The 56,774-nt window shown below is 68.4% G+C and carries 55 protein-coding genes and 1 pseudogene (2 of these 56 running past the window's edge); 33 read left to right on the top strand and 23 right to left on the bottom strand.

Features of this window, described 5'->3' with window-relative positions; translation table 11 throughout:
- The 3 genes from ACIHAX_RS19080 to ACIHAX_RS19070 all read left to right on the top strand — a co-directional run.
- Positions 1-856, top strand: partial view of a TM0106 family RecB-like putative nuclease gene (locus ACIHAX_RS19080; RefSeq protein ID WP_355073760.1) — the 3' portion only. 752 nt of this gene lie to the left of the window's left edge; only the last 856 of its 1,608 coding nucleotides appear in the window; the start codon falls outside the window, past its left edge; it ends in the stop codon at positions 854-856.
- 27 nt (positions 857-883) lie between these two features.
- Positions 884-2,842, top strand: coding sequence for a molecular chaperone HtpG (gene htpG, locus ACIHAX_RS19075; protein ID WP_397278772.1), 1,959 nt, complete (start codon positions 884-886; stop codon positions 2,840-2,842).
- 172 nt (positions 2,843-3,014) lie between these two features.
- The gene (locus ACIHAX_RS19070) at positions 3,015-3,833 is read left to right on the top strand and encodes a methyltransferase domain-containing protein (protein ID WP_355073305.1); all 819 of its coding nucleotides are present in this window, start codon (positions 3,015-3,017) and stop codon (positions 3,831-3,833) included.
- 57 nt (positions 3,834-3,890) lie between these two features.
- On the opposite strand, the gene ACIHAX_RS19065 is transcribed toward ACIHAX_RS19070, so the two are convergent.
- A complete protein-coding gene (locus ACIHAX_RS19065; protein ID WP_355073304.1) occupies positions 3,891-4,658 on the bottom strand; it encodes an SDR family NAD(P)-dependent oxidoreductase in 768 nt (255 codons plus the stop codon).
- Between ACIHAX_RS19065 and ACIHAX_RS19060 the strand changes: the two are divergent.
- Positions 4,633-5,061, top strand: a pseudogene (locus ACIHAX_RS19060) (TetR/AcrR family transcriptional regulator); the annotation flags it as partial. The gene ACIHAX_RS19065 and the pseudogene ACIHAX_RS19060 overlap by 26 nt on opposite strands.
- 322 nt (positions 5,062-5,383) lie before the next feature.
- Here the strand turns inward: ACIHAX_RS19060 and ACIHAX_RS19055 are convergent.
- From ACIHAX_RS19055 to ACIHAX_RS19045, 3 genes are all read right to left on the bottom strand, one after another.
- On the bottom strand, positions 5,384-6,160 hold the full coding sequence (locus ACIHAX_RS19055; RefSeq protein ID WP_397278863.1) for a TMEM165/GDT1 family protein: 777 nt from the start codon (positions 6,158-6,160) through the stop codon (positions 5,384-5,386).
- Positions 6,161-6,453: 293 nt separating this feature from the next.
- On the bottom strand, positions 6,454-6,981 hold the full coding sequence (locus ACIHAX_RS19050) for a peptidase (protein WP_355073302.1): 528 nt from the start codon (positions 6,979-6,981) through the stop codon (positions 6,454-6,456).
- A 310-nt stretch (positions 6,982-7,291) separates the two neighbouring features.
- Positions 7,292-7,915: a superoxide dismutase gene (locus ACIHAX_RS19045; protein ID WP_039794275.1), complete on the bottom strand. Its 624-nt coding sequence runs from the start codon at positions 7,913-7,915 to the stop codon at positions 7,292-7,294.
- A gap of 189 nt (positions 7,916-8,104) precedes the next feature.
- On the opposite strand from ACIHAX_RS19045, the gene msrA reads away from it, so the two are divergent.
- On the top strand, positions 8,105-8,785 hold the full coding sequence (msrA, locus tag ACIHAX_RS19040; protein ID WP_397278769.1) for a peptide-methionine (S)-S-oxide reductase MsrA: 681 nt from the start codon (positions 8,105-8,107) through the stop codon (positions 8,783-8,785).
- Positions 8,786-8,843: 58 nt separating this feature from the next.
- Here the strand turns inward: msrA and ACIHAX_RS19035 are convergent, their stop codons facing one another.
- Positions 8,844-9,455: a hypothetical protein gene (locus ACIHAX_RS19035; protein ID WP_397278767.1), complete on the bottom strand. Its 612-nt coding sequence runs from the start codon at positions 9,453-9,455 to the stop codon at positions 8,844-8,846.
- 517 nt (positions 9,456-9,972) lie between these two features.
- On the opposite strand from ACIHAX_RS19035, the gene ACIHAX_RS19030 reads away from it, so the two are divergent.
- From ACIHAX_RS19030 to ACIHAX_RS19015, 4 genes are all read left to right on the top strand, one after another.
- On the top strand, positions 9,973-10,344 hold the full coding sequence (locus ACIHAX_RS19030; RefSeq protein ID WP_379249755.1) for a rhodanese-like domain-containing protein: 372 nt from the start codon (positions 9,973-9,975) through the stop codon (positions 10,342-10,344).
- Between the two features lie 19 nt (positions 10,345-10,363).
- Entirely contained in the window at positions 10,364-11,398 is a 1,035-nt protein-coding gene (locus ACIHAX_RS19025; protein WP_397278765.1) for a DUF4328 domain-containing protein, read from the top strand.
- A complete protein-coding gene (locus tag ACIHAX_RS19020; protein ID WP_397278763.1) occupies positions 11,395-12,162 on the top strand; it encodes a glycerophosphodiester phosphodiesterase in 768 nt (255 codons plus the stop codon). The genes ACIHAX_RS19025 and ACIHAX_RS19020 overlap by 4 nt, the downstream gene beginning before the upstream one ends.
- Before the next feature lie 394 nt (positions 12,163-12,556).
- Positions 12,557-13,477, top strand: a complete 921-nt coding sequence (locus ACIHAX_RS19015) for a DUF5926 family protein (protein WP_355073295.1) — start codon at positions 12,557-12,559, stop codon at positions 13,475-13,477.
- Positions 13,478-13,707: 230 nt separating this feature from the next.
- On the opposite strand, the gene ACIHAX_RS19010 is transcribed toward ACIHAX_RS19015, so the two are convergent.
- From ACIHAX_RS19010 to ACIHAX_RS18995, 4 genes are all read right to left on the bottom strand, one after another.
- Positions 13,708-14,256, bottom strand: coding sequence for a ferritin (locus tag ACIHAX_RS19010; protein ID WP_355073293.1), 549 nt, complete (start codon positions 14,254-14,256; stop codon positions 13,708-13,710).
- 71 nt (positions 14,257-14,327) lie between these two features.
- The gene (locus tag ACIHAX_RS19005; RefSeq protein WP_397278758.1) at positions 14,328-14,879 is read right to left on the bottom strand and encodes a ferritin; all 552 of its coding nucleotides are present in this window, start codon (positions 14,877-14,879) and stop codon (positions 14,328-14,330) included.
- Positions 14,880-14,889: 10 nt separating this feature from the next.
- On the bottom strand, positions 14,890-16,170 hold the full coding sequence (locus ACIHAX_RS19000; protein ID WP_397278861.1) for an LCP family protein: 1,281 nt from the start codon (positions 16,168-16,170) through the stop codon (positions 14,890-14,892).
- A 214-nt stretch (positions 16,171-16,384) separates the two neighbouring features.
- Complete coding sequence (locus ACIHAX_RS18995) at positions 16,385-17,179, bottom strand: CPBP family intramembrane glutamic endopeptidase (RefSeq protein WP_355073288.1); 795 nt, start codon at positions 17,177-17,179, stop codon at positions 16,385-16,387.
- A 224-nt stretch (positions 17,180-17,403) separates the two neighbouring features.
- Here ACIHAX_RS18995 and ACIHAX_RS18990 point away from each other — a divergent pair, with 224 nt between their 5' ends.
- Positions 17,404-17,901 carry a hypothetical protein gene (locus tag ACIHAX_RS18990; protein ID WP_397278756.1) on the top strand — a complete coding sequence of 166 codons (498 nt, stop codon included), beginning with the start codon at positions 17,404-17,406 and terminating at the stop codon, positions 17,899-17,901.
- On the opposite strand, the gene ACIHAX_RS18985 is transcribed toward ACIHAX_RS18990, so the two are convergent.
- Positions 17,879-18,646 (bottom strand): DUF2470 domain-containing protein, encoded by a 768-nt coding sequence (locus tag ACIHAX_RS18985; RefSeq protein WP_397278754.1) that lies wholly within the window; start codon positions 18,644-18,646, stop codon positions 17,879-17,881. The genes ACIHAX_RS18990 and ACIHAX_RS18985 overlap by 23 nt on opposite strands.
- A 147-nt stretch (positions 18,647-18,793) precedes the next feature.
- Here ACIHAX_RS18985 and ACIHAX_RS18980 point away from each other — a divergent pair, with 147 nt between their 5' ends.
- The 3 genes from ACIHAX_RS18980 to ACIHAX_RS18970 all read left to right on the top strand — a co-directional run bounded on the left by ACIHAX_RS18980 (position 18,794) and on the right by ACIHAX_RS18970 (position 20,882).
- A complete protein-coding gene (locus tag ACIHAX_RS18980) occupies positions 18,794-19,207 on the top strand; it encodes a hypothetical protein (RefSeq protein ID WP_397278752.1) in 414 nt (137 codons plus the stop codon).
- Positions 19,208-19,302: 95 nt separating this feature from the next.
- The gene (gene pheA / locus ACIHAX_RS18975; protein ID WP_356963289.1) at positions 19,303-20,217 is read left to right on the top strand and encodes a prephenate dehydratase; all 915 of its coding nucleotides are present in this window, start codon (positions 19,303-19,305) and stop codon (positions 20,215-20,217) included.
- Positions 20,214-20,882, top strand: coding sequence for a histidine phosphatase family protein (locus ACIHAX_RS18970; protein WP_355073282.1), 669 nt, complete (start codon positions 20,214-20,216; stop codon positions 20,880-20,882). Before pheA ends, ACIHAX_RS18970 begins: the two co-directional genes overlap by 4 nt.
- Before the next feature lie 18 nt (positions 20,883-20,900).
- Here ACIHAX_RS18970 and ACIHAX_RS18965 read toward each other — a convergent pair whose 3' ends face one another.
- The 6 genes from ACIHAX_RS18965 to ACIHAX_RS18940 all read right to left on the bottom strand — a co-directional run bounded on the left by ACIHAX_RS18965 (position 20,901) and on the right by ACIHAX_RS18940 (position 26,703).
- Positions 20,901-21,728 carry an ESX secretion-associated protein EspG gene (locus ACIHAX_RS18965; RefSeq protein WP_364432732.1) on the bottom strand — a complete coding sequence of 276 codons (828 nt, stop codon included), beginning with the start codon at positions 21,726-21,728 and terminating at the stop codon, positions 20,901-20,903.
- Positions 21,725-22,897 (bottom strand): PPE family protein, encoded by a 1,173-nt coding sequence (locus ACIHAX_RS18960; RefSeq protein ID WP_355073278.1) that lies wholly within the window; start codon positions 22,895-22,897, stop codon positions 21,725-21,727. The genes ACIHAX_RS18965 and ACIHAX_RS18960 overlap by 4 nt, the downstream gene beginning before the upstream one ends.
- Positions 22,898-22,949: 52 nt before the next feature.
- A complete protein-coding gene (locus tag ACIHAX_RS18955; RefSeq protein ID WP_159849106.1) occupies positions 22,950-23,261 on the bottom strand; it encodes a PE domain-containing protein in 312 nt (103 codons plus the stop codon).
- Positions 23,262-23,425: 164 nt separating this feature from the next.
- Positions 23,426-23,776, bottom strand: a complete 351-nt coding sequence (locus ACIHAX_RS18950) for a metallopeptidase family protein (protein WP_355073276.1) — start codon at positions 23,774-23,776, stop codon at positions 23,426-23,428.
- A 10-nt stretch (positions 23,777-23,786) separates the two neighbouring features.
- A complete protein-coding gene (locus tag ACIHAX_RS18945; RefSeq protein WP_364432738.1) occupies positions 23,787-24,926 on the bottom strand; it encodes a septum formation family protein in 1,140 nt (379 codons plus the stop codon).
- A 76-nt stretch (positions 24,927-25,002) separates the two neighbouring features.
- Positions 25,003-26,703 (bottom strand): aldehyde dehydrogenase family protein, encoded by a 1,701-nt coding sequence (locus ACIHAX_RS18940; protein ID WP_397278748.1) that lies wholly within the window; start codon positions 26,701-26,703, stop codon positions 25,003-25,005.
- 92 nt (positions 26,704-26,795) lie between these two features.
- Between ACIHAX_RS18940 and serS the strand changes: the two genes are divergently transcribed.
- The 6 genes from serS (at position 26,796) to ACIHAX_RS18910 (ending at position 34,159) form a co-directional block, all read left to right on the top strand.
- Positions 26,796-28,058, top strand: coding sequence for a serine--tRNA ligase (gene serS, locus ACIHAX_RS18935; protein ID WP_355073272.1), 1,263 nt, complete (start codon positions 26,796-26,798; stop codon positions 28,056-28,058).
- Positions 28,059-28,233: 175 nt separating this feature from the next.
- Entirely contained in the window at positions 28,234-30,021 is a 1,788-nt protein-coding gene (locus tag ACIHAX_RS18930) for a bifunctional diguanylate cyclase/phosphodiesterase (RefSeq protein WP_355073270.1), read from the top strand.
- 185 nt (positions 30,022-30,206) lie between these two features.
- A complete protein-coding gene (locus ACIHAX_RS18925; RefSeq protein ID WP_397278746.1) occupies positions 30,207-31,550 on the top strand; it encodes an MFS transporter in 1,344 nt (447 codons plus the stop codon).
- An 81-nt stretch (positions 31,551-31,631) separates the two neighbouring features.
- Positions 31,632-32,573: a DMT family transporter gene (locus ACIHAX_RS18920; protein WP_397278744.1), complete on the top strand. Its 942-nt coding sequence runs from the start codon at positions 31,632-31,634 to the stop codon at positions 32,571-32,573.
- 54 nt (positions 32,574-32,627) lie between these two features.
- On the top strand, positions 32,628-33,653 hold the full coding sequence (locus tag ACIHAX_RS18915) for a peroxiredoxin family protein (protein WP_397278742.1): 1,026 nt from the start codon (positions 32,628-32,630) through the stop codon (positions 33,651-33,653).
- A gap of 164 nt (positions 33,654-33,817) precedes the next feature.
- Positions 33,818-34,159 (top strand): hypothetical protein, encoded by a 342-nt coding sequence (locus ACIHAX_RS18910; protein ID WP_039794242.1) that lies wholly within the window; start codon positions 33,818-33,820, stop codon positions 34,157-34,159.
- Between the two features lie 54 nt (positions 34,160-34,213).
- Here ACIHAX_RS18910 and ACIHAX_RS18905 read toward each other — a convergent pair whose 3' ends face one another.
- Positions 34,214-35,752, bottom strand: a complete 1,539-nt coding sequence (locus tag ACIHAX_RS18905; protein ID WP_397278740.1) for a Rieske 2Fe-2S domain-containing protein — start codon at positions 35,750-35,752, stop codon at positions 34,214-34,216.
- A 42-nt stretch (positions 35,753-35,794) separates the two neighbouring features.
- Positions 35,795-36,757, bottom strand: a complete 963-nt coding sequence (locus ACIHAX_RS18900; RefSeq protein ID WP_397278738.1) for a hypothetical protein — start codon at positions 36,755-36,757, stop codon at positions 35,795-35,797.
- A gap of 76 nt (positions 36,758-36,833) precedes the next feature.
- Here ACIHAX_RS18900 and ACIHAX_RS18895 point away from each other — a divergent pair, with 76 nt between their 5' ends.
- Positions 36,834-37,583 (top strand): lysophospholipid acyltransferase family protein, encoded by a 750-nt coding sequence (locus tag ACIHAX_RS18895; RefSeq protein WP_364432980.1) that lies wholly within the window; start codon positions 36,834-36,836, stop codon positions 37,581-37,583.
- A gap of 11 nt (positions 37,584-37,594) precedes the next feature.
- The gene (locus ACIHAX_RS18890) at positions 37,595-38,338 is read left to right on the top strand and encodes a lysophospholipid acyltransferase family protein (protein WP_364432760.1); all 744 of its coding nucleotides are present in this window, start codon (positions 37,595-37,597) and stop codon (positions 38,336-38,338) included.
- Positions 38,339-38,369: 31 nt separating this feature from the next.
- Here the strand turns inward: ACIHAX_RS18890 and ACIHAX_RS18885 are convergent, their stop codons facing one another.
- From ACIHAX_RS18885 to ACIHAX_RS18875, 3 genes are all read right to left on the bottom strand, one after another.
- The gene (locus ACIHAX_RS18885) at positions 38,370-38,777 is read right to left on the bottom strand and encodes a hypothetical protein (RefSeq protein ID WP_364432763.1); all 408 of its coding nucleotides are present in this window, start codon (positions 38,775-38,777) and stop codon (positions 38,370-38,372) included.
- 93 nt (positions 38,778-38,870) lie between these two features.
- Entirely contained in the window at positions 38,871-39,698 is an 828-nt protein-coding gene (locus tag ACIHAX_RS18880) for an alpha/beta fold hydrolase (protein WP_397278735.1), read from the bottom strand.
- Between the two features lie 170 nt (positions 39,699-39,868).
- Entirely contained in the window at positions 39,869-41,386 is a 1,518-nt protein-coding gene (locus ACIHAX_RS18875; protein WP_355073254.1) for a sugar transferase, read from the bottom strand.
- Between the two features lie 451 nt (positions 41,387-41,837).
- Between ACIHAX_RS18875 and ACIHAX_RS18870 the strand changes: the two genes are divergently transcribed.
- From ACIHAX_RS18870 to ACIHAX_RS18855, 4 genes are read left to right on the top strand one after another with little or no spacing between them, the layout of a single operon-like run.
- Complete coding sequence (locus ACIHAX_RS18870; protein ID WP_397278733.1) at positions 41,838-43,121, top strand: methyltransferase domain-containing protein; 1,284 nt, start codon at positions 41,838-41,840, stop codon at positions 43,119-43,121.
- Positions 43,118-43,891: a glucose-1-phosphate cytidylyltransferase gene (locus ACIHAX_RS18865; protein WP_355073250.1), complete on the top strand. Its 774-nt coding sequence runs from the start codon at positions 43,118-43,120 to the stop codon at positions 43,889-43,891. The genes ACIHAX_RS18870 and ACIHAX_RS18865 overlap by 4 nt, the downstream gene beginning before the upstream one ends.
- Complete coding sequence (locus tag ACIHAX_RS18860; protein WP_364432774.1) at positions 43,870-44,538, top strand: PIG-L family deacetylase; 669 nt, start codon at positions 43,870-43,872, stop codon at positions 44,536-44,538. The genes ACIHAX_RS18865 and ACIHAX_RS18860 overlap by 22 nt, the downstream gene beginning before the upstream one ends.
- Positions 44,539-44,543: 5 nt before the next feature.
- Positions 44,544-45,578, top strand: a complete 1,035-nt coding sequence (locus ACIHAX_RS18855) for an NAD-dependent epimerase/dehydratase family protein (RefSeq protein WP_397278858.1) — start codon at positions 44,544-44,546, stop codon at positions 45,576-45,578.
- Here ACIHAX_RS18855 and rfbC read toward each other — a convergent pair.
- Positions 45,556-46,119, bottom strand: a complete 564-nt coding sequence (rfbC, locus tag ACIHAX_RS18850; RefSeq protein ID WP_355073246.1) for a dTDP-4-dehydrorhamnose 3,5-epimerase — start codon at positions 46,117-46,119, stop codon at positions 45,556-45,558. The genes ACIHAX_RS18855 and rfbC overlap by 23 nt on opposite strands.
- 14 nt (positions 46,120-46,133) lie before the next feature.
- Between rfbC and ACIHAX_RS18845 the strand changes: the two genes are divergently transcribed.
- Positions 46,134-47,300 carry a class I SAM-dependent methyltransferase gene (locus ACIHAX_RS18845; protein WP_364432780.1) on the top strand — a complete coding sequence of 389 codons (1,167 nt, stop codon included), beginning with the start codon at positions 46,134-46,136 and terminating at the stop codon, positions 47,298-47,300.
- 182 nt (positions 47,301-47,482) lie between these two features.
- Here the strand turns inward: ACIHAX_RS18845 and ACIHAX_RS18840 are convergent, their stop codons facing one another.
- On the bottom strand, positions 47,483-48,301 hold the full coding sequence (locus ACIHAX_RS18840) for a glycosyltransferase family 2 protein (protein ID WP_355073243.1): 819 nt from the start codon (positions 48,299-48,301) through the stop codon (positions 47,483-47,485).
- A gap of 260 nt (positions 48,302-48,561) precedes the next feature.
- On the opposite strand from ACIHAX_RS18840, the gene ACIHAX_RS18835 reads away from it, so the two are divergent.
- The 7 genes from ACIHAX_RS18835 to ACIHAX_RS18805 all read left to right on the top strand — a co-directional run.
- A complete protein-coding gene (locus tag ACIHAX_RS18835) occupies positions 48,562-49,638 on the top strand; it encodes a glycosyltransferase family 4 protein (protein ID WP_397278856.1) in 1,077 nt (358 codons plus the stop codon).
- On the top strand, positions 49,635-50,765 hold the full coding sequence (locus tag ACIHAX_RS18830; protein ID WP_397278729.1) for a glycosyltransferase family 4 protein: 1,131 nt from the start codon (positions 49,635-49,637) through the stop codon (positions 50,763-50,765). The genes ACIHAX_RS18835 and ACIHAX_RS18830 overlap by 4 nt, the downstream gene beginning before the upstream one ends.
- Positions 50,766-50,911: 146 nt before the next feature.
- A complete protein-coding gene (locus ACIHAX_RS18825; protein WP_397278854.1) occupies positions 50,912-52,183 on the top strand; it encodes a lipopolysaccharide biosynthesis protein in 1,272 nt (423 codons plus the stop codon).
- Complete coding sequence (locus tag ACIHAX_RS18820; RefSeq protein ID WP_397278727.1) at positions 52,180-53,196, top strand: glycosyltransferase; 1,017 nt, start codon at positions 52,180-52,182, stop codon at positions 53,194-53,196. The genes ACIHAX_RS18825 and ACIHAX_RS18820 overlap by 4 nt, the downstream gene beginning before the upstream one ends.
- Before the next feature lie 83 nt (positions 53,197-53,279).
- Positions 53,280-54,545 carry a hypothetical protein gene (locus tag ACIHAX_RS18815; protein ID WP_397278725.1) on the top strand — a complete coding sequence of 422 codons (1,266 nt, stop codon included), beginning with the start codon at positions 53,280-53,282 and terminating at the stop codon, positions 54,543-54,545.
- An 11-nt stretch (positions 54,546-54,556) separates the two neighbouring features.
- Positions 54,557-55,822 (top strand): YveK family protein, encoded by a 1,266-nt coding sequence (locus tag ACIHAX_RS18810; protein ID WP_397278723.1) that lies wholly within the window; start codon positions 54,557-54,559, stop codon positions 55,820-55,822.
- A protein-coding gene (locus ACIHAX_RS18805; protein WP_397278721.1) for a glycosyl hydrolase family 28-related protein crosses the window boundary here: on the top strand, positions 55,819-56,774 show its 5' portion. Its footprint extends 403 nt past the window's final position; only the first 956 of its 1,359 coding nucleotides appear in the window; the start codon lies at positions 55,819-55,821; its stop codon lies beyond the right edge, outside the window. The genes ACIHAX_RS18810 and ACIHAX_RS18805 overlap by 4 nt, the downstream gene beginning before the upstream one ends.

The raw sequence follows: 56,774 nt of genomic DNA, 5'->3' as shown, positions 1-56,774 counted from the left end.
CGAGGTGCTGCGCAGGCACAACGTCGAGACCATCGATGAACTCGCCGCGTGGGTGGGTGAGGAGCCCGAGGATTGGCAGCACGGCCCGTTCGACGAGGCCGTGGTCACCGCGCGGGCGTGGATCGTCGGCGCCCCGCTGGTGCGGCGGGTCGAGAGCGTGCAAGTGCGGCGGGCGGATGTGGAGGTCGACGTCGATCTGGAGAGCTTCCAGGAGTACGGCGCGTACCTGTGGGGAACGCTGCTGAACGGCGTGTACCGCCCGTTCGTCACCTGGGATCCGTTGCCCACCGAGGACGAGGGCCGCTCTTTCGGCGAGTTCTGGACCTGGCTGATGACGGTGCGCGCCGAGGCGACCGCGACGGGCAGAACATTTGCCGCGTACTGCTATTCGCGCACGGCGGAAGACAAGTGGCTGTACGAATCGGCGCGCCGGTTCGCGGGCAGGCCCGGCGTGCCGACGGTGGAGCAGGTGCGCGCGTTCGTGGACGGACCGCAATGGGTGGACATGTTCCAAGCCGTCTCCGACCAGTTCATCTGCCCGAACGGCAAGGGGTTGAAGAAGATCGCGCCGGTCGCCGGGTTCTCGTGGCGTGATCCCGAGGCGAGCGGCGAGGCGTCGATGAGCTGGTACCGGCTCGCGGTCGGCTACGACGGCGCCACGCCCGACGCGACCCAGCGCACCCGTTTGCTGGAGTACAACGAGGACGACGTCCGCGCCACCCAGGTGCTGCGCGAATGGATGACCACCCGCGCCGACGCGGAGGTTGCCGGTCTCGCCGATTTCCGGCAGGTTCCCGATGCGCGGTCGCCCGGGACCGTCGCGGGTTACGCGGCGGCCCCACCTTCGGCTCCGTAGTCAGCGCACGGCGGTACCATCGCGACCGTGACAGAGCACGTCGAACAACTCGAGTTCCAGGCAGAGACCCATCAGCTGCTCGAGCTGATGATCCATTCCGTCTACTCCAACAAGGACACCTTCCTGCGGGAGCTGATCTCGAACTCCTCCGACGCGCTGGACAAGCTGCGGCTGGAGTCCTTCCGAGACAAGGATCTGCACGTCGACACCTCCGACCTGCACATCGAACTGGAGGTCGACAAGGACGAGCGGATCCTGACCGTCCGGGACAACGGCATCGGCATGTCGCGCGCCGAGGTGGTCGATCTGATCGGCACCCTCGCCAAGTCCGGTACCGCCGAGCTGCGCAGGAAGCTGAACGAGGCCAAGTCCGAGGCCGCCGCCGAGGAGCTGATCGGCCAGTTCGGCATCGGTTTCTATTCGACCTTCATGGTGGCCGACAAGGTCACCCTGACCACCCGCCGCGCGGGCGAGGCCACCGCCACCCGGTGGGAGTCGAACGCGGGCAGCTCCACTTACACGATCTCCGAACTCGACGAGGCCCCGCAGGGCACGTCGGTCGCGCTCCACCTCAAGCCGGTGGACGAGGAGGATCACCTCTTCGACTACACGCTGGAGTGGAAGCTGCGCGAGATCGTCAAGAAGTACTCCGACTTCATCTCCTGGCCGATCCGCATGCAGGTGGAGCGGACCGTCACCGAGGGCGAAGGCGAGGCCGCCGAGGAGAAGACGATCCTCGAGGACCAGACGCTCAACTCCATGAAGGCGCTGTGGACGCGCCCCAAGAGCGAGGTCTCCGACGAGGAGTACAAGGAGTTCTACAAGCACGTCAGTCACGGCTGGGACGATCCGCTGGAGATCATCCCGCTGAAGGCCGAGGGCACGTTCGAGTACCAGGCGCTGCTGTTCATCCCCTCGCACGCGCCGTTCGACCTGTTCACCCGCGAGCACAAGCGCGGCGTCCAGCTCTACGTCAAGCGGGTGTTCATCATGGACAACTGCGAAGAGCTGATGCCGGAGTACCTGCGCTTCGTCAAGGGCGTGGTGGACGCGCAGGATCTGTCGCTCAATGTCTCCCGGGAGATTCTCCAGCAGGACCGGCAGATCCAGATGATCCGCAAGCGTCTGGTGAAGAAGGTGCTGTCCACGGTCAAGGATCTGCAGGGCGCCGAGGACCAGGCCGGCTACCAGACCTTCTGGAAGGAGTTCGGCCGCGTCCTGAAGGAGGGCCTGCTCTCGGACTTCGACAACCGCGACACCATCCTCCAGGTCTCCTCGTTCGCCTCGACGAACTCCGAGACCGAGCTGACCACGCTGGCCCAGTACGTGGAGCGGATGCCCGAGGGGCAGGACACGATCTACTACATGACCGGCGAGACCCGTCAGCAGGTCGAGAGCTCCCCGCATCTGGAGGCGTTCAAGGCCAAGGGCCGCGAGGTGCTGATCCTGACCGACCCGGTCGACGAGATGTGGGTCGGTTCCGTACCGGAATTCGACGGCAAGGCGTTCCAGTCCATCGCCAAGGGCGAGGTCGATCTGGAGACCGAGGAGGAGAAGAAGGCCTCCGAGGCGCTGCGCGAGCAGCAGGACAAGGACTTCGCCGATGTCCTCACGTGGCTGGGCAAGACGCTGGAGGAGAACGTCAAGGAGGTGCGCCTGACCAACCGGCTCACCACCTCTCCGGCTTGCCTGGTCGGTGACGTGTTCGACTTCACGCCGATGCTGGAGCGGATGTATCGCGCCTCGGGCCAGGCGCTGCCGGAGAGCAAGCGGATTCTGGAACTCAACCCGACCCACCCGCTGGTCGCCGGCCTGCGCGACGCGTACGCGGCCGAGCGGGAGAAGGCCGACGCCGGCACGGCGACCGAGCTGTCGGAAACCGCCGAACTGCTGTTCGGCACGGCGGTGCTCGCCGAGGGCGGTGAACTCAAGGATCCGGCGCACTTCGCCCACATCCTCACCGATCGGCTCACTCGCACTCTCTGAACCATCCGCGACCGGAGGACCGGCAATGTCCTCCGGTCGCGGCCGGTGCGGTCGGCGGCGTTTCGGCCATTTCTCGGTTACGGTGACGGGCGGGATGGCATATTCGCAGGACTGGGGAGTTCGCCCCCGGGTGGCGCGGTTAGATGTGGATGCCTGAAAGGATCGTCACGACATGTCCGCAAACCCGCTTGCCGTCGCCGAGCCGTGGGATCTCGTCGCCGACGGATATGACGAGTTCGCACCCGCGATAATGCAACCGTTCTCGGCGCGGGCGCTCGAGTTCGCCTCGCTCTCGCCGGAATCGCGCATCGTGGATGTAGCGGCGGGGCCGGGCACGCTCAGCCTGCTGGCCGCGGGCCACGTGGCGCAGGTCGACGCCATCGATTTCGCGGAGTCGATGATCGCGCGCTTGGCGAAGAACGCCGCTGCCGCCGGGCTGGTGAATATCCGGGCGCAAGTGGGTGACGGACAAGAACTGCCGTACGAATCCGACCATTTCGACGCCGGGTTCTCCATGTTCGGACTGATGTTCTTCCCGGACCGCGCTCGTGGGTTCGCCGAGCTGTTCCGAGTGTTGCGGCCGGGCGGGACGGCGGTGGTGTCGAGCTGGGCGCCGATCGCGGACTCGCCGCTGATGCGGATGATGTTCGGTGCCTTGACCGCGGCCGACCCGGACATCCAGGAGCCGCAACCGAACTTCCTGAGCCTGGAGAACCCGGAGGTCTTCGAATCGGAGATGCGCGGTGCGGGCTTCGAAGCCGTGTCCATCCAGCGGCATTCGATCGCGCTCACCTTCGGCAGCCCCGAGGAGATGTGGGAGACCATGGTGCGCAGCAGCGCCCCGTTGGAACTCATGCGCCACAACGTGAGCGCGGAGGTCTGGGCGCGGCGCGCCGCCGTCATGAAAGCGTTTCTCGCCGAGAAGTACCGGCCGCACTGCCCGTTGTCCACCACGGCCTACCTCGGCATCGGCCACAAATCGGGGGAATGAGAACAGCGCGCGACCCTTCGGTGAAGGGTCACGCGCTGCCGGGACTGCGGAGCGGAATTACCGCGGCGCCATGCGCAGCGCGCCGTCCATGCGGATGGTCTCGCCGTTGAGGTAGTCGTGCTCGACGATGTACTGCGTCAGCTGCGCGTACTCGTCCGGACGGCCGAGGCGGGACGGGAAGGGCACGCCCGCCTCGAGGCCTTTGCGGTACTCCTCGGTGACGCCGGCGAGCATCGGGGTGTCGATGATGCCGGGAGCGATGGTGTTCACCCGGATGCCGAACTGGGCCAGATCGCGCGCTGCCGGAACCGTCATACCGTGCACGCCGCCCTTGGACGCCGAGTAGGCGATCTGACCGATCTGCCCCTCGAACGCGGCGACCGAGGCGGTGTTGATGATGACGCCGCGCTGGCCGTACTCGTCCACGGCGTCGGTCTTGGCGATCGCGTCGGCGGCCAGCCGCATGACGTTGAAGGTGCCGAGCAGGTTGACCGTGATGACCGTGCGGAACAGCTCCAGGTCGTGCGGGCCGTTCTTGGACAGGATGCGGCCCGCCCAGCCGACACCGGCGCAGTTGACCACGATGCGCAGCGGGGCGCCGGACTCGACGACCTGCGCGACGGCCGCGCCGACCTCGTCGTTGCTGGTGACATCGGCGGGAATGAGGGTGACCCCGGCGGGCACGTTGTCGCCGGCGCGCTCGATCGACTGCGGCACATCCAGCCCGAAGACGGTGGCGCCGAGATCGGCGAGACGCTTGGCGGTGGCGGCGCCGAGGCCCGATGCGCCTCCGGTGACAATGGCGGCGGAACCCGAAATCTCCACGATGGTCCTCTCGTTTGTGACAGCCAGTTGGCCCTTCGTCAATGGCACCCTAACCGGTACGCGGCGAACGGCCCTGCACGGCTCCCGCGACTCGTTTCCGGCGCGGGCCCTTTCCGGCAAGTCGGCGGAACCGACCGAGCAGAATGGAACAGCCCAGTCAGCTCGACCGAACACCCGGAGTCACCGAATGACCGAATCGGCCACCAGCGCACGCCTCCCCCGAGGTAGGCACGGCCTGCCACGGGAGCAGGTGATCGCTTCGCAGCGCGAACGAATCCTCGTCGCGACGGCGGAGGCCATGGCCGAGAACGGTTACATCGGAACGTCGGTCGCGGCGATCCTCAAGCGGGCTTGCGTGTCCAGGGAGACGTTCTACGAGCAGTTCCGCTCCAAAGAAGACTGTTTCGAAGCGGCCTATCAGCGCGCGGTGCATTTGTTGCTCGACCGGATCGCCGACGCCACCGAGAGGGAAGACGCGGCGGCCGATACCGACGCCGTGGCTCGGATGGATCGGATCCTGCGCGCCTATCTCCAGTATCTGGTGGACTACCCGGCCAGCGCGCGGTTGTTCTTGGTCGAGGTCTTCGCGGTGGGGTCGGCCGCCATCGCGCGCCGGGCCCAGCTGCAAGAGCGATTCGTCGAGTTGATCGCCGCCGTGCTCGACGCGCGGACCGACCAGCAGCGTTTCGCCTGTCAGGCCCTGGCCGCGGCGGTCGGTTCGATGGTCACCGCTCGGATCGCGGCCGGAGACTCGAGCGGTCTGCAGGCGCTGCGGGAACCACTGCTGGATCTATTGCGTCAGGGTGGCGGACTGTACGGGGCTGCGCTGGACTCGAGCGGCGAGCCATCCGCGTGAGCAGCAGCGCCGCACCGGCCAGCGCGGGAGCCAGCGCCGCGAGCCCGGCGACGGCGACACTGCCGAGCGCCGGTACGGTCGCGCCGAGCAGGGTCGCCGCGCCGAAATAGAGGAACAGCAGGCCCGAGCCGATGCCGATCGTGTGCTCCGGCAGATGCTTGCCGACCAGAATGCCCACCGCGATGGCGAGCGCGTCGGCGGCGACCATGCCGATGGTCGAGCCCAGCCAGACGCCTACCCAGTCGTAGTCCGTGGCCAGCGCGGCGGTCGCGAACATGGTGCGATCGCCCAGCTCGGCGAGCAGGAACGCGGACAGCACCACGAAGAACGGCGCACCGCCCACTTTCGGCGCCTTCGGCTCCGGGTCTTGCTCGCCGGTGCCGAAGTGCTCGCGCAACGTCCACAGGCCGACGGCCAGGAAGGTGACGGCGGCGATCAGCGCGATCGTCGTGGTGGGCAGCGCCGCACCGAGGAAATAGCCGATGCCGACCGAGATCAGGTGCACCGCCGCGGAGGCTGTCGCGATGCCGCCGAGCACCACCCACCAGCGGTAGCGCAGCGCGAACGTCAGCGCCATCAGCTGGGACTTGTCACCGAGCTCGGCGAGGAAGACGACGCCGATGGTGAGCAATACGGTGGCGATCATGTGTGGCGGCTCCAAGGTCTCCGGCCTGCCGACCGGAGATATGGGGACGCTCCGGCCGACAACGAAATGGTTGTCCAGGCCGAAGGTCTCGCCCACCGGCCGAAACCGGTTCACACAGCCGGACCCGGCCCGAGCGGGCTCGGCGGGTCAGTATGTCGACTGTGTGATTGGGGGCTACTCCCCTTCGCTGCTTGCGACTCTACCGCCACGTTCCGCTCGTGCCAACCCGCTGTAATCGAAATCGCAATGCGCACAATAAGTTTGGCGATCCACGTGCAGAATTTCGGTTACCCTCACGCGGCCAGCAGCATAGCCAGAACCGCGGTGTCGGGATCGCTGATCGGGTCCAGTCCGACCCGGCTGACCAGCGAGGTCACGGTTCCGTCCGACTCCGCCTCGACCCACGCGGCACGGTGTTCCAGCCCCAGGTGGGGCACGCCGGGCAGCAAGACGCAGCCGGAGGCCGCGCCCGCGCATTCGGGCAGCGTCGGGCGGGTTTCGGACGGCGGATGCAGCATCAGCAACGCCGGTGGCACATGGTCGGCGAAACGGCCGGGTTCCACGGCCTCGTCGCCGAGCACGGGCCCTTCGGCCAGCACCAAGCCGACCGTGCCCGGGGCGGGGTCGTCGGGCAGGTCCTCACGGACTCCGAACACCGTCGAGGTGGTCAGCAGTCCGGGTAGCGTGGCCACACGCACCGCTAGGACCAGCACCTGCGCCCACTCCTTGGTGGTGTCCGGCCAGCGGCCGGAGATCAAGAAGCCACGCAGCGACCCGCGCGAATGGAACGGCGTGATGCCGATCGGTTCGTTCGTGCGCATTCCTGCCTCCCGTTGTCGAACCCGGGGGCGACCTTGCCCGTTCCTTTGGTGTGGATTTCCCGAATATGAACCACGAGTCACCTGGCACACAAGTACCAAAGAGTGCCAATCGGGCGTCCGGGGGCGTGGAGGAGGGCAATCCGGCTGCGCACTCGACGGATCCCGCCCCACCTCAGGGACTCCGGATACGCGCCGGGCGGGTGGCGTTCTCGGCAACATGTCCGCGTCACCGGAGAACAGAACGGGCCCGCGAATCCGGCCGCGCGTGGCGGACGGATTCGCGGACCCGGTTCCGGCGTGCCGAACAGGCTCAGCCGAAGATGAGGCCCTTGGCCTGCGAAGTCGCCTTGGCGAAGCGCTCCTGCACGTCGGCCCAGTTGACGACGTTCCAGAACGCGGTGACGTAGTCCGCCTTGACGTTCTTGTACTGCAGGTAGAAAGCGTGCTCCCACATGTCGACCTGCAGCAGCGGGATGATGCCCAACGGGACGTTGGCCTGCTGGTCGTAGAGCTGGAATGTCAGCAGCTTCTGGCCGAGGGTGTCGAAGCCGAGCACCGCCCAGCCGGAACCCTGCAGGCCGTTGGCCGCGGCGGTGAACTGCGCGCGGAACTTGTCGAACGAACCGAACTGGTCGTCGATGGCCGCGGCCAGTTCGCCGACCGGCTTGTCGCCGCCGTTGGGGGAGAGGTTCTTCCACCAGATGGAGTGGTTGACGTGCCCACCCAGGTGGAACGCGAGGTTCTTCTCGTGCAGGAAGATGGCGCTGTGATCGCCCGACTCGCGAGCGGCTTCCAGCTTCTCCAGTGCGGTGTTCGCGCCCGCGACGTAAGCGGCGTGGTGCTTGGAATGATGAAGCTCGTTGATCTGCCCGGAGATGTGGGGCTCCAGGGCGCTGTAGTCGTAATCCAGATCTGGCAGCGTGTACTCGGCCACGTTGTCCCTTCCTATGTCGGGCTGGTTGTGCCCCGTTCCGGACACAGCCAACCATCATTCGTACACCCGGTCGATTCCAACTCGGGCCCACGCCCGCGCATTCCGGTGACGCCGCTCACACCTAGCGGGTCGAGCACCGTCACATCACGCACATCGGCCCCACTGGAAACGCACGCGTAGCATCGAACCATGTCGTGGTACGACGAACTAGTGGGGCGTCTGAGCCTCCCCGACCCCGTCATGGTCGCTCCCGAGCAAGCCCTGCCCGGCCGGGCGGAACCGCTCGACGTGCCGGATACCCACTACGTCAACGGTCACCCGATCCGCCCGCCGTTTCCCGAGGGGCTCCAGCTCGCGGTCGTCGCGATGGGCTGCTTCTGGGGCGCGGAGAAGGGCTTCTGGGAACTCGACGGCGTCTACTCCACGGCAGTCGGTTATGTCGGCGGGTACACGCCGAATCCCACCTACGAAGAGGTATGCAGCGGACGGACGGGTCACGCGGAAGCGGTGCTCGTCGTGTTCGATCCCGCGGTGATCGACTACGCGGGCATCCTCGAACACTTCTGGGAGAACCACGATCCCACCCAAGGCATGCGGCAGGGCAACGACCGCGGCACCCAATATCGTTCGGCCGTCTTCACCTTCGGCGCCGAGCAGGCCGACCTCGTCGGCTCGACGGCCGAATCCTACGGTAAGCGGCTGGCCGCGGCGGGATACGGGCAGATCACCACGGAGATCACGCCGCTGCCCGGGCTGGCGGCCTTCTACTATGCCGAGGGCTATCACCAGCAGTACCTGGCCAAGAATCCCGGGGGATACTGCCCCGTTCACGCCACCGGAGTGAGCTGCCCGGTGGGCACGGGCGCCTGAGCGCCGAGGTGCGACGAACCGCACCCGAAAGTGCGGTTCACTCGCGACGGTTCGGCGCTCAGAGCGGCGGCACGATTCCCGGACGACTGGCTCGCGGGTCGCCCGCATCGTGCGCCCGCCACCACCGCGCGCCGCCCGCGACGAAGTCCGCCAGCGGGATCTGCTTGCCCCGCGCGTCGTACACGGTGATGCCGTCGAACCACACCCGGACGTCCAATTCGCGCGGATCGATGCCCTCCTCCTGGGAGAACTCCAGAACGTGTGCGGATTCGCGATCACCGATGCGGGTGTCGAAGCTGAGCAACTCGCTCCACAGCGCCCAGCTGCTGTCGTCGAGATCGATGAACTCCCAACCGTGCAGTCGCCCGCCGCCGAAACTTCGGATCGCCTCGTCCAGGCCTTCGAGTCGCAGCGGCAGCACCCTCGGTTCCAGGTCGTCCCAATGCTGCGTCCGCAGTGACGCGGCGACCCGGCTCACGCCGGTGAACGCCACCTGCACCCGATAGTCCTCCGCCGCCGTTCCGCGTTCGGGAAGAGTCAGCACTTCGAGGTCGAGTCGCAGTTCTGCGGCGGCCTCGTCGATCGCGAGGCCGAGGCACGTGGCCTCGGACAACGCGATATTGAGCCCTGCGATGTCCATTCCGTGGCGTAGCCCCCTGCTCACGTTCATGCGCCCAGGCTACCGATCGTCTTCGCCGGATCGCGGGATTTCGGCGGCGTTCTGGATTCGATGGAACCGAATGCGCCTCGGCGCCGTCCAAGTAGATATCGGACCCTCTTCGGCCGCAGGTTCCGATGTCGGCGACGAATGGCCGCTCCGGGATTGGTATGGAGGGGAGTCCCGGATCGGCCATTCGCATCGCTCGACCGTTAGGGGCTGATCCGTACTTCGATCAGGTAAAGCACGCCGAGAACGGACCAAGGGTTCGCGACGACAGCAGGTCGATAGCTGATCAGTTGCTAGAAAGCCGGTTCAATCCGGTGAAACGCCTTCGACACCTGCGCCTTGTGGATCGAGCTGTGGATTATGTGGATAACTTCGCCCGAGTTATGCACAACCAGCATCGGGCGGGTGCGCGGTCGAGTTCCGGAGGGGAGAACATACCCGAAGTCGTGGCTCGCTGTCGAGGTCGCTCCCCCGGCATGGAACTGCACGGCGGTCCGCCACGCATGGCAGGATCGAATCTGTGACGAGCCCCCACGTTCCGTCGGTCACGGTGGAGGACGTGCCTGCCGAATTCGACAGCAGCGCGCCCGCGTCGGCCGACACGCCGCGATCGATCCTCCTCGACGTCCGTGAGGACGACGAGTGGCGGCTCGGACACGCCCCGGGCGCGATCCACATCCCGATGGTCGACGTTCCCGCCCGGATCGACGAGCTGGAGTACGACGCGGATCTCTACATCATCTGCAGGCAGGGCGGTCGGTCGCTTCAGGTGGTCGAATATCTCACGCACATCGGCTATGAGGCCATCCAGGTCAACGGGGGCATGGTGGCATGGCAGCACGCCGGCCGCCCGCTGGTCGCGGAGGGCGACCACGAGGCGAAGATCTACTGACGAAAGAACGAGGTGCGCGGTGAGTACGGTGGTGCAACCTTGTGCGCGCTGCGGTGCGCGCTGGGCCGTGCAAGGGGCGCCGATGCACTGGTGCCCGCGCTGCCGCGGCGTACTCCTCTCGCCGGGGCCGATCGACGCGCCCGCCGACCGTCGCAACTACCGCTGGGTGGCGCGCAAGCCCGACCAGCGCGGTCGGCGAGCGCAGTCGTCCGTCCGACCGGCCCCGCCGAGCCGCACGCCTCGGTACACGCAGATCCCGCGCTGGGGCCTGATCGACCCGCCACCGCACGCGGGCGGCGCGGCGCGTCGCCCGTTCGGCAAGTTGACCCACTCGGTGATCAGACTGCTCGTCGCGACCGCCGTCGTCTTCGGACTCGCGGCCGTCGCGGAACTGGCGCGCTACGGGGTGTTGCTGCGCAACCGGACGCGCCTGATCCACCCCGCCGTCCTCTTCGCCTCCGACGCGTTCGTGATCGGCGCCGGAGTGCTCGCGGTCGTGCTCGCGCTGCTGGCGGCCGCGGCCACCGTCGGAAGACTGATCGAGATCAGGCGCTCGGCCTACGCCGCCACGGGCAGGCGCGACCCCCGTTCGCCGCGAGCGCTCGCGTTCGGCTGCCTGATTCCGGTGGTCAACCTGCTGTGGCCGGGGGTCTTCCTGAGCGAAGTGGCCGCGTTGCAGGGTGATCCCAGGACGGGACGGGCGGTCCGGATCTGGTGGGCCTCGTGGGTCTTCGGCGGCCTCGTCACGGTGGCCGCGCTACTGTGGCGGACCGCGGATTCGTTGCAAGCCGAGGCGGACGGGGTGCTGTTCACCGCGTTCACCGACGCGGTCGCCGCCGCGGTCGCGTTGCTGACCCTCTGGGTGTTGCGCACGATCGAGGGGCATGACCTGCTCGGGCGCAGCCGGACCGCGCGCCGCTGGCTGATCGCGGTCGACCCCGCGGTGCCGGTGATCGAGCCGGTGCATCCCGGCGGACGTGCACAGGCGGGCGCCGACGCGCACGAGGACAACGGTGCTGAGGACCGTGAGCAGGAGGAGGTTATGGCCAAGTGAGCCAGGGCAGTCGCGCGCCGTTCGTCGTCGCGCATCGAGGCGCCTCGGCGGCGCGCCCCGAGCACACGCTCGCCGCCTACGAGTTGGCGCTCCAGGAGGGCGCCGACGGCGTCGAGTGCGATGTCCGGCTGACCAGGGACGGACATCTGGTGTGCGTGCACGACCGCACCGTCGACCGGACCTCCTCGGGCAGCGGTCTGGTCAGCGAGATGACGTTGGAGGAGCTGCGGGCACTGAATTTCGGCGCCGACGGCGATCCGGCCTCGGTGCTGACCCTCAGCGAGCTGATCAGCCTGGTGCTGGACTGGCGTAGCAGGCCGACCAAGCTGTTCATCGAGACCAAGCACCCGGTCCGCTACGGCGCGCTGGTGGAGAACAAGCTGCTCGCCGAGCTCCAGCGCTTCGGCATCGCCACCCCCGCCTCGGCGGATCATTCCCGCGCGGTCGTCATGTCGTTCGCGGCCACCGCCGTGTGGCGCATCCGCCGCGCCGCCCCGCTGCTGCCCACCGTCCTGCTCGGCGAATCGTCGCGCTACCTGGGCGGATCGGCGGCAACCACCGTCGGTGCCACAGCCGTCGGCCCCTCGGTGAAAACACTGCGCGAGCACCCAGACCTGGTCGACAAGGCCGCCGCCGCCGGCCGCGCCACCTACTGCTGGACCGTCGACGACCCCGACGACGTCCAACTGTGCGCCGACCTCGGCGTCAGCTGGATTGCCACGAACCACCCCGGCCGCACCAAGTCCCTGCTCCCCGCCGCCTGACCCGGTTCCGCCGGAAGGGGTTGTCGTGGCTTCCACAAATCCTCGATCGTCCGTCGCTGCGACGCACGGCCTCGAGCAGAGCGGAATACGGTGCGGTGAACGTTGGGGGGTGTGCAGGTCGGAGCGCATTGAAGTGGTCGTCGCAGGTGCGGTGGTGCCGTAGCGGAATCTCTGTGGCGTCCACGTCGATGCCGGCGCTCGACGCCGCGCCGAGTTCGGCGGCCTTCTTCGCCACGCCCACCCGGTGAACTAGTTTGCGCAATTGCTCCCTGCCGCGACCACGCCACCTCAACCCCCGGTTTCGAGCGAAGCGAGACCGAGCATCCGCGAACACCCAGCGCCGCAGGCGCTGGAAAAACAAACACAGCCAAGAAACACGGTAGGTTGACCCCTCGTGGGTAAAAGCAAGCGCAACAGTCCTAAGCCCGGTGGGAACCGGGCGCAGCGTCTCGCCGAGCGGCGAGCGGCGCAGGAGCAGGCGGCACAAGTCGTCACCCGTCCGTTCGAGGGCCTGGCCGCGGAGTGCGATCTGGTCGCGCTGCGCGAATTCGTTCCTTCGGCCACCGCCCGGTTGACGCTGGCGGCCGAGGTCGCGGCGGAGCGGCCGGTCGTGCTCGCAACGGTGCTGCCCGGCGCGGTGGCCGCGTTGGTGCGCGCCGGTGACGAGCCCAGCGGTTACGTCGGCGCGCAGGTGCAGTTCCAGGGCGCGGATCCGGCCGCCGATCTGGCCGCGGCGATCCTATGGACCCAGTCCGCCGAGCCCGGTGATTCGCTGACCTCGGTGGAAAGCGTCGCGGGAGGCCCGCGGCTGGCCGATGTCATCGATCCCGCCGCGAGCCTGGACTTGACCGTGCACCAGGACTTCGACTGGTGGGTGCCCGCAGGGGTCGAGCCCGACCCGCAGGTCGCCGCCACCATCGAGCAGGCCAAGCAGGCGATCATGCCCTCGGCGCGGCTCGGGCTCGCCGCCGACACGATCGGTGCCGCCTGGTGGGTGGACGCGGGCGAGAAGGCGCACATCCGCTGGGTGCGGCCGGAGGACGAGGACGCGCTCATGCTGGCGCTGGCCCGGGTGCACGCCTCCGGCGGTCTGCACCTCGGCGAGGGTTCCCGGTTCGCGGGGTCGTTCCGCACGCACGGAGTGCTGGTCCCGGTCTTCGACCTGGACCGCGAGCGACACCCCGACGAATGGGTCGAGCCCGCAGCCGAATTCGGTGCGCGGCTGTCCGAGGCGCTGGCCGTCGACGCCCCGTTGACCTCCGACGAGCGGCGCTCCCGCGACGGCCTGCGGTCGCGTCAGGTCACCTTGCGCTGAGCCCGGATATCGCGAGACTTGGGCAGAAACGGCCTTTGTCGGCGGCGGTGTTTTCCGGTTGCCGCCGGTGCGGCTCGAAATATAGGAAAGACTCGCCAAACCACTGCGAAATGTGGTGGAACCGTCGTTTACGCCGACATTCCGACTCGCCGTCCGATAGAACGTCCAACAGCGACAGGCCCGGTTCCTGATACGGAACCGGGCCTGTTTCACCTATTCGGCGAACGCCGTCAGACGGAGCCGCCCGCCGCCGAAGGCGCGCCGGAGGCGTCGCTCGGGCCGCTCATTTCCCGGGCGACGAATTCCTCCAGGTCGAACAGGTTCGACCCGGCGCGATCGGCGATGGTGAGCAGGGTGGTCATATTCGCGACTTCCTCGACCTGCTCCTTGAGGAACCACTGCATGAACTGTTCGCCCAGGTAGTCGCCCTCTTCGCGGGCGGTGCTCGCCAGCTGGATGATCTGCTCGGTGACCGTCTTCTCCTGGGTCAGTGCGAGCGCGATCGGCTCCCTGGCGTTCTCGAACCGCGATTTCGCGGCATCGATGCCGGAAATATCGACGCTGATATCCCGGTCCAGGAAGTACTGCACGATCATCATCGCGTGATTGCGCTCTTCGACGGCCTGCTTGTAGAACCGCTTGGCCAGCTGCGGGAGATCGGCATTGTCGAACCACACCGCAATCGCGATGTACTGATGCTCGGCATTGAATTCGTGCCGGATCTGATCGTGCAACAGGCTGTGAAATTTGCTGCGGGGTGATTCCGGATGGCTTGACATGGCATCGACATTAGCGCTGGTCAAGACCCGTGTCATCCAAGTGCAGCCTTATTGAGGCTAGTGTTGCCTAATTAATTCTTCGCCGCTCCAGCCATTTTCGGCGCCGGAATATCGGTGCGCGGCCGCGGCCGTGTCTCCCGGGCGACGAACTCCTCGACGTCGAACAACTGCCCGTCGGCACGGTCGATCACGGCCAGCAACGTGCTCATCCCGGCGACGTTCTTCACCTGATCGGCGAGGAACCACCCGATGAAGCGTTCGCCGAGATAGTCGCCGCAGGTGCGGGCAGTGTGGGCCAGATCGCTGATCCGGGCGCTGCGGACCTGCTCGATCTCCAGCAGCGAAGCGACCGCGCCGCGCGGGCTTTCGAAGGTGGACTCGATCTCGTCCAAGCCGCCGATCTGCACCGGGAGATCCCGGTCCAGCAGGTACTGCACCATGCGCAGCGAATTGCCGTAGTGCTCGCGTGACCGGTCGTAGGCGTGTCCGGCCAACTGCGGCAGTCTGCGTGAGTCGAAGTACACGGCGGCCGCGAGATACTGCTGGGCAGTGGTGAATCCGTGACGGATCTGGGTGCGCAGCAAGTCGGGAAAGGACTCGTCGGCCTCGTCGATGTCCGGCATGGCATCGACGCTACCGCGTCAGCAGGTCCTCCGGGATCGGACGGTCGCCGACGAGCGCGTCGAAGAACCGGCTCGCTTTGGCCTTGTCCCACAGCAGGACGTTGCCGCTGTCGGTGTCCTCGAATCCGCCGACCGGTACCGCCGTGGCGATGGTGTCGCCACGCAGCGCCCAGCCCAGGCCGCCCAGATCCCAGATGTGGTCGCCGTTGTCGACCTTCAGCGACTTGGCGGTGTCGGTCGCCAGCGGCCAGAGCTTGAACGGATTGGCCAGCGTGGCTCCACTGGTCGCCTTCTTCAGCAGGGCGGCCATGAAGATCCGCTGGTTGTTCATCCGGTCCAGGTCGGCGAGCGCGGTCGCGCGACTGCGGACGAAACCCAACGCCTGTGGTCCGTTGAGTCGCTGGCAGCCCGCGGGCAGGTCGATGCCGGCGAGCGGGTCGTCGATCGGTTTGGGCACGCACACGTCGATGCCGCCGAGCGTATCGACCACGCTGGCGAAGCCGCCGAAGCCGATCTGCGCGTAGTGGTCGATCCGCAGGCCGGTGGCGATCTCCACGGTCTGGACCAGCAGCGCGGGGCCGCCGATGGCGAACGCGGCGTTCAGTTTGTCCTTGCCCTGGCCCGGGATGCTGACGTACGAGTCGCGCGGCAGGCTGACCAGCGTGGTCTTCCCCGACTGCGGCACGTGCACGAGCATGATCGTGTCGGTGCGCTCGGGGCCCACCTCACCGCCGGTGGCGAGTTCCCGCTCCTGCTCGGCAGTCAGTCCGCCACGGCCGTCGGACCCGACCAACAGCCAGTTCGTGCCGGGTGTGTCGCCGACGCGCTTGGCGTAGTTCGCCAGCGCGGGGATGCGATTGAGCGAGTTGTCCAACTTGATGACGGCGCCGACGGCGGCGAGCACCAGGACCAGCAGGATCACCAGGAACCAGCGGAAAGGGTGGCGCTTGCGGCGCGGTCGTGGAGCCCGCGGCGGACGCTCGCCGCGTGGCGGCACCGGTGGGGGGCCTTCGCGGAACGGCCTCGGTTTCCGGGGCGGCGTGTGCGGCGGACCTTCGTGATACGGAACCGGCCGCTGTGTCGGCGCGTGCGACGGAACTTCGTGATGCGGCACCGGGCGCTGCGTGGGGGCGTGCCTGCGGGCCGGGGGAGGCGGCGGCATTCGCCGCGCCTGTTCGGGCGGGACCTGCGAATACGCCAGCGGCTGTGCGTGGGGGTCGGCGGTTCCATCACGGCGCACGACCTGCGTGGGCTCGATCGGCGGCGGACCGCCGGACCCCGGAGGCGGCATGCGACGGCGCATCGGAGGTTCACCGGGTCTGCCGGGCGGCGGCATCCGGCGCGTATGCGCGTTGCGCTGGGGGTCGTCGCCGTTCATCACTGGAACTCTACTTATCGGGCGGTTGTGACGTGCCGCATGTGGACGCGGGCGCACGCGGAAGCGGCGCTGTTCCGTATTTCGCAGGCGGCACCAGGTTGTTAGCGCTGCCGAGGGCACAGTTGCGTCACGGCAGCCACGAAACATGGCCGCGCAGAACGGTGTAGCCGATGTAGGCGACCGCATCGATGGTCGCATGGGCGAGGACCAGCGGCCACAGCCGATTCGTGCGCTGCCAATAGCGGCCGAATATGACGCCCATCACAAAGTTTCCGAGCCCGCCGCCGATTCCTTGGTACAAGTGATAGCTGCCCCGCAGCACAGCCGAGGCCAGCAGAGCCGAGTTCGCCGACCATCCGAGCCTGCGCAGCCGGGTGAGCAGGAACGCGACCACGATGACCTCTTCGGCCAAGGCGTTCGCGCAGGCCGAGAGGACGAGCGCGGGCAGTCGCCACCAGTAGTCGCCGAGCGAGGCGGGGACTATCGTCACGCTGACGCCGAGTGCGTGCGCCGCGAGATACAGCCCGAGTCCCGGCAACCCGATGATCGCGGCCAGCGTCAAGCCGGGTAGCACGTCGGCGCGCCAACGGAGCCGGTTCGCCAGCCCGATCAGTCGCGGGCCGATGCCCCCGCGCCACAGCAGATATAGGCCGAGCGCGGCCCAGCCGAGCAGCCGCAGCACGCTGAGCAGCTGGAACAGCAGGTCGATGGTGGACTGTGTGGCTCGCGACGGATTCAGCGCGACGGTCCGTCCGCCGATCCCGCCCGGGGCGAGCGCGCTCTCCACCAGCGAGAGCGCGGCGCTGAGCCCGCTGAGCCCGAACGTGACCAGCAGCACCACGGCGATCTCGAGTTTGATCGCCAGCCGCTCCCGATCGGTCGGCTCGGCCTCGTCCCACTCGGCTCTGGACTCCGCACGCATGGGTCGAATCTATTGCGCTCGTCCGCCGCGGCGCGCGGCGCGTCGGCATGTGAACTGCCTGGTGCGTCGTCGGCGTCTCCGCTGCGGCGCATGCTTCCGGGCCTGGTGGCCCAACCCGGCCCGCCACTCGGTCGAGCTCGGACATCGGGTCTGCGCGCGCTGCGGCGAGCAGCCGCCACTCCGGCTCACCGGAGCATCCCTCTAAACGACGGTTCACCGAAGGAGTGTGCGACCAAGCGGCGCTGGATCAGCCCGGGCACGAGGCGCTCGAGGCAGCCGGACCGCTCACCGCGGATACGCCACAGGTCGGGATCGAACGAATCGGTGTGGTTGACGTCCGTCGTCCGCCCGCGTTGAACGAATCGGTGCGATTGCCATTCGCCGCGTCGGTGTGCGTGTCAGCCGAGCAGCCAACCGCGTCGGGAGTGCGTGCGCCCCAGCCGGTGCGCCGTCCGCCTCTCACCCTCATTCCCGCCGATGTCACCAGCAACGACGAGGTCAGCGCGGCCGTCGCGCGGGTCGTCGAGTCCGGCGCTCCACGCATCGTGGTCAACTGCGCCGGTTGTCCACAACCTCTGCGGGCAGGGGCAATGGAACGCTATCTCGTCCGTCTTCTCGGGCCGGTCATCCCGTTCTTCGCCTTGGTACTTCTGTTCGCCGGCCCGATGCCGCTGAAGATCGGCTTGATCGGGCGGCGGGTCAGATCCGGCGCAATCCATTGAGGAACGGGCAGCCCGCCAGTGTGCGCACGGCGCGGCTGAGCCCCTCGATGTCGTGCGCCGGTGCGCTGAACGGCAAGCGGAAGTCGTGGTCGCCGTCGTGTCCTTCCACCCGCAGCGTGAGCCCGTACCGGTCGATGGCCAGCGGGTGCACGATGCCGCGCCGCAGGTGTGGCGGCAGATGCCTGGCCAGCTGGGCGACGACATCGGCGTGATCGGCCTGCATGTGCTGCAGCCACGCGGATTCCATGGCGCAGAACGGATCCGGCTGCGCCAGGCGCAGTTCGTCGCTGCGCACCGATTCCGCGCCGGTCGAGTCGGCCACCACCGCGGAGTCGATCACCAGCCGCAGCAGGGTGGCGCCGAAGCCGATGTCGAGCAGGCCCGGATGCGGGTAATCCTTGGCCACCTCGGTGGCCAGCACGCGCTGCGCCTGGGTGGGCACCGCCCGTACCCAACCGCGCAGCCAGACCAACGCGCGCACCGGCTCGCGCAGCGGTAGCGGGGCGTGGTCGGTGAGCTCCAGCACCGCGGGCGCGCCGTGGTCTCCGGAGTTGCCTGCCAGGATCGCGGCGACCGAGGCCGTCGGCACCGCGATCACGGCATCGCCGCACTGCCGTACGTGGTGCACGGACGCGGGCGTCGGATCGATGCCCGGCATGGCCAGCACCGCTTGCTCCGCGTGCGCGCATGCGCTGCGCACTCGCTCGGCGGTGGACGGTGCGAAGGTCGAGGACGGACGCGGCATACAAACCTCCGTGGAGCGTGGCGCGCTTGACTATTGATTAGGTTACCCTAAGCTAAGTGACGAGGCGGGGTTCCGCAAGCGTTCCGATCCGGCTGATCGCAGCGAACTGGATCGGTTCCGGTCGAACCGGGTTGTTACGGTGAGGGCGTGTCGGAAGGGTCGGAATCCGCAGAACCGGTGCTGGTGACGTTGTCGACGCCGCCGCGGCGCAGTCTGGTCGACGGGCTGGTCCGCAACATCGGCGCAAGTCCCGCCGCGCCGACGCTGGAGCTGGACGCGCCCGACAACGGGATCGCCGACTTCCTCGCACACGTGGCCCACTCCGATACCGGCTTCGTCGCGCGCACTTCCTCGGGGGAACGGGCGCTGGCCATCGTCGCCGCCACAGCCGCCGCCCTGTGCGGCGACGACATCGGCGCGGCCCTGCGCGACCCCGACATCGCCTTCCTGACCTCGCTGAAACCGCCGGCCGTCGAGGCGGTCCGTTCGGTCCTGCTCGCCATCGAGACCGATGCCGCGGACCGGGTGAACGCCGCATTGCGCGTGCTCAACGGAGGTTGAACACCGCTAGGGAGGTCCTGGAACAGATGACCCGGACCGGCAGGCCCTTCGCGATTGGTGGGGAGCCGAACGAGCGCGCAAGTAATCTCGTAACCGTGCCGCGAATCGCGTACTTCGGGCCGTCCGGAACCTTCACCGAGATGGCCCTCGCTCAATTGGAATCCTCGGGAACCTTCGCCGGGCCCGTCGAGCGGATCGCCGCGCCCAGCCAAGGCGCCGCGCTCGACCTGATCCGTTCCGGTGACGTGGATGGCGCGGTGGTGCCGATCGAGAGCTCCGTGGAGGGGTCGATCTCGGCGACGCTCGACTCCCTGGCAATCGGTCCGCGCCTGCAGATCGTCGCCGAGACCGAACTCGAAGTGAGTTTCACGATCCTCGGCAAGCCGGGCACGGCGTTACCCGACGTGCGCACTCTCGCCGCTTACCCCGTGGCCGCCGCGCAGGTCCGGTTGTGGGTGGCGCGGCATCTGCCGCAGGCGCAGCCCTACACCTCGGCGTCCAACGCCGCCGCCGCCGAGGACGTGGTGGCGGGGCACGCGGACGCCGCCGTGTCGACCGCCCTGGCCGGAGAGCGGCTGGGATTGATCGCGCTGGCCTCCGGGGTCGCCGATCACGAGCAGGCGATCACGCGGTTCGTGCTGTGCACCCGGCCCACCGCGGCGCCGCCCGCCACCGGCGCCGACCGCACCTCGATCGTGCTCGAGCTGCCGAACGTACCGGGCTCGCTGATGCGCGCCTTCGCCGAGTTCGCCACGCGCGGTATCGATCTGACCAGGATCGAGTCCCGGCCCACCCGAACGGGCATGGGCACCTACCGTTTCTATCTGGACTGCGTCGGGCACATCGACGACACCGCGGTGGCCGAGGCGCTCAAGGCGCTGCACCGCACCGCGCGGATCCGCTTTCTCGGATCTTGGCCGGCGACTTCCGCGACCGGTACGCCACCACCGTCGGACGAAGCGTCCGCGGAGTGGTTGATCCAGCTGAGAAAGGGGATGGCCGACCTATGACCGGGAGGTTGATTCTGGTCCGGCACGGCGAGACCGAGGGCAATGTCGCCAAGCTGCTGGACACCCGGATTCCCGGGTTGCCCCTGACCGAACGCGGTGCGGCACAAGCGAAGACGTTCGGTGAGGGCCTGCTCCGCCCGCCGCAGGTGCTGTTCTCCTCGGCGGCGCTGCGCGCGCGCCAGACCGCGAGCTACATCGAGGCGGCGACCGGTGTCGCCGCCATGGTGCTCGACGGACTGCACGAGGTACAGGCCGGCGACCTGGAGGGAGAACACAGCGAGGAGGCGCACCAGACCTTCCAGCGGATCTACCGTGCCTGGCACGAGGGCGACCTCACGCTGCGGGTGCCCGGCGGCGAATCCGCTCAGGATGTGCTGGATCGGTTCCTGCCCGCGATCGAGGAGCTGCGGAATACGTATCTGACACCGGACGTTGCCGCGCCCGGGGACGTGATGGTAGTCAGTCACGGTGCGGCCATGCGGCTCGTCGGCCGCACGCTTTCGGACGTGCGTCCGCCGTTCACCACGAACAACCACTTGGACAACACCGAGACCATCGAGCTGGTACCGATGCCGGACGGCAGGTGGGAGTGCATTCGGTGGGGACGATTCACGCCGCCGTTCGGCTACGAGGTCGCACCGACTTCGGACGATCCCATGGGTTAGCGACGCTCGTTCGGTGCTTCAGGACAGCTTCGGATTCCGCGGGAACTCTTCGCGTTCCGGTAGGAAGTTGATCAGATCCTGCACGGCCGTGCGCAGTCGCGCGGGAGTCCCGCTGCTGAGCGAGGTCCACTTCACGCCGTCGTCGGACGTGCTCGCGGTCGCGATGAATCGGCCCGCGCGCGTGTTGAAGACGGCGATGTGGTTGTCGGCCGCGTCTCGGGTGCCATCGCCGTAGATCACACCGACGATCTCGGCATACGAGTGGATCTCGACCAGAGCCGCGGCCAAGGTCTTCGCGTCCTGGGCCGGGTTGCCCACCTTCGCCAGCCGTTCCGCGGTGGCCGCGGCGTCGCCGGTGTCGCCGAAGATCGTGGCCAGCTCTTCGGTCGGGGCGTTCATGCCGTACAGCTCGAGCGGCTCGGCATAGCCGAGTGCCGCGAGAACCGTTCCGGGCAAGTCGTTTCCCGCCTCATCGATGACGTAGGAGTCCTGTCCCCGAAGGGCGACGACCGGGAGGTCGACGCCCTTCGCCAGACAGAAGCGGCTCACCCAACCATCGACGACCAACCGCAGCGCGATGATCCAGTGGGGCCGGTGCAGCGCGCGCAGCCGATTCTCCAGATCCCGATGCAGCACATCGTCGATCAGGAGTTCCCGCTGGGCGAGCGACTCGGCGGCCGCGTCCATCGCCGCTTTGTGGTCGGTCAGATTGTCGTACCGTGCCCTCGCGTTCAGGACGACGGGGACCTCGATCTGCAGTTTCTCTACGAGGAACTGCATTTCGTCGAGCGACAGGACGACCGCGTCGAGCGTCGACGGGCTGCGGCCCGCACCGAGTACGGTCACCTAACCGTCCCGCTGAGGTCACCGCCGATGACCCCATCGGCGGTGAAGCGGCCGTCGTTGAAGTGCTCCGTCGACCGCAGGTAGTCCCGGCCGTCGTGTTCGGTCTCGTCGTCCTCGTCGCTGCGCGCCTGGTTACCGAGCAAGGGGTTGCCGTTGCCGGTGTTGGCGGGCCGGACCGGCGCCGCCTCGACGCCCTTGACCGCGACGCTCTCCTGCACCGGAGCCGTGCTGCCACCGATCGTGCCGTTGGAGCCCCAGCCTTCCGGAAGCTTGAGCGAGCCGCTGCTGATGCCCGCCGCCGATCCGAGACCGGAGAACGACACGGCACGCGTCGCCGCACCGGTAGCGGTGGCTGCCGCACCGATACCCATGGCCATGGGAGCCATGCCGGAGAAGGAGGGCGCGGAGCTGGTGGTGGCGGCCGCGATCGCGCTGCCCGCGACATTTCCGACGGTGGAGACACCGGTGGTGGCGATCGAGCCGACGGCCTGAGCGGCCTGGGTGGCAGCGCTCGCCACCCCGGGGTTGCTCAGGAATGCCTGGGTGGCGGCCACGGCAGCCTGGATCGGATCGGCCGGGACCTCGGTGGTCGTGTCCGCCGCTTGCTCGGGACTTGCCGTCCCCGCGCCCTTGGCGATCGCCGGCGGTAACAGGAATTCGGCGGGCGTGGCGACCATGGCGCTGGTCGCGGCCTCATAGGTCTCCATGACCAGCGCGGCACGGATGTCCATCGCGTTCCTGGCGACTTCGGCGGCTTCGAACGCACCGCTCAACACGCCGGGCGGGTTCGCCGACGCGGCCAAAGCGGTGTTGACGGCCGCGATCTCGGGCGGGCTCGGCATCGCCAGCGCGGCGACGGTGTAGGCGGTGGCGTTCGCCGCGGCCTTGGCGCCCATCGCGGCCGCCTGCACGCCCTGCTGCTCGGACCAGCCGAGGAAGCCGGTGAGCTTGCCCAGCGCGGCGATGCCGTTGATGCCCTGCATTCCGACGCCGAGTTCGGCCATAACCCTGGCGACCGTCGTCGTCGCGTCGATCCAGGCGGCGGTGAGCCCGCCCCATGCGGTGGCGGCGGCCGAGATCGGAATCGCGTGCGCGCCCGCGTGAAGTGTGGCCGAATTGATCTCCGACGGGCGCGCCGCCCAGATCACCCCGGTGACTCCTGCAACCATGTCTGACTTCTCCCCTGCTTAAAAGCGTTGCTGATGGATCTCGCTTGCGGAACTACACCTGGATGGCGCTGATGCCGGCGGCGCGGACCACGTCGCCCGCGACATGCTGGGCCAGCTGCATGCGCAGCGTCGCCGCGGCGTGGTGGCACTCCAGAATCGCCTGCGCGATCGCGCGATCGTGCGACATCGCCCCCTGATTGAAATGGCTCGCGCTGAGGAAGGAGACTTCCTCCGCCCCGGAGGGCAGCACGTGCGTCGCGGGCGCGGTGATCGCCGCGGCGGCGGCCAGACGTTCGGCGACGAGGTCGAGTTCGGCCGCGGCGGCGAGAATGGCTTCGGGTGCGATCAGTACATGTCCAACCATGACTCGACTCCTTCTAGTGGCTGTGGGGCGGAACCACGAGAATTCCCCCTTCGAGTGATAGGACGCGACAGCAACGCGATCGGTTCCATCGAATCCCCAATTTTTCAATCTCCGTGCCGATTACACACCCACCGCTGGTGGTGCGCAATACAGCTCGGTTCAGACTATCCCCATCCCAGCTGATGCAGGCGGTCTTCGTCAATGCCGAAATAGTGTGCGATCTCGTGGATCACGGTGATCGCCACCTCTTCCACCACTTCGGATTCGTCGGCGCAGTGTTCGAGGATCGCCTCGCGGTAGATGGTCACGGTGTCGGGAAGCGCTCCGCCGTAATGACTGTCACGCTCGGTGAGGGCGATGCCGTGATACAGACCGAGCAGGTGTGGATTCTCCGGATCGCGCGGCTCGATCAGTACGACCACGTTGTCGATCGCGCGGGTCAGCTCGGGCGGGATGAGATCCAGTGCGTCGCCGACCAATTCCTCGAACCGGTCGGCGGACATCGTCACGGGCATCGGCGCTCGGCTACCTCGGCTGAGGCTGCGGCGGCAGGGGCGCGGCGCCCGGCAGCGGTGCGGGCGTGGAACGTCCGTTGTTCGGCGGCGGCACCGGAGCCTGGCCGTTGATCAGGATCTCGCCCTTGGCCGACCCGGTGATCGGCGCGAAGCCCTCCCGATCGGCTCCCTTGCCGATCATGCAGTCCAGCTTGCGGCTGCCCGCCATCCAACTGCGGGCATCGATGTAGTCGAAGAACAGCGTGAGCGTCTTGTTCCGGATGACGTCCGGCCCGCCCAGGTAGTCGGTCGACGTGCGGGTGCACTCCTCCTCGACGAACTTGTCCTGGTCGTCCTTCGCGGGCGGGCCTCCGTTGAAGTGGGCGGCCAGATCGACGGTGGAGACGATCTCCACGGCGTGCGGCTGGGCGCAGTCCACCGGATCGGTGGGCAGGTTCTGGTTGATGCCGAGGCACACGCCCGCCTCGTACACCTTGGACTGATCGTGCTCGGTGGCGCTGCCGACCGACGGCGGGGTGCCGACGCTGGCCGCGATCTGCAGGCCGCAGCGCAGGGTGCGGTCACCGTGCTGCCAGCCGTCCGGGCTCGGATACATCAGCCCGACGATGTACTTGCCGCGCGGATCGAACCGGCCCGACATGTACTTCTGCACCGCGGGCACGCAGTGCTCCTCTTTCAACTCGGTCAGGCGCAGCGAGTCCGGGAACCGCGAGCCGGGACCGAACTCCTTGCCCGGATACCTGCTCATGTCGATGTCGGCCGCGACCTCGAACATGTGCTTGCTCGAGCAGTTCACCTTGGCCAGGTCCGATCGGTCCGGCTTGGTCCAGCTCAGGCAGTCGCCCTTCGCCGCGGTGCCGAACTCCTTCTCCAGCACCGGCTGCGCCGGAGCGCCGGGATTGTGCGCCTCCAGGCCCTTCTCGTTGTCGAAGCCGGTGACGAACAGCGTCACCAGGGCCGCCACCACGGCGCCGACGGCCACCGCGAGCAGGCCCCAGCGCAAGGTGTGGGCCGACAGATGCAGATCGCGCAGCTCGCCGTCGGCGAGGGCGGCTCTGGCCGAGTCGAACGAGCGCCGTACCGAGTCGGCGCGCGACGAAGCGCCGCGCTTGGGCGCCTGCGGGGACCGGGACATGCGTGCGGAGGACATCGCGGTCCATCATGGCAGTGTCGGTGCCGCGGTGCCACGACCTGCCCCGATCGGCGCGGCACGGGCCACGAGCGATTCAGCCGCGCAGGGCCGAGAGGAAGACGCCGGGCAATCGGGCGGGGTTGGCGTCGGCGTAGAACTCGGTGAGCCTGCGCCCGGTGGTCGCTGCGGTGGCGTTGCCGACGAACCACGGCGGCTTCGGAGAGAGGGCGAGTTCGCCGCCCAGCAGCGAGCGCGGCACCGGCCGGAACGGGCCGTGCACCACGGTGCGCTCCACATCGTCGAGCAGCAGGGCGTTGTGCACCACGCCGATACCGCTCTGCACGTCGTCGAGGGTGTGCCCAGGGAAGGCTCCCCAGGCGGCACGCGGCGCGAGGAAGGCCAGACCGGTCCAGCTGTTCACCGCGATCGCGCCGTAGCGCAGCCGTTCGATCGCGCGGTCGAAGGCGATACCGAGCCTGCGGATGGTCGTCGGATCGGCGATCACGTTCGCGCCGAGCGTGCCGGTCAGCTCGGCGTTGGCGAAGTCCACCGCGCGTTGCAAGAACTCGCCGCCCGTGTAGGGCAACTCCACCACGCCGAGCACGGGGGAGAAGTACTCCGTGCGCAGCAGCGGCGAGCCGGTGCGCGGCAGTCCGCCGACCAGCACCCGCCCCGCGCCGAGACGCTCGGCCTCCGGGTACGAGGCCAGCGCGTCGGCGACCCGCGCGTCGCTGCCCGGGTAGTAGGCCGTGCGCTGTGGCGCCCGCTCCATGGCCAGGCGGAGTTCGGCGAGGAACTCGTCCTTGCGGTCCCACTCGGCGCCGATCACCACCGCCTGCGCGGCCACGCAGTTGTAGCCGCCGTTGTGCAGCCGTTGGGTGGCCACGTGCTCGGCTTGGTAGCGCAGATCGGCGTCGGACCAGTCGCCGGGCACCACGATGGTCGGCGAGACGCCGCCCAGTTCGCTGCTGATCGGCTTGTCCAGCAGCGGCCGGTTGTGCTGCTTGCGTTCCGCGCCCTCGGCGCCGGGACCCCACACGATGGCGTCGTGGGTCTGCGCGCTGCCGGTCATGTGCACGTGCGCGACGTCCGGATGACGCACCAGGTAGCCGCCCTGCTGCGCGCCGCCGGTGAGAATTCGCAGCGCGCCGATTTCCAGCAGCGGTTCGAACACCATCTCGAACACGGTGAACAGCGGGTCGGTGATCGGGTTGAGCTTCAGCGCGACCACCCGGTTGTGCGCGAACAGCTCGTACAGCGCGTCCAGCGGCGGAATCGAGGTGATGTTGCCCGCGCCGAGCACGGCGCCGATCCCGCCGGTCGCGGTGGGATCGAGCTGGGCGAGTCCGGCTCGCCGACGGGCGGCGTCGGCGTCGACGCCGGGACGCAGCCACACCTCGCCGCGGAAACCGTTGAGCAGCAAGCGATCGTAGACGCCGAACGGGAATACCGGCACCGCCAGCCGCCCGCCCGGCGCCTCCCGCAGCGTGATGCCCGCCAGCGGGCTTCGCCCGGTCTCCAGCGCGGCCAGGGTCGCCGACAGCGCGGCCGTGGCTTGCAGCAGCGTGAGCGGCCCGGACATCCACTCCTCACCGACCAGCGCGGAGTGCTCGCCGAGATCCTTGACGACGCACGCCGCGCGCACCCAGTCCTCCGCGAGGCGGCCGGTCCTGGCGTGGATCTCGTCGAGCAGCAAGCGGCGGCGGCGCAGCGACGTCGCGGCCCACACTTTCTCGCCCGCCGCGAGATCGGCCAGCGCGTTGTCGATGGCCGTCTCGTCGAATGGGGTGCCCACAAACCCACTATGCGCGCGATCCGGGGTGGATGGTCCGCATCCTGGGATATCGGCGTGAAAGCGCAACACACCGACTACTAGGCTGGTGGCCCATGATCGACCTCCGATTCCTGCGGGACAACCCGGACGCGGTCCGCGCCTCGCAGCGCGCCCGCGGCGAAGACCCCGTTCTCGTCGACGCGCTGCTCGAGGCGGACGCGGCGCGGCGTGCCGCGGTGGCCACCGCGGACAACCTGCGCGCCGAGCACAAGGCGATGGGCAAGCTGATCGGTAAGGCGAGCAAGGACGAGCGGTCCGCGCTGCTGGCGCAGGCGTCGGAGATGTCGGTCAAGGTCAAAGAGGCCGAGGCCGCCCAGCACGCCGCCGACGTGGATCTGGACACCGCGCACCGCGCCATCTCCAATGTGGTGCAGGACGGCGCGCCCGCGGGTGGCGAGGCCGATTTCGTCGTGCTGCAAACGGTCGGCACGCCGCGGGAGTTCGACTTCGAGCCGAAGGACCACCTGGAACTCGGCGAGTCGCTCGGCCTGATCGACATGGAGCGCGGCGCGAAGGTCTCCGGCGCCCGGTTCTACTTCCTGACCGGCTACGGCGCGCTGCTCCAGCTGGGAATGCTGCAGCTGGCCGCGCAGAAGGCGGTGGCCAACGGCTTCACCATGATGATTCCGCCGGTGCTGGTACGCCCGGAGGTCATGGCGGGCACGGGGTTCCTCGGCCAGCACGCGGCGGAGGTCTACCACCTCGCCGACGACGACCTCTACTTGGTCGGCACCTCGGAGGTGCCGCTGGCGGGTTACCACTCGGACGAGATCCTCGACTTGAGCGACGGCCCCAAGCGCTATGCGGGCTGGTCGTCGTGTTTCCGGCGGGAGGCGGGCAGCTACGGCAAGGACACCCGCGGCATCATCCGGGTGCACCAGTTCGACAAGGTGGAGATGTTCGTCTTCACCACGCCCGACCAGGCCGACGCCGAACATCAGCGTCTGCTCGCCTGGGAACAGGAGATGCTCGCGGCGATCGAGGTGCCCTACCGGGTGATCGACGTCGCGGCCGGTGATCTCGGCAGCTCCGCCGCGCGCAAGTTCGACTGCGAGGCGTGGGTGCCCACGCAGCAGACCTACCGGGAGCTCACCTCGACCTCCAACTGCACCACCTACCAGGCGCGGCGGCTGGCCGTCCGCTATCGAGACGAGAACGGAAGGCCGCAGATCGCCGCGACCTTGAACGGCACGCTCGCCACCACCCGCTGGATCGTGGCCATTCTGGAGAACCACCAGCAAGCCGACGGGTCGGTCCGGGTGCCGTCCGCCCTGGTCCCGTTCGTCGGTACCGACGTGCTCCGACCGACGAATTGACAACGGACGAATGACGTTCAGGTAAATAGCTACTGGTTCGCCATGCCGTATTCCCGGGATGTGGCAACCAGGGGGATTCCTTATGTCTAGGCTATTCGTCGTGCGAGGAATCGGGTCTCGCGGCGATACCCGAACCCGGGTGCGGGCCGCGTCTGCGTTGGCGACGGCTATGGTCATGGCTCGGACCACCGGGGCGTTCTACGTCATGGGCGGGGTGCTCGGTCTGCTGATCACCGCCATCGCCCCTGGTGAAGAGGGTAATCGTCCGCTGGTAGGCGGGGCGGCAGCGGTGGCGCTGGTGCTCGGTCTCACGCTGCTCGCATGGGGCCCGCGGCTGCCGCATTCGATCCATCATGTCTATGTCGCGATCGCGACGGTGTTGGTGACGATCGCGGTGCATTCGTTCCCGAACACGGTGGGCGCGATCAGCCTCGCGGCGTTCTACGTCTTCATCGCGTGCGACGCCGCCCTGTTCTTCGCCTGGTCGCAGGCCGCCGCCCATATCGCGTTCGCCTTGGCGCTGTGCCTGTGGGTGCTGCCCGCGCGGCCGGTGACGCCCGGGTTGCCGTGGTGGTCGGGCCTGATCCCGGCCGGCGTGACCTTCGGTGTCGGCGTCGTCGTCGGGATCCTGACCAGGATGGCGTCCGAAGCCGACATCGACGTGCTCACCGGCCTGCTCAACCGGCGCGGCTTCGACCGGGCGCTGAACACCGCGATCCAGCAGGCCACCAGGTCCGGGCACGGACTCGCGCTGGTGCTGGTCGACCTGGACCGTTTCCAGAAGATCAACGACCATCTCGGGCACCGCGCCGGTGACGCCGTCCTGCAGCGGGTGGCCGACACCTGGTCGAAACTTCTGGCTCCCGATCAGCGCCTGGCGCGTTACGGCGGGGACGCGTTCGCCTTGCTGCTGCCGAACACCACCGAGCAGGCCGCGATCCTGCTCACCGAACAGCTGCGCGCCGCGGTGACGACCGGCTGCTCGGCCGGCGTGACCTCCTGGCAGCCGGGCGAATCGGGGTCGCTGCTGGTCAGCCGCGCTGACGTCGGCCTATACCGGGCCAAGCAGGCCGGACGCAACCGGACGGTGCTGGAGTCCTCGCGGCAGCTGCCGCTGGCGGTGGAACTGCGCGAGGCGATCGACCGGGGCGCCCTCGACGTGCACTACCAGCCGATCGTCAGCCTGACCGAAGGCGGCGGCAAGGCGGTCGGTGTGGAGGCGCTGCTGCGCTGGTCGTCGAGCGCGCAACCGGATGTCACCACCGAGGGCTTGATCCGCGTCGCCGAGGAATACGACCTCATCGCCGATCTGGACGAACTGGTGCTGCGCCGGGCCTGCGCGGACGCCGCCCGATTGCAGGAAACCTTCGCCCAGCTGGATCTCACACTGAACGTGAACGTCAGCGGGCTGGAGCTGGCCGAGACCGGTTACGCCGACCGGGTGGCGGGCATCCTCGCCGCCACGGGGTGGCCCGCCGACCAGTTGGTGCTCGAAGTGACCGAGAGTGAGCTGGCCGCCGAATCCCAGACCGCGATCGAGAATCTGCACACCCTGCGCGACCGTGGCGTGCGCATCGCCATCGACGACTTCGGCACGGGATACTCCTCGCTCAGCCGACTGGCCACGCTGCCGAGCGACATTCTCAAGGTCGATCAGTCCTTCGTCGCCGCGATCCGCTCGGATTCGCCCGCGCCGCCCTTGCTCGGCGTGATCGCCGCGCTCTCCAACGCGCTGGACCTGCAGGTCATCGCCGAGGGCGTGGAGACCGAATATCAGGCCGCCGTGCTCACCGAACTGGGCTTCGCGCTCGCGCAGGGGTATCACTACAGCGATTCGCATCCGGTCTCGGAGCTGATCAGCGACCTCAACGAGAACAAGGGCCGGATCGGCCAAGGCGTCACCGACCGGGAGTTGGGCGACGGAGATTCGGTTCCGGCGAACGGCTGGGTGCCGTTGCCCTGATTCGCGTGGCGGCCGATTCCCTTCGACGCGCCCGAGCGGTAATTCCCTTGCGCCGCGAGGCAGGGATGGCCATGCTGATCGGCATGCGGTTGCTCGTCTACGCCTATTGATTCGCTGGATCGCCGCGCGCCCGTCGGACGGGTAGCGCGCGTACTTTCAGTCTGCGCTCGCTGACGGTTCGGGCGGTGCTCTTCAAGAGCACCGGTGAACTGATTCCGCTGTACGCGCTGTATGCCCTGCTGTTCGCCGACCACGGCATGAGCACGGGGCAGATCTCCTTGCTGTTCGCCATCTGGTCGATGACCTCGTTTCTGCTCGAGGTGCCCTCCGGTGCGTGGGCCGACACGGTTTCGCGGCGCGGACTGCTCGTGCTCAGCGGTGTCCTGCTGACGGCGGGCTTCGCGCTGTGGACGGCGGCGCCGTCCTTCACGGGCTTCGCCGCCGGGTTCGTGCTGTGGGGTACCTCGGGCGCTCTGGCCTCCGGCACCTTCGAAGCGTTGCTGTACGACGATCTCGCCGCCCGCGGTGCGTCGTCGACATATCCGCGCATCCTCGGTTACAGCCGGGCCGGTGCGGAAACCGCCGTCGTCATCGCGATCGTCGCCGCGACGCCGCTGTATCTCATCGGTGGCTATGCCCTGGTCGGCTGGGCCAGTGTCGGTCTGGCCGCCGTGCACACGCTGGTCGCGCTCTCGCTGCCCACCGCGCCGAAGGCGGTGTCCGCGGCGAACGTCGATGATCTCGAAGAGGACGAGTCGGCATCTTTCGCGCCACCTTCCGTGGTGGCCGGTGAGACGGGCGGCTCCGCGGGTTCGAATGCGGACGTACGCGGGTCGGTCTCGGTGATCGAGGGCTATGACGAGACTCGGGATGATCAGGCGGACGTCACGAGGAGATCGGGAACGTTCGCGCGCTACCTCACCATGCTGAAGGCCGGTGTGGGCGAGGCCCTTCGCGTGCGGATGGTGCGCTACGGCGTGCTGCTGGAGGCGCTGCTGTTCGGGATCACGGCGTTCGACGAGTATTTCGCCTTGCTGGCGGAGGAGGCGGGCGTATCGACGGCCGTCGTGCCACTGCTGGTCGGCCTCACTGTGCTCGGTTCGCTGGCCGGGTCGGTGCTGGCGGGGCGCACCGAAGGAATGTCGGGCCGGACGATGTCGATCGCGGTGGGTGTCGCGGGCGTGCTCTTCCTCGGCGGCGCGCTGATCGCCGGTCTCGCGACCGGTCGTCCGAACGCGGTGTACTTGCTGACCACCCTCGGCTTCGCGTCGATCGGGATCTCCTACGGCATCGTCTACAACGCGGGCATCGTCGCGGCTGCCCGCCTCCAAGACGCCATCGAGGGTCCCGCCCGAGCGACCGTCACCTCGGTCTCCGGTCTCCTGGGCGAGGTGATCGCCCTAGCGGTCTTCGGCTTCGCCGCCCTCCTGACCCTCCACGCCGCCATGTCCACCCTCCTGGCCCTTCTCGGCGCCTCCATCCTCGCCATCGCCGCGCTCATTCCCCGCTGGCTCCCACCCCGCCACTGACCACGAGTGGCACACCATCGAGAGCGCTTCTCGCGAAATGCCGCAGTGATGTCCCGCTCGACGATTGGGTAGCGTGCGGGAGTGCGGTTGGGGCTGGTTGCGGGGTTCGGGATCGGTGCCGGGGTGGCGGTGCAGGGGCGGATCAATGGCGCGTTGGGGGCGCGGTTGGAGGATGGGATTGCCGCGGCCACGATCAGTTTCGGGGTGGGACTGGTCGTGTTGGGGGTGGCGTTCGCGGTGAGCGGGCGGCTGCGGGACGGTGGGCGGCGGGTGCGGCTGGCTCTGGCCGAGGGTCGGCTGCGGCCGTGGCAGTTGCTCGGCGGGCTGTGCGGCGCGTTCTTCGTCGCGTGCCAGGGGCTGACGGTCGCGGCGATCGGTGTCACCGCGTTCACCGTGGCGACCGTCGCGGGGCAGTTGCTCAGCAGCCTGGCCGTCGACCGGCTCGGGCTCGGTCCGAGTGGGCGGACGCCCGTCACCGGGGTGCGTCTCGTGGGTGCGGCGCTCGGGGTGGCGGCGGTGCTGGTCGCCGGATTCGGGCACCACCGCGCCACCGGTGGTCTCTCCGTGCCCGACGCGCTGCGCGGCATGCCGACCGTGTTGTTGATCGCGCTGCCCGCGCTGGCGGGTATCGGCCTGGCCTGGCAGCAAGCGGTGAACGGCAAGGTGGGCGCGGTCGGCGGAGCCATGTCGGCGGCGATGGTCAATTTCTGCGTCGGCCTGGCCGCGCTGCTCGTCATCGAGGCCGTGGTCATCGCGACATCGGGCGGGCCGGCCGCATTCCCGACCGAGCCTTGGCTCTACACCGGCGGTTTCATCGGCGTCGCCTTCATCGCTCTCGCCGCCCTGGCGGTGCGGTGGATCGGCGTGCTGCTGCTCGGGCTCACCTCGGTGGCGGGGCAGTTGCTTGCCTCCCTTGTCCTCGACGTGTTCACCCCGACCAGCGCGGGCTTGTCCGCCACCGCGATCGTCGGCTGTGTGCTGACGTTGGTCGCGGTCGCCATCGCGACTCGGTCGCAGTCCTGAGGACACTCGCCCGACATTCATGTTCGAAGTGCATGAATGTGGGAGGGTGCGCTCATGCTGATCGAATACGGGGTGTGGGTTTCGCGGCTGGGACTGACTGTCGTCTTCGCGCTGTCGGCCTGGGGCAAGCTGACCGATCGCGGCGCGGCACGGCAAGCGGTGAGCGATTTCGGGGTGCCGCTGCGCTGGGTGCCCGCGGTGGCCTGGGGGTTGCCGATCGCCGAGGCGATGATCGCGGTCGGTGTGCTGTTTCCATGGGTTTGCGGCCCGGCGGCGCTGGCGGCGCTGCTGCTGCTCGCCGTGTTCACCGTGGCGATCACGCGCTTGTTGCGGCGGGGTGAGCATCCTTCCTGTTCCTGTTTCGGTGCTGCGAGCGCGGCGCCGATCGGACCGAAGACGCTGGTGCGCAATGCTCTTCTCGCGGCGCTCGCCGTGGTTGTCGGCATCGGCGCGCAGACACATCCACGCGTTCCGATGGGCCTGCCCGCCGACAACGCGGCCGGCTGCGCGGTTGTCGCCGCAGTGGTCGCGGTGCTGGTCTGGTTGACGGGCCAGCTACGTGTCCTGCGGCGCCGAGTGGACGAGCAGGCGTTGTCCACGCTGGGTGCTGAGGGCTTGCCCGTCGGTGCGGTGGCGCCGGAGTTCGAACTGTTCGGCCCCGAGGGAACGAAGACCACGCTCGAGGATCTCTTGGCCTCGGCGAGGTCGGTGCTGCTGGTCTTCGTGCACCCCGGCTGCGAGCTGTGCGCGGCGCTGGCACGGGAACTGCCCCGCTGGCGTGCGCGAACCGGTGAGGCCCTGGCGATCATCGCGGTCGGCAACGGCGATGCCGCCGAGCAGGCCGCGTGGGGAACCGAGCACGGATTGGGCGACATTCCCTCGCTCGTGCAGCAGGGCAACGAGGCGGCCCTGCGTTACCGGGTGCGCGGTACGCCGTCCGCCGTGCTGATCGATCCCGAGGGACGTGTCGCCGCGCCGGTGGCCAGAGGGGGCATCGCGATCCGCGAGTTGATCGGCACGGTACGGGCAGCGCCGCGCAAGCCGGCGCGCGACAAGATCCCGGCCGGGGCCGCCCGTTAGTTTCGGGGCGTACCTCTTTTCTGCCGCCGAGACCGACCCGAGCCCGGTTATCTACTGGTTAGCAAATTTCTAGCAAATCTACGGTGATGCGCCGATAGGATCGAACCGCACCGGTGCGGAATTCGCCATCCAACCAACACGACCCATCGACAAGAGGGGAAGACATGGCGCTCTTCGCATTCACCGACTACTCCGGCAAAGAGTTCATCATCCAGCTGACCAACGAGCAGCGGATCGCGGAAGCACGCCGCATCCTGTCGGGTGACGAGCAGATGTCCGTCCACGTCATGGGCCGGATCCGGAAGATGCCCGCCCCCTACAACCCGGGTTGGGACTTCCATCTGGACCCCGACACCATCACCTTCTTCACCATGGCGATCGAGGTCTGCGACGCCAGCATCATGTACGTGAACGACCACCTGGACGAGGCGTGCGGCGCGTTCCTGCCGGGCTGCTTCTGGTGTCCGTGGTCGTCCAAGCTGACCCGCGAGGTCGCCGACCGGTAATCGGTTGGCAAATGCTTCCGGCCGGCGTGTGAACGCCGGCCGGAAGTCGCGGATTCAGTCCAACTTGCGCGAGCGCAATTCGTGGCCCTTGGACGTCTTGCACCGTCCCGACTCCAGGTCCCACTGCCAGCCGTGCAGGTTGCAGGTCAGCGTGTTGCCTTCGACCACACCGAACTTCGACAGGTCCGCCTTCAGGTGCGGGCACCGCCGCTGCACCTCCCAGCCGCTGAGTTCGGTGGAGGCGGAGTCGTCGTGCGCCTCGGAGAACCAGCCGTCGGCGTAGGCGATCCGCTCGTCGGTGAGGCACTTGAAGAAGGTGTAGAGGAACTCGTTGTATCCGCCGATGCGCCAGGCCTGGAAGCGGGTGGACAGGAAGATGGTGTTCACCCAGTCGGGCTCCCGGTCGCGCAGCACCGTGCGCACCAGCTCCGGCGCGATGCGGAAGCCGTAGCGGTAGCGCCCCTCGCCTTCGATCGGCTCGCGCACCGTGCGCTTGGGGAAGTCCAGCACGATGGTCTCCTCGCCGATCACCAAGCCGACCGGGTAGCCGATGCCGTCGCAGATCACGTCGCTCTGGGCCATGATCGGCTCGAACACTTTGCGCAGCGGCTCCAGCAGCGAGCCATCGCCGCGTTCCCAGGTCGCCTTCTCGGCCTCCAGTACCGGGGCGAGGCGCTGGGCCATCCGTTCGATGTACTCGGCCTTGTTGTCGTAGATCTCGGCGGGGTCGCTCGGGTGGGTCAGGGTCAGCTCGGCGCCGCGCACGTCGGCGACCGAGCCGGGGATCATCAGGATCCCGCCCGCGTTGCCGTGCATCTCCATCTGCTCCAGGAACACCTTCTGGTCGGGGAAGATGTTGCCTTCGTCACCGCGATCGTCGTTGAGGTAGCGCAACTCGTCGTCCAGGAACACCGGCGGACCCGCCGACGGCACCACCCAGGTCGCGCCGACCTGCTCGATGTAGCTGCGGGCCCGGTCCATGCCGCGCTGACGCTTCTGCTTGCCGAAGTTCGACTTGGTGCGGGCCGGGATGTCGTAGACCATCGGGTACCAGATCGCGCCCGAGTACTGCAGCAGGTGGATGTCGACATGGCCGAAGGCGTCCTGCAGCACGTCCATGTCGACCGGGCGGGCGTCGTTCATGTTGAAGCAGGTGGTCTCACCGTCGGAGACCACGAGCCCGGAGTCGCCGATCGGGCCGTCGGCGGGCGCGCGCAGCGCGATGATCATGACGTCCAGGTCCCCGCCGGGGCCGGTCACCGTGTGCTTGACCGAGTCCTCTGTCTCGAAGAACTTGTGGAAGCCCAGCTGCTCGAGCTCCCGGCGCAGATCCGGCACGGGATAGTCCGGCAGCAGCACGGTCGCGTCCTTGTTCACGTGCTCGGCCAGCGTCTTCGCGTCGAAATGGTCGCGGTGCAGGTGCGAGACGTAGAGGAAGTCGCATGCGCCCAGCTCGTCCCAGTCCAGCTGGGTGTTGTCGGGGAACGGGAACCAGGAACCGAAGTACGCGGGGTTCACCCAGGGATCGCAAAGGATCGACCCGGCCGCGGTGCGGATGTGGAATCCGGCGTGTCCGACGCTGGTGATCTGCACTAGCTGCTCCTCCTGCTGTTTACCAGCCAACCAGGGTAGTAGTTACGGCGAGACATCGCCGATGCAGTAGCCGTCCGTCCCGGAGCGCAAGGTGAAGGTGCGGCTCTGCGTCACACCGGAGGAGTTGGTCACCGGCACGAGCACCGCGATGTAGTCGGTGTTCACCTGCTCCGACCGGATCTGCTGGTCGGCGAACTCGGCGGCCCCGGTGAGCACGCCCTGGTTGTTCGCCAGCGGCGCGGGGCTCGGACGCCCGGTGCCCTTGGGATCCCAGGACGCCGGGGACGCCTTACAGATCAGAGGGTAGTCGCCTTCTTTGTCGGCGGGGTCGAGCGGAGTGCCGACGAAGCGGGAGAGGTACCGGCGCACGGTGTGCCGGGCGTCGGCGTCGTTGTAGGCGATCTCCGCACCGGCCGTCGCGACGCGCGGGCAGGCGTAGCCGGTCTCGATCTCGGCGCGCTGGACGGCGACGGTGGTGGTCGGGCTCTTCCAGACGACGGCGTCCTCGCCCGCCGTGCCGGGCTGGGCCAACGCGGTGAGGACGGCCTGCTGGTCTCCGTACATCTCGGCGACGTTCCTGGGCGCGATGGTCCAGCACTTGTCCTGCATCTCGGCGATGGTGTGCGAGCGCAGGTCGGCCGCCCAGCGCCGCATCGCCGGGGCGGCGGCAGGCACCCCCGCGACCGCGCCGACCGGCGGAGCGTCGGCGGGAACCGGCGGAAGCGCGGAGGAGCTCGGCGGGGGCGTGGCCGGGACGGCGGCCGGCGGTGTCGTGCGAACGGCCGCCTGCGGCGGGGTCTCCTCCGGAATGCCGACGACGGAATCGCATCCGGTCAGCGCGATCGCAGCGATCAGGGCGGAGCCGCAGGCCAGCGCGGCGCGGGTCGCTCGCCCGGCCCGGTTCCGCTCGCGTGCTGCACTGCGGTCGTACTCGCGCGGTACCGATCGGGCGCGTTCCACTTCGACGATCCTCTTCTCTCCGGACGTGCGGTCGGGGCTGCTCATGCGTCCTCGCTCCGGCGCGGCGCGCGGCGGCGGCGAACTGCCGATGGGGACGAGCAGCGACTACGCTAGCGGACTTGTGGAACCCGTCTACCGGACGATCATCGGCCTCGCCCGTACCGTCTTCTTCATCGAAGGTCTGAAGTTCACCGTCAAGGGCGATGAACACATTCCCGCCCGAGGTGGCGCCGTGCTGGCGGTGAACCACACCGGCTACATGGACTTCACCTACGCGGGCCTGCCGGTGCGCACCCCGAAGCGCTACATCCGGTTCATGGCCAAGAAGGAGGTCTTCGACGACAAGATCTCCGGCCCGATCATGCGCGCGCTCAAGCACATCCCCGTCGACCGTTCGGCGGGCGCGGATTCCTACAAGGCCGCTGTGGACTATCTGCGCCGTGGCGAGCTGGTCGGGGTGTACCCCGAGGCGACGATCAGCCGCAGTTTCGAGATCAAGGAATTCAAGTCCGGCGCGGCGCGCATGGCCATCGAGGCGGAGGTGCCGATCATTCCGATCGTCATCTGGGGCGCGCAGCGGGTCTGGACGAAGGGATTCCCGAAGCGGCTGGGCCGCACCAACACGCCCATCTCGATCGCGGTCGGCGAGCCGATCCAGCCGTTCGAGCCCGCCGCCGAACTCACCGCCAAGCTCCGCTCGACCATGCGGGAAATGCTGGCCGACCTGCAGAAGGACTATGTGCACGAGCCCGGCGCGTACTGGGTTCCGGCCCGGCTCGGCGGCAGCGCTCCTACCCTGGAAGAGGCGGACGCGATGGACGCCGCCGAAGCCGAGGCGAAGGCCGCGCGCAAGAACGCGGCGGGGCAGTAGCGGGAGGCGTGATGGCGCGCGAACCGGTTTACGACATTCTCACCGGATTGGCCCGCGCCATCTTCTTCGCGCAGGGTCTGCGCCTCGATATCCAGGGCAGGCAGCACATTCCGCGTTCCGGCGGCGCGGTGCTGGCGGTGAATCACACGGCTTATCTGGATTTCATGGAAGTCGGACTGGTCGGGCGCAAGTCCGGCCGCAACGTCCGGTTCATGATGAAGGCCGAGCTGGAACACGGCATCGTCGGCTTTCTCATGAAGCACTGCAAGGCGATCGGCGTCGATCGCACGGCCGGAGCCGAGTCGTACGCCCGCGCGGTGACCGCTTTGCGCGAGGGCGAGGTGGTCGTGGTCTATCCCGAGGCGACGATCAGCCGCAGCTTCGAGTTGAAGGAATTCAAGTCCGGTGCGGCGCGCATGGCGGTCGAAGCCGGGGTCCCGATCGTGCCCCTGGTCATCTGGGGCGCTCATCGGATCTGGACCAAGGACATCCCCAAGCAGTTGGGCCGCCATAATTTTCCGGTCACCATCCGGATCGGCGCACCGATCCCACCCGATGAACCGGCCGAGAAACTCACCGCCACCTTGCGGACGCGGATGGGTGAGCTTTTGGACCTCGCTCAACGCGACTATCCGATGGTGGAAGGCGCCAGCTGGGTCCCCGCACGGCTCGGTGGAACCGCCCCGACTCTCGCGGAGGCGGCTGTGCTGGAACGCGAGGAGATGGAGAGGCGGCGGCGCGCGAAGGCGCGGTGACGGCGCCGCCACGTCGTAGGGCGGCACTCGATCAGGCCGCGTCGAGCGCTGCGGTGATCTTGCGGACCATCTCGGCCGGGACGGGGCTGGGCGCGCCCTTGTGGGATCCGGCGGCTGCGTCGATGGCGACGAGGACGGTGCTGCGGAAGTTGTCGGCCTCGGCCGGGTCCTGATTCGCGAGCAGCCTCATCGCCGCGGTCAGGGCAGGCAGCACATGGTCGGCGAGTTCGGCGACGTTCTTGCCGTTCAGGGTGATGTCCTTGGACTTCGCGGCGAGTACGTGCCCGACCAGGCCGGTTGCCGACGACAGGGCGATGCTGCCGTGCGTGGCGGCCTTGTGGGGCGAGCCGGTGGCGTCGGCGGCGGCCATGAGCGATACGGCGCCGTAGGCGGCGGTGCGGACGGTGGCCTTGTCCTGGTCGGTCAGGGTGATGGACATGGTGGTGTGCTCCTTCGAAATGTGGGGGGTCGGCGGGCCGGTCAGTGGCTCGGCGAGCCGTGCTGGTCTCCATGTGGGGGGTCGGCGGGCCGGTCAGTGACTCGGCGAGCCGTGCTGGTCTCCGGCCGGTGCGGTCTGGCGGACGGCATCGGCGATGGCGCGAAAGTCCTTGCGCAGGATCGCGCCGTGGTTGCCGGCGACCTTCGCGCCGATCCGGATGTTCGGATTGCGGGCGCACACGCCGTCCAGGCTGGTGCGGATTCGCTCTTGCTCGTCGCCACGGCTTCCGAACGACGTCCCCGAAGCAACCACATACCGCACCGGAACAGTGCTGCGGTCCAGCAGGGGACCCAATTCGCGCTCACGGGAGAGCTTGCCGAGCTCGATGTTGCTCTCGGCCATCTGTTCGGCGGTCATCCGCGGGGTCAGACCGGTCGGGCGCAGCAGCGGCGTGAACCAGCTCAGCCGCTTGAACAGCTTGCGGATCCGCTGCTCCATGGCCTCGTCGAGCCAGTCGTACGGGAACGCGCCGTCGACCAGCACCGCGCCCATGGCACGGTCCGGATTCCGGTCGGCCCAGTGCGCCGCGACGACTGCCCCGTAGGACCAGCCCACCAACAGCGCCCGGTGCACCCCTCTGGCCGCCGAGACCGCATCGACGTCCCGGACGGCGGCGTCGAAGGAATAGTCCGCCGAACGCCGGGATTTGCCGCGGGCGCGCTCGTCGAAGGTGATGTGCCGGTAGGCGGGGCCGAGCTCGGCGATGACCCGCCGCCAGTAGCCCTGAGTGGCGAACTGGCCGTTGCAGTAGATCAGGGGGATACCGGGACCGCCGGTGTCGGTGACCGCCAGGGCGGTATCGTCCACCGGCACCGTGCCGGTCCACTTCGAAGCGGGGGCCGGGTTGCTGTTCTTCTTCATGGCAACAACTCTCGGCGTCCGGGCTGACACCGCCCTGACACCCGTCTGACACGGCCACTGACACCGTGTTTCGCGGCGGCGGTTGTAGTTCAGCCCAGATCGGGCGCGTTCTCGACCGCCCTACGCGAGCGGCGGTCGGAACATCCGACTACCGCCCGGTCCGCAGGGCCTCAGTACGCTCCGTCACCCCGGGCCACCACACCGACCGTGCGCGCGATCAGCCGCAGGTCCATCCGCATGGACACGTTCTCCACGTAGGACAGATCGAGTCGCACGGCGTCTTCGAGCGGAAGGTCCGACCGGCCACTGACCTGCCACAAGCCGGTCAGCCCCGGCTTCACCAGCAGGCGTCGGCGCATCATGTGGTCGTAGGTGTCGACTTCCCGCCGCACCTGCGGTCGCGGCCCGACCACGCTCATGTCGCCGCGCAGCACGTTGAGGAACTGCGGCAGCTCGTCGAGACTGTACTTGCGCAGGAATCGTCCGACCGGCGTGACGCGGGGATCGATCTTCATCTTGAAGAAGACCGGATTTGCACCTTGCTGTGCGATCAAAGCTTCGGCATATCGGTCGGCATCGTCGTGCATACTGCGAAACTTGATCATGCGGAAGGGCAGGCCGTATCGGCCGATGCGTTCGGACAGGTAGAAGACCGGGCCGCGGCTGGTGGTCTTCACCGCGATCGCGATCACGAGGAACACCGGCAGCAGCAGTAGCAGGCACATCGTCGCGAAGACGATGTCGAAGGCCGTTTTGCTGACCGACCGAGCCCGCTCGTACTGCGGTTCGGCGATGTGCATCATCGGCATTCCCGCGACCTGCCGATTGGTGAGCCGGGATATGGCGATGTCGACCGCCCCTGGCGCCAGCATGAACTCGACTCCCAGCGCATCCAGTTCCCAGGCGAGCCTGCGCAACTCGGTCGGACCGAGATGCCGGGTCGGACCGATGGCGACGGTGTCGGCGTGGGTGTGCAGGACCGCCCGCAGCACGGCGCTGTCGTCGCCGACGACCGCGACCGTGCCGCCGGTGAACGCCAGCGGCGCATCTCCTGATTGCCCACCCGGCACGCAGGCGCCGACAACGTTGTACCCGGCGCCCGGGTCTGTGGCGAACGCCGCGGATATCGCCGCGGCCGCTTCGGCCGTACCGACCACGAGTACGGCCGAACGATAGCGTCCCCGGCGGCGTGCCCTGGCAAGCTGGTGGCGCCACCACAGTCGTCCACCGACCACCGCGAGTACGCCCGCCGGAAAGGCGATCGCGAGATACCCTCGGGCGAACTTGATTTCGAGTGCCAGTGACGTGAATGCCAGTACGCCGAACAGGTGCATCGTCGCCGACATCAGCCGCCGGAATTCCTCGACACCGCTGCCGACCAGCTGCGGCGCACGGCTGCCCGCACTACCGAGGATCGCGAACCAGCCCGCGACCAGCGCCCCGGATACCATCGTGTAGCCGACCCGGTACGGCCCTTCCCAGGCCAGCGGCGGAGCGCCGCCCTCATTGAAACGGATCAGCTGCGCACTCCCCACAGCGATGGATACGGCGGCGAAATCGGTGATGGCGAGGCGGCGTACGTACTCCGATCGCCAGGCCTTACGGGTCGAGACGGTAACCGGGGTAACCGTGAAGGATCGTGGGATTTCGGCGGTCCCATGCCATTCCGGGACAGCCTTGGATTTCATCAAGAGAACACCCCTCCTGGGGCAACGGTGGAATTGCTACCCGATCCGAGGATCGGCTGTCCCGGCAGCGTCCCGACCGCCTCTACCGAGCGCTTCCTCGGCACTTGATCGGCAAGTGTCACAACATTTCTCGCCGGTCAGAAGGTGTGCGCGAGGCAGCGTGATCGGGATGTTAACTGATGCGAATCCACCCAGCGACCCATTGTGATGCGCATTTGGAATAACACCACGAATGCGAATATGAAATGTGCCCTATATCACAGTTAGTAACGCGGATGTGTAACCCGGCCGATATTGCCGTCGGTACGCTGAAGGTCGCAACAGGTGCGGTCGGTACCACGAATGACGTTCTCGTCGCGCGCATCTCGTGATACGCCGGGCAGCTTCTGCTTCCGTGTGCCGCGACAGGCGTTCCGGCGGGCCGGGGCGTTTCGAGCAAAGGATCGGATCTGTGCGCTGTCGACTCTGTGACTCCGACAGGCTGTCCAGCATTCTGGACCTCGGCGCCACACCGCCGTGCGAATCGTTCCTCACCGCCGATCAACTCGACCTGCCCGAGCCGACCTATCCCTTGCACCTCCGGGTGTGCGCCGACTGCCTGCTACTGCAGATTCCGGCGCTGATCACGCCGGAGGACACCTTCACCGAATACGCCTACTTCTCCTCCTACTCCGACAGCTGGGTCCGGCACGCGGGCGAGTTCGTCGACACCGCGACCGCACGGCTGGGGCTGGGCAGGAACTCCTTCGTGGTAGAGGTCGCCAGCAACGACGGCTACCTATTGCGCCACGTCGTCGACCGCGACATCCGATGCCTGGGCATCGAGCCATCGGCCAACGTCGGAGCGGCGGCTCGAGAGTCGGGCGTGCCCACCGAAACCGCCTTCCTCGACGAGGATTCCGCACGCCGCGTCCGTGCCGAACACGGCCCCGCGGATCTGGTGATCGCGAACAACGTCTACGCCCACATCCCGGATCTGCGCGGCTTCACTCGTGCGCTGCGCATCCTGCTGGCGGATGACGGCATGCTGACCATCGAAGTCCACCATGCGCTGAACTTGGTCGAGTTCGGTCAGTTCGACACCATCTACCACGAGCATTTCCAGTACTACACCGTGCTGTCGGCGCAGCGAGCGCTCGCTGTCGCCGGATTGACCGTGGTAGATGTCGATCGGCTACCGACGCACGGCGGATCGATCCGGCTGTGGGTGCGCCCCGATGCCGCCGCGGAGGCGGTGAGCGACCGGGTGCGGGTGGTGCTCGACCTCGAGCGCGCCGCCGGACTGCACTCGGTGGCCGGCTACACAGCGCTGCGGGAGCGTGCCGAGTCGGTGCGGCACGAGTTGCTTCGGTTCCTGCTCGACTGCAGGCACCAGCGCAAACGCGTCGCCGGATACGGTGCACCGGGCAAGGGCAACACACTGCTCAACTACTGCGGGATCCGACCTGACCTGCTCGAGTACACCGTCGACCGCAACCCCTACAAACACGGCAGATTCACACCGGGAACGCGAATCCCGATCCACCCGCCAGCCCGGCTCGACGCCGATCGCCCGGACGTGATCGTGGTGCTGTCTTGGAATCTCGAGTCCGAGATCACCGCACAGTTGCGGCATGTCGCCGAGTGGGGCGGTCGGCTCGCCTATCCCTTGCCCGAGCTGCACGTGATCGACCCGGCGTTCCCGGCCCGCACGGTGCAGGCCGGAGCCGAGTCGAAAGGAAACCGGCGCCGATGAAAGTCGTCTTGTTCTGCGGTGGCTACGGCATGCGCATGCGCGGAGGCAGCGATGACATGGTGCCCAAGCCGCTGCAACTCGTCGGCCCGCGGCCCTTGCTCTGGCATGTGATGCGGTACTACGCGCACTACGGCCACACCGAATTCATCTTGTGCCTCGGATACGGCGCCGAGCACATCAAGAATTTCTTCCTCACCTACCGGGAGTCGGCGTCCAACGACTTCGTGATCCGCAACGGCCGGGTCGAGTTGCTCGGCAGCGACATCGATGACTGGACGATCACCTTGGTCGATACCGGCGTGGAGTCGGCCATCGGGGAGCGCCTGCGCCGGGTGCGCGAGCATCTCGGCGACGACGAGCACTTCCTGGCCAACTACGCCGACGTCCTCACCGACGCTCCCCTGGACGAGATGATCACCCAGTTCCACGCTTCGGGGGCGGCGGCATCTCTCATGGTGGTGCCGCCGCAATCGTCGTTCCACTGTGTGGACCTCAGCCCTACCGGTGAGGTCAAGGACATCGTTCCCGTGGCGAATATGCCATTGTGGGAGAACGGCGGCTATTTCGTGCTCGGCCGGGAGATCTTCGACCTGCTGCCACCCGGCGGAGATCTGGTGGAGGACGCTTGCGGAGCGCTCGCAGGCCAGGGCCGGTTGTTCGGTTACCGCCACGACGGATTCTGGAAGCCGGCGGATACATTCAAGGAGCGCGCCGAACTCGACGCGGCCTACCGCAGCGGACACCGGCCATGGATGGTGTGGGAGCCGTGATCGCGCTGCTTCCCCCGCGGCCCGCCGAGATCGCCCTGCTCGGCGCGCACTGCGACGACATCCCGATCGGCATGGGCGCCACGCTGTTGTCGCTGACCCGCGACCATCCGGGTATGCGGGTGCGCGCGCTGGTCCTCTCCGGTGCGGGCACCGAGCGCGAAGAGGAGGAACGGGCGGCGCTCACCGCCTTCTGCGCCGGACGGACACCGGAGTTGACGGTGCTCGACGTCCCGGACGGACGAGCACCGGCGCACTGGGATCGGATCAAGACGGCCGTAGCGGAGTTTCGCCGGGCGGGTGAACCGGACCTGGTGTTCGCCCCGCAACCGGGCGACGCGCACCAAGATCACCGCACGCTCGCGGAGCTGGTGCCGACCGAGTTCCGCGACCACCTGATCCTCGGCTACGAGATCCTCAAGGCGGAGGTCGACACACCGGCGCCGACCGTGTTCCACCCGGTCGACGCGGAGCTGGTCCAGCGGAAATCGCAACTGCTGCACCGGCATTACCCGTCCCAGACCGGTCGCGACTGGTTCGACGAAACCGCGTTCCTCGCCTCCGCGCGGATCCGCGGCGTGCAGTGCCGCACCGAGTACGCCGAAGCCTTCGTGGTGGACAAGGCCGTCATTCGATGGGAGAAGCAGTGACAACGATGCGAGTCCTGGTCACCGGGCATCAGGGATACCTGGGCACCGTCATGGTCCCGATACTGCGGGCCGCCGGGCACGAGGTCATCGGGCTCGACACCGGGTGGTTCGCCGACTGCCTGCTCGGCGAGTTCGCCGGTGACCCGGTGGGCCTGCGCCTCGATCTGCGATCGGTGGGGATCGAAGACCTTCGCGGCATCGATGCGGTCGTCCATCTCGCCGCGCTGTCCAATGATCCTTTGGGTGCGCTCGCGCCGGAAGTCACCCACGAGATCAACCATCGCGCCTCGGTGCGTCTGGCTCGGCTCGCAAAAGAAGCCGGTGTGTCACGGTTCCTGTACGCCTCCACCTGCTCGGTGTACGGGGCCGCCGGAGACGAGCTGGTGACCGAGTCGGCGCCGCTGCGGCCGATCACCCCGTATGCCGAGTCGAAGGTGCGGGTCGAAGACGACGTCGCGGCGCTGGCCGACGACCACTTCGTTCCGGTGTTCCTGCGCAACGCCACCGCGTTCGGATTCTCGCCTCGCCCCCGCGCTGACATCGTGCTCAACAATCTCGTCGGTCACGCCGTCCTCACCGGTGTGGTCAAGGTGCTCTCCGACGGCACGCCCTGGCGGCCGCTGGTCCACGCCCGCGACATCGCGGCAGCCTTCGAACGCTGCCTCACCGCACCGGCATCGGCCGTCGCCGGCCGGGCGTTCAACATCGGGACCGAGCGAAACAACCTCACCGTTGCCGAGATCGCCGAGTCGGTGGTGGCCACCGTGCCGGGGTCGCGGCTGCTTGTCACCGGCGAGACCGGGGCCGACCCACGCTCCTACCGGGTCGACTTCTCCGCCGCTCGCGCGGTGCTCGGGTTCGAGGCGCGGTGGTCGGTGCCCGACGGCGCCGCCGAACTCTACCGCGAGTACACCGAACGCGGCCTCACCCAGGACGCCTTCTTCCAGCGATTCACGCGACTCACGTGGCTCCAGCGGCTGCGCGCGTCCGGCGCGCTGGACCCGCGGCTGCGTGCGGTCACCGCGCCGGCGACAGGGTAGCCCGCAGATGCTCCCATCGTCCCGCGTTCGCGTCGCGATCCGACATCACCGTCACCGGCAGCGGCCAGGCGATCGCCAAGTCCGGATCATCGAAGGCGACGCCGAGATCCTCGGCGGGATCGTGCGGCCGATCGATGCGGTAGCACACGTCGGCGGTGTCGGTGAGTGCTTGGAATCCGTGCAGGAATCCCGGCGGCACGTACAGGTGCCGGAACTCCTCGTCGTCGAGCCGGAACGCCTGCGTCCGGCCGAACGTCGGCGACGACGGTCGGATATCGACCAGCACGTCGTGCACCGCGCCGTGTGCGCAGCGGACCAGCTTGGCCTCGCCGCGCCCGGATCGGCCGTGCATGCCGCGCACCACCCCCCGGCGCGACCGGGACTGCGAGTCCTGCACAAAACTGGCGGAAATTCCTGGAATCCCCAGGTGAGAGTCGAATTCGGCGGCATCGAAGGTCCGGGTGAAAAGGCCCCGGTCGTCCCGGACGGGCGCTGGGATCAGCACCACCACGTCGGCCAGGTCGGTCTGCTCGATACGCACACCGGCATCGTGTCATGACCGGCCGCTGCCGCGCCTGCTCCGGCGCCGTTCTGCACACCGTCCTGGATCTCGGGACGGTGCCCGCGGCCGATGATTTCCCGCCCGCGGCACGACCGGTGACGCCGGCGGAGACCACGCATCAGCTGCGGATGGTGCGGTGTGCGCGATGCGAGCTGGCACAACTCGCCGAAGACGACACCGTGGGGTCCGAACCCCGCGGAGTGGAGCCGCAGGCTCTCCGTGATCAGGCCGCTGACGCGATTGCGCGGGTCGACGCGGCCGGCCTGCTGCGCGGCAACACGGTCATCGAATTCGGCAGCCCGCACGGTGGTTCGTGGCTGCCGTTGCTGGCCGAGCGTGGCTGCGCGGAAGCCGACGCCGCGCAGGCGGAGCTGGTCCTGGACTGTTTCGGCATCATGCACGAACCCGACCAGCGTGCAGCCTTCGCCGCCCGCGCCGCGGCCGTCGCCCCGGGCGGATTGTTGCTGTTGCAGTACCACTCGCTCGCCGCCATCGTGGCACAGCGGCAGTGGAACGCGTTGCGCCACGGGCATTTCGCGTACTACTCCCTGCATGCGCTGAGCCTGGCGCTCACCGGCGCGGGCATGAGCGTGACCACCGCGTGGGAGTTCGACCTCTACGGCGGGACGGTGCTGGTGGCAGCTCGACGCGGGCCCGCAGCGCCCGACCGCACCGTGCGCGAGATCCTGTCCCGCGAACGCGAGATCATCACCCCGGAATCGCTGCGCCTGCTACAGCGGTTCGTGGACGATCACGTGCGCGCGCTGCGGACCTGGCTGATCGATGCGGCCGCGGCCGGGCAGCGAGTCTATGCCTACGGGGCAGCGTCCCGGGCGGTTGCCCTGCTGTCGCTGGCTGGTGCGCACCAGGGGCTTGTCGCAGGCGTCGCCGACGTCGCGCCCGCCAAGCAGGGACGCCGAATGCCCGGCACCGACATCCCGATCATCAGCCCACGGGAGCTGATCGAGGCAGCACCCGACCGGGTGCTGTTGACGCTGCCCGACCTGCTGGGTGAAGTGTCGTCCGGACTTCCGGAACTCGACGGTCGCTGGTTCCTCGACGATCCCCGCGGACCCAGAAAAGGAGGTGTGGACGACCGCCACACCCCCTGGGCCGCCCCCGGCCAGCAGTTCACGAGCGAAGGACAGCCGTACCGATGAACACCACCCCTCGGATGCGCCGACACCGGCTGCACTGGCCGGCTGACTCGGTCGCACCGGCCACTGCGCTGATGATCGTGGCTGACTTGCCGATGTGCGGCGGCACCGCCGCTGTCGACGGCACGAGCTCGACGGTGTGATCGACAGTGGACCCTACCGGACAGAAGCGACCGCGATCGTGCTCAGCGGCCTACCGTGGCCCGCGCTCGCACCCGCAGCCGCGTCCCCAACGCCCGGACCAGACGCAGATCACCGGCCAGCACGTCGGCCGGACGCACGAGATCCGGGTGATCGGCGCCCAGGCGATGATGGAATCGCAGCTGCTCGGTGAGCTTGCTACGGGTCGAGGTGCGACTGCACAGGTTGAACGAGGAGTTCCGCCACGCGGCAACGATGTCGCCGAGCCCGACGAAAGCGCCGCGGCTGCCGACGCGGGCGAACAGGTCCACATCCATCGGAAACACCAGGTCGCCGCGCAGTCCGCCGACGGCGTCGTAGTCGGTACGCCGGAACATGGCGGCCGCGGTCGGGCCGAAGTCGGCCGGTCCGCGACGCACGATCATCCGGGCCAGATGGCGGCTGCCGTGCCTGCCGACCAGCTGCGGCAGCCCAAGCCCCGTCTCGAGCATGTCGCCGGACTCGTCGATCACGTCGAACCTGCCCGCGCACAACGCGATCGCGTCGTCGTCGAACTCCGCCGACTGCGCGGTGAGGGCGCCGGGACGCAGGATGTCGTCGGCGCAGACCACCTTCACGAGGTCCCCGGTGGATTCCCGGATCGCCCGGTCCCAATTGGCGCCGATCGGCAGTACCCGATCGTTGCGCAGCACACGCACGCGCGGATCGCGCCGCGCTCGCGCGATGTCACCGGTGCGGTCGGTGCTCGCGTTGTCGAGGATCACGACTTCGAAATCGAGATCTTGGGCCAGCACCGAGTCCAGGGTCGCGGACAGAGTTCGTTCCGCGTTGTAGGCCGGCACGCACACCGACAGTTTCCGCATCCCAAGCCGCCCCTTTGTCAGAATCGCGATCGTACATTGCCTCGTAATTGCCGAAACTATGCCACATTTCACCGCGAGTTGGCATCTGCATTCGGAATTCCCAGCGCTGGATATCAGTTGCCCATCCTCTGCGCGACCAGGATGAATCCGGTGCGCGGCCTTATACTTTCCGGCCGTGAACGAGTTCGGCAGACGACTTCACGGTGCGGCGAACGGGACGAAGGGATCGGGTCATGACGAGTGCGTCCGGCGCGGTGAAGGTGCACATGACCGGATCGGAATGGTTCGGCGCCGCGCCCGGCGGCCTGGGCCGATATTTCACGGACTTGCACGGCGCTTTATCGGATGTACCAGGGATTTCGATGTCGGCCGCCGCATTCGGCCTGCCTGACCGGACGCATGCCGGGGCCCGATCCTGGGGGCCGGTCGGCGGGTCGACCCTGCGCCGCGCCCGCACCGCGTTCTGCGCTCGCGACGCATTGGACCCCGGCACGATCGTGGATCGCCACTTCTGCCTCTACGGCCCGGCCGCCAGGGACCGGCGTGGTCGCCGGCTACCACTCGTCGTGCATTTCCACGGCCCGTGGGCGGCGGAAAGTCGAATGCACGGACAGCATCCCGTCGCAGCCTTCGCCAAATACCTCATCGAACGTATGCGATACGTTTGCGCGGATCATTTCGTTGTGCTCTCGGAACACTTCCGCAACGTGCTGTGTGACGATTACTGCATCGCGCCCGATCGCATCGAGGTGATCGCGCCCGGGGTCGATCTCACCCGGTTCCGCCCCGCCCCGGTCCCCGCGTCTGCGCCGGTCGTGCTCTGTGTGCGTCGGCTGGAGCGCCGGATGGGGATCGATGTGTTGCTGCGCGCCTGGCCCGGGGTGCTCGCCGAACACCCGGAGGCTCGTCTGGTCATCGTCGGAACCGGCAGCGCCGAGGCGGATCTCCGGCGCGCAGCCACCGAGGGTGGGCTCGATGGCAGCGTCGAGTTCACCGGCCGGATTCCCGACCATGAGCTGGCCGCCCGCTACACCTCCGCCGCACTCACGGTGGTGCCGACCGTAGCCCTGGAGGGATTCGGCCTGATCGCCCTCGAGTCGCTCGCCGCGGGCCGGGCGCCGGTGGTCACCCGGTGCGGTGGTTTGCCCGACGCCGTGCAGGGCCTGGATCCGTCGCTGATCGTGCCGCCCGGCGACCCCACCGCGCTCGCGGCTCGGATCAGCGCGGCGATCGCGGGCTGTCGGCCCACACCGGCGCAATGCCGCGCCCATGCGGAGACTTTCAGCTGGCATGTCGCCGCCCGGCGGCACGCGGCGCTGTACCGGGAGCTCGTATGAGCGGACCCGCCGTCTTCCTCGGCCATACCGCCGCGCCCTCCGGAGCCGAATTGGCCACCCTGCGGCTGCTGCGCACCCTGCGGGCACAGGGCACCGAAGTGGCGCTGGTGTGCACCGAGGACGGCCCGGTGATGGCTCGTGCCCGCGACGCGGGGATCGAGACTCGTGTCGTGACAGGCCGATTCGACAGCCGGGCGATGACCACCGCATCCGGCCCGTTGCGGCTGATCACCGGGTTTCTCGCGCTGCTGCGGCTGGGCTGGACGGTCGGTGGAGCGGTCCGCGAGCTGCGCGCTCGGGTATTGGTCGCGGAGAGCAGCAAAGCGCTCGTGCTGGGGGCGGTCGCGGCCCGCCGCGCGCGGGTGCCGCTCGTCTGGCAGGTCCACGACCGGGTGTCCCGGGACTACTTCGGCTTGCTCCCGGCCACCACGATCCGGCTGCTGGCCGCCCTGGTCTGCCGGGGACTGCTCGCCAACAGTCACGGCACCCGTGCCACGCTGCCCGCGCGTGTCCCGGCGGCCGTCGCCTATCCGGGCGTCGCCCTGCCTGCCGCGCCGCCGTCGCCGCGCGGCCGCGCGGCCGCCGACGCGGTCGTTGTCGTCGTGGGACGGTTGAGCCCCTGGAAAGGCCAGGACGTATTCCTGCGGGCCCTGGCGGCGGTGCCGACCCGGCCTGCTGCGGTGTACCTCGTCGGCGGCACGTTCTTCGACGAACAGCCGTTTCGGCAGTACTTGGAACGACTCGCCGACGAACTCGGTCTGGCCGTGACCTTCACCGGTCACGTCGACGACCCCGACCGCTACCTCGCCGAGGCCGACGTGCTCGTGCACTGCTCGGTGCTGCCCGAGCCGTTCGGGCAGGTGGTCGTGGAGGGTATGGCCGCGGGCTGCGCGGTGATCGCTACGGTGCCCGGCGGCCCGGCCGAGATCATCGACAACGGGCGTACCGGCCGATTGGTTCCTGCCGGTGACGAAGCCGCCCTCACCGCGGCTCTCACCGAACTGCTCGGCGATCCGGTCGCACGCGCCCGGATCGCCGCCGCGGGCGCCGACCGCGCGCGCGACTTCGACATCCGCGCCACGGCACATGTGGTCACCCGCTTCCTCGACGAGGTGGCGCCGCCGTGACCGAACCCGATTACCTGGCCACGCTCACCACCGACGTCTTCCCCCGCGTCGAACTACCCCCGCGCCCCCGCGGGGTGCACCGGCGCGCCGACGGGGCGCGCGGGCCGGGAGGTGGTGGCGCGCACAGCAAGCCGAGCCGGTTCGAGGTGCTCGGCGATATCGCCCTGGTGAGTTTCGGCAGATACGGTCAGTACATCGTCACGGTCGTGACCGTGCCGTTGATCGCCCGGGTGCTCGGCGCCAACGGCCTCGGCCTGCTCGCCATCGGCATGTCGGCCTACTTCATCGGTTCGCTTGTCGTGGATCTGGGAGTCACGCAGTTCCTGTCCGCCCGCGTGCCGGAGATCAACGCGCGCAAAGACACCCGCTTGCGGGAGATCAACCAGCTGCGCGGCGACTATCTGGCCATCCGGCTCACCACGGCGACGCTGTTCGGTGCCGCGCTCGCCGTAGCCTCGGCCGTGCGCGTGCCGGAAGCAGCGCAGATGGTGCTGCTCGGGCTGTTCGTCGGTGGCTTCTGGTCCCTGTCGGAGGACTGGCTGCTGATCGGTGAGGGACGATTCGGCACCTCCACCGCGTATCAGACCGTCGGCCGACTGTGCTATCTCGGGCTGCTGGTCGGCTTGCTTCCCCAGCTGCCGAACTCGCACATCGCCCTGCTGTGCTTACTGCTGTCCTCCGTGCCGACGGTGGCGTTGACATGGTGGGACGCCTGGCGCCGGTACGGGCCGCCTGCTCGTCCTCGCTACTACGGCGTCGTGCTGCGCCGCAGCGTTCCGGTGTTCGTCTCCCGGTTGCTGGTCACCGGCTACGGTCAGGGCGCGGCGACGCTGTATTCGACCGTGCTCGACGCCATCTCGCTGGGGCTGTACTCGGCGGGCGACCGCCTGGTGCGCGCGGTCCAATCCCTGCTCGACGCCATCGGCTTCGCGCTGCTGCCACGGATGGCCCGGCGCGGCGACGACCACGGGTTCTGGCGGCACAGCCTGCAAGCGCTGGCCGTGACCGTCGCCGTCGCCGCACTCGCTTCGGTCGGCATCTGGCTGGCCGCGCCACTGCTCATCCGGCTGGTCTTCGGTACCGAGTTCGCCGCGTCCACCGGCCTGTTGCGGATCGAGGTGCTGATTCTGCCCGCCACGACGGTCACCTCCTTCATCACCACGGCCATCCTGCCGGTGCGCCAGGACACCACCGGCGTCCTGATCGGCGCGCTGCTGGGGACTCTCGTCGCCGCGGGCGCACTGGTGCTGACCGTGCGGACCCGCTCGGTGCACACCCTGGTCTACGGCCTGCTGGTGGCCGAAATCACCGTCGCCACCTGGCATTTGCTGCGGGTGCGCTTCCTGACGCGCCGGGATCGGGCCGAAGCCGACACCGTGCCGCTGCCGATCGTGCCCCGGAAGGAAATCCGACCATGAGAATTCTGTTCGTCGGCGACGACTGGCTCGGCAGCAACGCGCGTTCGCTGGCCGACGGCTTCCGTCAGGCCGGCCACGACGTGCTCGTGGTCGACTCCACACCGGTGACTCTTCCGGCCAGGCTGTCGCCGCCGTGGGTGTACGCGAAGGCGACCGGCCGACGCGACCGGCGCACAGTCGAACGGGTACACGCCGAGATCGAACGAAACGCTGCCACCTTCCGGCCCGAGATGCTGTTCGTGTTCAAGGGAATCCATCTGGACCAGCAGCGACTGCTCGACGTGCCCGCCGCGTTGCATGTGCACTACAGCCCTGACGACGTGTCCAATCCCGAGAACCTGACCGATGCCTACCTGGCCGCCGAACCCGGCTGGGACCTCATCGTCACCACCAAACAGCACAACGTGCCGGAGTTGCTGGCGCGTGGCGCCCGTGCCGCGGGCTTCGTGCTCAGCGCCTACGACCCGGCCTGGCATCATCCGGCGGCGCGCCGAGGCACAGGTGATCATCTGGTCGGTTTCATCGGAGTGTGCCGACCCGACCGACGCGCCGAACTGGTGTCGCTGGCACGCCGCTACGGACCGCGCCTGCTGGTCCGCGGCCCCGGCTGGCGCCGGGTTCCTGAGTTGCGCGCCACCCGCGCCGTCGTCGGCGGCGCGGTGTACGGTCCGGAATACTCCGCGGCGGTCGCCCAGGTGACAGCCAATCTGGTGCTGCTCAACTCCGGCAACCGCGACACCCACACCTGCCGTACCTTCGAGGTGCCCGCGGCCGGTGGATTGTTCGTCGGTGAACGCACCGGCGAACACGCCGCGCTATTGCGCGACACCGTCGAGTGCTTCCTGTTCGACGGCACCGACGAACTGGTCTCGATTCTCGATTGGGTGGCCGCCCACCCGGAGCGCGCGGCCGAGGTCGCGGCGGCCGGGCACCGGCGGATCACCGCCGAGGGGCATCGTTACGTGGATCGCGCCCGGCAGATCGTCGGCCTCGCCGCGGAGGTCGGGAACTGAACGCCTACACCGATATAGCCGCCGTCGCGGCTGCACTGGTCACGGTTGCGGCGGCCGCGCTGTGGGTTCCCGGCATCGCCCGCGTGTTCTTCATCGCGCAGGCCCTGTTCTGGTCGCTGTCCTACGTGGCGCGGCCGCTGGTGCTGCTCGCGGTGCTGCCCGATCCGCACTACGGCGACAACATCTCCGACCCCCGGCTGGCCGGACTGGGATACGACCGCGGGATCGGTCTGGTGCTCGACCACGTGGTGTTCGGCTTGTGGTGTTACGCGCTACTGGTGATCGGTTACGCGCTCTGGCGGCGGCGGCACCCCCCGAGCGCCGTCCCGGCCGCGGTCGAAGACCCCGGCGTGATGCCCACGCTGATCGTGCTCTACGGGCTCGGACTGTTGGGCCGGGCGGCATCGGTGGCCACCGGATCGCTGGGCGCGGCCGGTGAGGTCAGCAGCGGCAACCCCCTGCTCAGTTTCGTCGCCACGTTCGCAGGGATCGCGGCGCTCGGAATGATCGTCTTCCTCCGGCCTGCACGGCCGCAGACCACGGCGCTGGTGCTCGGCGCCCTGTTCGCGGGCGAGCTGTACTGGTCGTCGGCCGTGCAGTCCAAGACACCGATCCTCGCCGCCGCACTCGCGCTGGCCGTGCGGTTTTCGATGCTCGGCTGGAACCGGCGCACCACGATCGGCGTGGTGCTGATCGGCGTGCTCGGCGTCGCCGGATTCGGCTGGCTGCAGTCGTTCAAGAACTCCGGCACGGCCGCGCTGGACGCGGCCCTCGTCGACTCCCGCTACCCGGAGAACGTCCGGCCGTTCCTGAGTATCCTGCGGCGCTTCGACCTGCTCGAAGCCGCCACCGACGCGTACTTCGTCGGTCCAGGGGGCTGGCTGTCGCCCGGCGAGGTTCTCCACCACGCGAGCCTGAGCCTGATCCCGGCGCAGGTACTCGGTATCGAGAAGCTCCAATCCGGTACGGCCTGGGCGATCGACGTGCGTGGCGCGTCGGTGGATATGAGCACCGTGTCGGTGTCCCTCGCGGAGGGCAACGTGAACGAAGGCTATCTGCTCGGCGGTGAGGTCGGCGTGCTCGTCGCCGTCGTGTTCACCTTCGGGCTGTTGCTCGCGTGGGAGCGCTCACTGTATTCGCGGTTCTTCCCGGTCCTGGTGCTGGGGCTCGCGATCACCGGCGCCTCCACCCTGTTCGAACGCGGGATTCTCGGCAGTTTCGAGAATCTCGGCAAGTTCGCCCAGTCGGCCGTGCTCGCCTGGTTCGTCCATCTGATCGTCACGGAATTCCGCCGCCGTCCGACGCCGCTCCCGTCACCGGCGCACGCTTCAGCAGTTACCAAGACATGAGGTCGCAGTTCATGGGTTTGATCGATATCTGGCATATCGTCCGGCGGCGGTGGATGCTGATCGCCGCCATCGCGCTGACCGTCACGGTGGCCGGCGTCTGGTACGCCTCCTCCCGCGCCGTGACGTACGTGGCCAACAGCACGATGTACGTCTCGATGGCCACCGGCACCTCGGTCAACGACTCCTACCAGGGCGGTCTGGCGGCCCAGCAGCGCGTGCGGTCCTATCTCGAACTGGCCACCAGCGCCGCGGTAGCTGAGCGGGTCGTCCACGACCAAGGGCTGACGGAATCGCCGGACGAGTTCCGCGGGCGGATCACCGCCTCGTCGCCGCCCGCAAGCACGATCCTGGAGATCGCGGTCTCCGCGCCCACCGCGCAGCGGGCGCGTGATCTCACCGACGCCACGGTCGCCCAATTCCGGGCTCTGGTCGACAGTCTCGAATCCATCGAATCAGGCGCTGCTCCCGCCGCCCGCGTCTCGGTTGTCGACCGTGCCCGGTTACCGGCCGCTCCGGCAGGCCCCGGCACGAGCCGGTTCGTCGCCATGGGCTCGTTCGGTGGACTGCTGCTCGGCTTCGCGGCCGCATTTCTGCGCGAACGCACCGACCGGCGTATTCGCACCAGTAGCAACCTCGCCGAGGTCGCGCCGGTCCCGGTGGTCGCCGCCTTCGACCACGGAGAATCCACCTCCGAGGCGGCCCGGCGACTGCGTAATCACCTGCGGGGCGCCCAGATCATCGAATGCACCAGCCTCACCGACCGATCACTATCAAAGGTGGCGAACACCCTGGCGCTGGCCTTCGCCGATGCCGGTCATCCGGTGATCCTCGTCGACGCCGACACCTCCGGCGACGGAAGCTCCGGCACGGTGCCCGGTCCAGGCCTGACGACGCTGCTGCGCGGCGGTGTACCGCTGGACCGGGCGATCACCGAGGACTGGGGCGGGACCGGGGTCGCGGTGCTGCCGATCGGGCACATCGAGCCGGATACGTCCGACCTGATCGCCTCGGAACACTTCGCCCATCTCATCGCCGATCTGCGCGAGCGCTATTACCGCGTGATCATCGAGACCGCACCGGTCAGTCGTGCCGCCGACGCGGTCGCCGTCGCGCCGTTGTCCGATGCCATTCTCGGCGTCGCCGATCTCGGCAGACTCACCGAACCGCGGCTGCGTACCGCCCTGACCGCGTTCGGCACGTCCGGGCCGACCGGCGTGGTCGGCTACCACGCGCCCGGATCGGCGGCGGACCGACTGGTGGGATGGTTGAGGGTATGAGCGACGACATTCTCCGGCGGCGCCGCTTGCTCGCCGCGACTTTGGGTGCGGCGGCGGTACTTCCGATCACCGCCGCCTGCACCACAGCCGAGCCGGACGACCCGCAGTTCCGGTCGCCGACCACCGATGCGCCCGCGGCACGTAACGTCCGGGACTTCGGAGCCGTCGGAGACGGTATCGCCGACGACACCAAGGCTTTGGCCGCAGCCGTGGCGAAGGACCCGGACGAGCCGCTGGTGCTCTACCTGCCCGCCGGGCACTACCGGGTCGAGTCGATGCCCGATCTTCCGGACTACGCCACGATTCTCGGTGACGGCGCCGACGTCACCACGATCGTCTACGCGGGCGAGGGCACTCTGGTGCGGCTGCGCAAGCGCAGCCGGGTGCGTTTCGCCAGGCTGGGCATCTACACGACAGGTCCCGGCTCGACGGCGGTCGACCTGTCGGAATGCTTTCGCTGCTCGTTCGACGCGGTGGTACTGCGCGGCAACCACCTCAGCGACAACCATCCCCGATACCTGACCCAGCGCGGAGTCGTGTTGCGCGACAACACCGGCGGCACCGCCTTCATCAACTGCGACATCAACAACTTCGGGATCGGACTGACCACATCCTGTATCCAGAACTACGTCACCTCCTCGAAGTTCACCAGTAATCACACCGGCGTCCTCGGCGCCGGCAACGACCACAACGCCGGGCTGGCGCTCACCAACGTCGAATTCGTCTCCGACCAGCACCCGCTCACCACCCACCGGCACCTGCGGGTCGACGGCGCCGCCAACGACTGGTGGCTGACCAACGTGTGGTTCGAAGGAGCCGACGTCGCCGTGTCGGTCGGCGAGAACGGGCGCGGCGGGCCCGCGCAGTTCGGCATGGTCAACGCGAAGGTCGCGGCCCGTTCGGTCGGGCTGGAACTGAACTACTGCCGACAGCCATATCTGGCGAACGTGAT

Source organism: Nocardia sp. NPDC051929 (genome assembly GCF_044548645.1).
GTDB classification, from domain to species: Bacteria; Actinomycetota; Actinomycetes; order Mycobacteriales; family Mycobacteriaceae; genus Nocardia; species Nocardia sichangensis.
The sequence above is the reverse complement of the archived record's forward strand: the minus strand, read 5'-3'. Positions and strand labels throughout refer to the sequence as shown.

Excerpts from the sequence above, each read along its gene's own strand:
- ACIHAX_RS18830 (WP_397278729.1), top strand. The coding sequence starts at position 49,635 with ATGAGCGGACCCGCCGTCTTCCTCGGCCATACCGCCGCGCCCTCCGGA.
- ACIHAX_RS18960 (WP_355073278.1), bottom strand. The coding sequence starts at position 22,897 with ATGGTTGCAGGAGTCACCGGGGTGATCTGGGCGGCGCGCCCGTCGGAG.
- ACIHAX_RS18910 (WP_039794242.1), top strand. The coding sequence starts at position 33,818 with ATGGCGCTCTTCGCATTCACCGACTACTCCGGCAAAGAGTTCATCATC.
- ACIHAX_RS19035 (WP_397278767.1), bottom strand. The coding sequence starts at position 9,455 with ATGAACGTGAGCAGGGGGCTACGCCACGGAATGGACATCGCAGGGCTC.
- ACIHAX_RS18885 (WP_364432763.1), bottom strand. The coding sequence starts at position 38,777 with ATGTCCATCACCCTGACCGACCAGGACAAGGCCACCGTCCGCACCGCC.
- ACIHAX_RS18950 (WP_355073276.1), bottom strand. The coding sequence starts at position 23,776 with ATGCCCGTGACGATGTCCGCCGACCGGTTCGAGGAATTGGTCGGCGAC.
- ACIHAX_RS18845 (WP_364432780.1), top strand. The coding sequence starts at position 46,134 with ATGACCGGCCGCTGCCGCGCCTGCTCCGGCGCCGTTCTGCACACCGTC.
- ACIHAX_RS19055 (WP_397278863.1), bottom strand. The coding sequence starts at position 6,160 with ATGATCGCCACCGTATTGCTCACCATCGGCGTCGTCTTCCTCGCCGAG.
- ACIHAX_RS18995 (WP_355073288.1), bottom strand. The coding sequence starts at position 17,179 with ATGCGTGCGGAGTCCAGAGCCGAGTGGGACGAGGCCGAGCCGACCGAT.
- ACIHAX_RS18945 (WP_364432738.1), bottom strand. The coding sequence starts at position 24,926 with ATGTCCTCCGCACGCATGTCCCGGTCCCCGCAGGCGCCCAAGCGCGGC.
- ACIHAX_RS18915 (WP_397278742.1), top strand. The coding sequence starts at position 32,628 with ATGCTGATCGAATACGGGGTGTGGGTTTCGCGGCTGGGACTGACTGTC.
- ACIHAX_RS18890 (WP_364432760.1), top strand. The coding sequence starts at position 37,595 with ATGGCGCGCGAACCGGTTTACGACATTCTCACCGGATTGGCCCGCGCC.
- ACIHAX_RS19070 (WP_355073305.1), top strand. The coding sequence starts at position 3,015 with ATGTCCGCAAACCCGCTTGCCGTCGCCGAGCCGTGGGATCTCGTCGCC.
- ACIHAX_RS19050 (WP_355073302.1), bottom strand. The coding sequence starts at position 6,981 with ATGCGCACGAACGAACCGATCGGCATCACGCCGTTCCATTCGCGCGGG.
- ACIHAX_RS18970 (WP_355073282.1), top strand. The coding sequence starts at position 20,214 with ATGACCGGGAGGTTGATTCTGGTCCGGCACGGCGAGACCGAGGGCAAT.
- serS (WP_355073272.1), top strand. The coding sequence starts at position 26,796 with ATGATCGACCTCCGATTCCTGCGGGACAACCCGGACGCGGTCCGCGCC.
- ACIHAX_RS18820 (WP_397278727.1), top strand. The coding sequence starts at position 52,180 with ATGAGAATTCTGTTCGTCGGCGACGACTGGCTCGGCAGCAACGCGCGT.
- ACIHAX_RS19000 (WP_397278861.1), bottom strand. The coding sequence starts at position 16,170 with ATGCCGCCTCCGGGGTCCGGCGGTCCGCCGCCGATCGAGCCCACGCAG.
- ACIHAX_RS18810 (WP_397278723.1), top strand. The coding sequence starts at position 54,557 with ATGGGTTTGATCGATATCTGGCATATCGTCCGGCGGCGGTGGATGCTG.
- ACIHAX_RS18955 (WP_159849106.1), bottom strand. The coding sequence starts at position 23,261 with ATGGTTGGACATGTACTGATCGCACCCGAAGCCATTCTCGCCGCCGCG.
- ACIHAX_RS18880 (WP_397278735.1), bottom strand. The coding sequence starts at position 39,698 with ATGAAGAAGAACAGCAACCCGGCCCCCGCTTCGAAGTGGACCGGCACG.
- msrA (WP_397278769.1), top strand. The coding sequence starts at position 8,105 with ATGTCGTGGTACGACGAACTAGTGGGGCGTCTGAGCCTCCCCGACCCC.
- ACIHAX_RS18855 (WP_397278858.1), top strand. The coding sequence starts at position 44,544 with ATGCGAGTCCTGGTCACCGGGCATCAGGGATACCTGGGCACCGTCATG.
- ACIHAX_RS18860 (WP_364432774.1), top strand. The coding sequence starts at position 43,870 with ATGGATGGTGTGGGAGCCGTGATCGCGCTGCTTCCCCCGCGGCCCGCC.
- ACIHAX_RS18930 (WP_355073270.1), top strand. The coding sequence starts at position 28,234 with ATGGCTCGGACCACCGGGGCGTTCTACGTCATGGGCGGGGTGCTCGGT.
- ACIHAX_RS18985 (WP_397278754.1), bottom strand. The coding sequence starts at position 18,646 with ATGCCGCGTCCGTCCTCGACCTTCGCACCGTCCACCGCCGAGCGAGTG.
- ACIHAX_RS19010 (WP_355073293.1), bottom strand. The coding sequence starts at position 14,256 with ATGTCAAGCCATCCGGAATCACCCCGCAGCAAATTTCACAGCCTGTTG.
- ACIHAX_RS19005 (WP_397278758.1), bottom strand. The coding sequence starts at position 14,879 with ATGCCGGACATCGACGAGGCCGACGAGTCCTTTCCCGACTTGCTGCGC.
- ACIHAX_RS18875 (WP_355073254.1), bottom strand. The coding sequence starts at position 41,386 with ATGAAATCCAAGGCTGTCCCGGAATGGCATGGGACCGCCGAAATCCCA.
- ACIHAX_RS18900 (WP_397278738.1), bottom strand. The coding sequence starts at position 36,757 with ATGAGCAGCCCCGACCGCACGTCCGGAGAGAAGAGGATCGTCGAAGTG.
- ACIHAX_RS18840 (WP_355073243.1), bottom strand. The coding sequence starts at position 48,301 with ATGCGGAAACTGTCGGTGTGCGTGCCGGCCTACAACGCGGAACGAACT.
- ACIHAX_RS18865 (WP_355073250.1), top strand. The coding sequence starts at position 43,118 with ATGAAAGTCGTCTTGTTCTGCGGTGGCTACGGCATGCGCATGCGCGGA.